The organism is Roseinatronobacter sp. NSM, from assembly GCF_052379845.1.
In the GTDB taxonomy this organism is placed as follows: Bacteria; Pseudomonadota; Alphaproteobacteria; order Rhodobacterales; family Rhodobacteraceae; genus Roseinatronobacter.
In genome coordinates this window covers 1-56,454 of the sequence record NZ_JBQTCF010000024.1, presented here as the reverse complement: position 1 = coordinate 56,454, position 56,454 = coordinate 1, and the positions used below count along the sequence as shown (strand labels likewise).

Genomic DNA, 56,454 nt, shown 5'->3' with positions numbered 1-56,454 from the left:
CCCTCTTCCAAAACGAGATGTCATCGCTTTCAGGCTATGTGCGTTGTTCAGCGAAGCTGCGCAAAGTAATGGGGGCTCACGTGTCGTCACTCTTGAACGCAGGTACTTCGGTTGTATTTGACTTTGCTGCGAATACGGCCACTCAGCGCGACTGGCTGCGCACCATAATTGAGGCAACCTCCGCTGCTCACAAACTTCATGTTCTGAATGTGCCAGATGAAGTATGTCTGGACAGGTTGCGCCGAAGGAATGCGAAGGGCGATCATCCGTTTGCGGTGACAGAAGAACAGTTTCGCCAATTCTCAACGTACTTCGAAATGCCATCGCCAAGCGAAGGCTTCAACATCGTGATCCACGATATTTGACCGAGTATGGGGCGCCAGTGAGGCGCCCCACCCAACTTCAGCCGACCCGGTCGAGCAGCTTCTTGGCACGCCCCTCCATGTCAAGGCGGGCATCCTGCTGGGTCTTGTCACGCGCAAGCCGCGTGATCCCCTGCACGAAGTCAAAGATGCTTTCAGGCGGGCGGCCCTCTTCCATCAGCACCTTCTCGATGATCTTGCCGGACTCAGCCTTCGAGAAGCCGCGCTTGCGAAGGAAATCTGCGCGGTCTTCATCCGTACGCGCTACGATCTGCTGCCGCGCAGCCTTGATGCCGTTCACAAAGCCCTGCGGCGAGGAATTGGCGAAGCGCGTCAGCGCCGGGGCGGCCTCATGGGCAAAGCGCGAGGCGGCGTATTTCGAATGACGAATCCTGATCTCCTGAAAATCTTCGACGCCCCACAGATTCCTGTTTTGACACACGGCCCGCAGGTAGAAGCTCGCCATGCCGAGGGTTTTTGCCCCCACCTCGGAGTTCCAGCAATAGAAGCCCCGGAAGTAGAGATCGGGGGAGCCATCGGGCAGCTTGCCCGCCTCGATCGGGTTGCGATCATCGACCAGGAACAGAAAGACATCGCGGTCCGAGGCATAGAGCGTGGTCGTGTCGCGGCTGATCTCGACATCGGGGTTGTAGACCCCGGTCGACCAGTCGAGCACGCCCGGCACCTTCCAGCGCGTGTCGCCGGTGCCATTGCCCGCGATGCGCTGCACAGCCTCGACCAGCTCGAAGTCATGGATGCGCCCATAGTCAGGGCCGGTCACGGCGCGCAGTTCCGTGCGGCCGTCTTCCGTCTCGAAGGTTTTGACCTGCTCGGCGCGGTGGTTGGTGAGGCCGTATTGCAGATTGATCCCGGCCAAGGGTGCGGGCAGTTGCCGCAGATACGACGCCGGGGCGCCGACGATGCTGGCCAGCTGGCCAAACGACCAATGCGTGGGCGCGACTGGTTCTTGCGCCTTCGGCAGCATCAGATGCAACCGCTCGGGGTTATCGCGCGCGGCCTCGACGCGAATGTCCGCCGTCTGCACCACCCGACTGCGGCTGCGCTCGGACCGGCCCTTCACATTGGCCCAGAGATCGTCGAGCGACAGATACCGCTCGTCATCAGGCCGATTGAACCATTCGGACGACACCCGCCCGTTCCGCTCACCCCGGCTCACATCCACCTTCCAGCCACCAGCCCGCGCTGGCGCGACCGGATCCAGAACTTCCACAACACCCATCGGTATTCCTCCGTGACAGGCGCTGGAAGCCACTCTCCCAGCCCTTAACCCGTCGCGAAAGCAACCAGCCCTTCTCTGACTCTCGAAATCTTGGCATAATCGGCAGCAATGCTGAACGAAGCCGACGGCGCCGACGTTCAGATGTGGGGTAATATTTGCGCCATCACTGGCAAAAACAGAGAGATGAATATATTGTACTTAGGGAAAACATTGGCACTCGGCTGCCATAAACGAAACCATATTTGGAACAGCTTATGCGGGAAGTAGAGTTTGAGGAGTTCGAGCATGCCCAGAATCGGCTTCCGCACAGACTTTACATATCCAAAAGCTTTAACTTTCCGGGCAAGAGCACAATATACCGAAACGCTTGGAAGCGATTGGAGGCTGGCCCGTTGAAAGAGCTTGTCAAAAACGGTGACGAAATTGTTCTCCACGAGACGACTACGGGAATACAGCAGATCAAGGCCCGCTTCATTGAAGATGGTCGAGGTATAACGCATCTCCATATCCAGAAGTGGAGCACCAAGAGCGGAAATCCTATTGGAGAACAGGTTGTTCTCTATGGCGAGCAGATTTCAAGGCTAATTGATTTTCTTGACAGTATTCGTCTCTTGGAGATTCCGGGACCGGCCAAGTTCAGCCCTAACGAGACCGATTTGCGTCTTGTTTCCATGCCTGACGCCGCCGCGATCAAGCTACTTGAGGACCGTCCCGAACTTGTGACCGAGTTTGCGCGCAGCCGGATCACCACCGAGGACGTCGTGGCGCTCGCTTATCGCCGTGATCAGTTGGGCGCGTTCGCTCAGATGCTTGATCGTGGTTTCGAGCTCGGTGAGGACGAATGGCAAAAATTCTTCGAGCGAAACCAGTGGATATTTGGCTATGGACTTAGCTACATCTTCACCACAGGACTCGATGGCCGCAGGTTGCAACAGACGATCCGCGGGTCCAGTCTTGTTGCACCCGGCAAAATTCCTGATGGTATCATGAAGAGCCGCGCCGCCGTGAGCGCACTTTGCCTGGTCGAAATTAAGAAAAGCTCCACCGAGCTTCTGAGGGCAAGCCAATACCGCTCTGGAACTTGGGCGCCATCAACAGAACTTAGCGGCGCCGTCGCACAATGCCAAGAGTCGCTGCGCGCTGCTGCGGACGCACTCGACACGCATCATCGCTTCACCGACGATCAAGGGAATCCAACGGGTGAGGAACTGATGTCGGTCCAGCCTAGGTCATTCCTCGTTGTGGGAAGTCTTGGGCAGTTCCAAACGGCGAATGGGATCAACTCCGCTCGCTATCAAGCTTTCGAAGGATTCCGTCGTAATCTTCGTCAACCTGAGATTCTTACATTTGATGAGCTATACGAACGCGCGCGTTTCATTGTTGATCATGCTGAAATTCTTGGTGCGACAGCCAAGAACGATGCAGAGGATGTTCCGTTCTGACTTCAGCAACTCACGTTCGATTCGGCCTGAACAACATCTTTCAACCATTCGCAAAGGGCCTTGCGGCGATGTAGCGAACCCGGCGGGTTGCCCCGCCGGGCCCGAGGGGGGGGAGACCCCGTTCCTTAGAACGGGATCTCGTCGTCGCGATCGACCAGTTCGGGGTTTTCACTCTCGGCCGACTTCGGACGGCTGAGGAAATCGACCTTCTCGGCGATGATCTCGCAGCCGTAGCGGTCATTGCCCGCGGCGTCGGTCCATTTCGTGTAGTGGATGCGGCCATGGACGAGAACCTTCATGCCCTTTTCGCAGTGCTCCGCGACCGTCTTGCCGAGACCGTTGAAGCAGGTGATGCGGTGCCATTCGGTGTCCATGACCCGGTAGCCGTTCTCGTCGCGCAGCACGCGACCTTCCGAGAGGCGGGGGCGGGAGGTGGCGAGGCTGAAGTTGGTGATGTTGGTGCCGCCCTGGGTGGTGCGGGTTTCGGGTTTCTGACCGATGTTGCCGGCGAGGATGACGATGTTTTGCATGGGTAGCTTCCTTCTGTGTCCTGTCTTCGGGACCGTCCCTTCGACAAGACCCTGAAAAAGCCCGTCGGGTGACGCGTGCACGGTGGACGGAACGGACACCGGAAACCTCCAGAGGACCGGGGTGGCGCGGGCAGGACGCCACAGGCGGCCAACACGGCCCGGTCTGATGCGGGGTTGCGCGCAGGAACCCGAACGGGATTAGGGGATTGTCAGTCGAAGGGATGGGCCAGCAGACAGAGCGACACGGGGAAGCCAATGCCAGACCCTGTCATCCGGCAAACATGGCCTGTCAGAACCCAAGCCCGGCCCTGCACTGGCGGTCGATACCGATCATGCCCAACCGCCCCCGCGCCCCAGCCGTCAGGGAGATGCGGGATCCTGCCGATACAGGCTACCTTGCGGGATCATTCAGGACACGGAAAGCATCGCATGGCTGATTTCGACCTCGAGGCGCTGTCGCTCACGGAACTGCGCAAATTGCACGAACGACATCGCCAAGGCGATCACGACCTATGAGGAACCGCAAAAGGCAGAGATCCGCGCCAAGGTCGAAGCCTTCGCCAGGGAGATGGGCTATTCGCTGGCCGAACTCATGGGCAAAGAAACGAAAACCGCTCGTGCGCCCGCCCCTGCGAAATACCGCCACCCTGAGAACCCGGCACTCACCTAGTCCGGCCGGGGGCGCAAACCGCAGTGGTTCGTCGATGCTTTGGAGGCGGGCAAAACCGCAGAGGACATGGCCATCGGTTGATGCCCGCGACAGCCTTCCCTATTGCCATGTTTCACCAAAGCAGCCGCTCAGGCGTGGCGCAGCTACCGAGCGCCACCAGTCTCAATGGGATGCAGGTCTTGCGCAGAGATCCGGCTCAAGACCGACGTGGAGGGCGGTAGGACTAAGCCGCTCCGCGGCATTGGCGCCTGACCGCGGCGTCGGCACCTAGTCTATGGTTTTTCTTTGTGGCAGGCCCTTCTGGGCTGACGATTGGGGTCTTTCCCACCGTCAGACAGGAGGTTCCAATGAAGGAGGAGAAGACCACCCCGCTGCGTCAGCGGATGATCGAAGACATGGATATTCGCGGGCTGTGCGAGAAGACGCAAAAAGCGCACATCCGGAATATGAAGCATTTCGCGTCATTCCTCGGGCGGCCGCCTGATACAGCCACCCCTGAAGATCTGCGCGCCTATCAGCTCAAGATGACACAGGACGGCGTGTCGGCCAGCACCTTCAACGTGCGCATCATTTCCCTGCGGTTCTTTTTCGGCATCACCTGTGGACGCGATGAGGTGAAGCGCTTCATGCAGTTTCATCGCAAGCCGCGCAAATTGCCGATTGTCCTGAGTGTCGAGGAGGTGGCTGATTTGATGGCCGCCGTGCCCGGTCCCGGGCTCAAATATCGCGCAGCTCTTGGTATCAGTTACGGAGCCGGACTGCGAGCATCCGAAGTTTGCAACCTCAAGGTCAAGGATATCGACAGCGATCGGATGCTGATCCATGTCGATGATGGCAAGGGCGGTCGGGATCGCAAAGCGATGCTGTCGCCGAGCCTGCTGGATCTGTTGCGCGACTATTGGCGCGAGTCCCGCCCCGAGGGGTGGTTGTTCCCCGGCAAGCCAAAGATCAGCCCGCTGTCGCCCCGACAACTGAACCGGGCCTTCACCTCGGCCAAACACATGGCAGGTATCCAGAAGGCTGCAACGCTGCACACATTGCGGCACAGCTTCGCCACACATCTGCTGGAAGCCAACACGGACGTGCGCGTGATCCAAGTGTTGCTTGGCCACTCCAAGCTGACGACCACTGCGCGGTATGCACATGTGGCGACAAAGACCATCCGCAGCACCGTCAGTCCTTTCGAGCAGATGAAACTGTTGCAAGACGAGACCTTGCGACGAGGGTTGGAATAGCGCCAAGAGCCGGTGCCACGGCTCAAGCTGGAGATCGCTGATATCTTCCGCGCCCATGGTCCTGCGTGGCGGCAGGCCAATGCGGGGCATGTCAGCCTGTCCCAGTTGAAGGTGATGTCAGCGATTGAAGCCTGCCGGACCGAAGCGCTCGGCGGGCATGTGGCGGGGTGCGCCAAGTGTGGCCATCATCATGTCAGCTACAACTCATGCAAAAACAGGCACTGCCCCAAGTGCCAGGGGCCTGCGGCGCGCGACTGGATGGAGGCGCGCGCTGAGGATCTGTTGCCGGTGGAATATTTCCACGTCGTCTTCACGATGCCAGCGGAGATTGCGCAGATCGCCTATTGGAACAAGAAGGCAGTCTATGGCCTGCTGTTCCGGGCGTCTGCGGAAACGGTCATGACCATCGCAGCAGACCCCAAGCGTATGGGCGCGCGAGTCGGCATGACCAGCGTGCTGCACACCTGGGGTTCGGCGCTGACCCATCATCCACACATCCATATGATCGTGCCCGGCGGCGGCCTGTCGCCCGATGGCGCGAACTGGGTCACCTGCCGCCCCGGGTTCTTCCTGCATGTGCGGGTTCTGTCGCGGTTGTTCCGACGCCTGTTTCTGGACGGGCTGATGGGTTTGCACCGCGCAGGCCAGCTGGCCTTCTTCGGCGATTTTTCGAATTTGTCAGAAGCAAAGGCGTTCGCTAACTGGCTCGCCCCATTCCACAAATCCGAATGGGTGGTCTATGCCAAGCCGCCTTTCGGCGGCCCCGAAGCCGTGCTGGCCTACCTAAGCCGCTATACCCACCGCGTCGCCATCTCGAATGCGCGCCTGGTCAGCGCCGATGCCCAGACCGTCGCTTTCCGCTGGAAAGATTACCGCATCAAATCTGGCGACCGGCAAAAGGTCATGCGGCTGGCCACGCCTGAGTTCATCCGCCGATTTCTGATCCATGTGCTACCCGACGGCTTCCATCGCATTCGGCACTACGGCCTTCTGGCCAGTGCGACCCGCAAGGCCAACATCACAAAGATCCGCACCTTGCTCTGCGTCCAGCGCCCCGAACAGGCTGCCGCATCAGGACCCGACGCCGAGATCATCCCACTCACCCTGCGCGAACCGTGCCCCTGTTGCGGCGGCCCCATGCGCATCATCGAGATCTTCCGCCGCGGACAAATACCAATGTCGCGCGCACCACCACGGGAGCAGGCCGCATGACACACCGCCTGTCAGATGCCAGAAAACGCCACCGGCTGCACCCCGCAGACCCGGCTCAGGCCATATGCGCTTATCGCTCCTCAGCGCCAAAACCGACGGCAGGCACGGCAGTATGCAAGGCGATACCAGCATGTTCGACCGCTTCAGTGACCAGCTCAGCCGTGATGCGAACCTTCAGCCGAACGCCTGACACAGCCGTCGCCCCAACCATCCGCGCACTTTCCCCATAGGTCGATCCAAGACCCCCGCGGCTTCCTCCTTCCGAGGTTTGTCAACGTGGGCCGCCAGCTCTTGGCCGCCAATGTCGTGCCGCGGCCCACATCGAAAAACCTTCAGGGAAGGAGACATTCGCTGCAGATGCATGTGACTGGATCGAGATCACCGAAAGCAGTCATTCAAAGATGCTGAGACAGCGCCGAGCCCCTCCTCTAACCGACGTTGATGATGCAGTGTTTGTTGTCGATACTGATGGATTTGGGACTGAGCTTACTTCAGGCGAACAGCATCTTTTTTGAAGGGGAAGATCGCGCGGGCGAAAGAAGGCATGTATTATTGCAGCGCCTTGAAATTCCGCATCCATAATTCAGGTGCAGAAACACATGTCAGTACCGATGCACATCAAAACCTGTTTGTCGTGGGTTAGCGATGAACTTTCAAACGTCGTTTAGTGAAAATCTCTAAGTCTTCGAATCCGACGGTGTTCGGGCATTTCCAGGCACACGCATAACCACAGCAGTGCGATTTGGTTCTCCGGAAACTTCGCGTTTTTGGACATAGATGCACTGATCAAGATGTGGAACACCAGCAGGTCGATCCGAGAGGTCGAGAATGCCGAGCACACCAAGGCGAATGTCAGTTTGATGATACGCCGTTGTCTGCCGAAGAAGTGGTGCGATGGCGGCCTCGGTCCAGGCTGCGGCCAGTCTCTTCAATTCGATGATCAGTCGAAATCCATTGCAGGGGATGTAAATGTCTGTTCGGCCTGAACTGATGTCAATTCGCTCCAGATCACAGACCAAAATGGAATTCAGGTAGTCGTACAGATCTTCCTGCAGCTCGTCCTCCAACGGCACCTTGTCCGCTTCTTTTATCCTTGCCAGATATCCGAACCTTTTGCTCTGGCCATCTATGCGGTCAGAAACAAAACGGATCAGCAGAAAGATCAAATGATCCATCCTCTGCTTGACTTCGCCGCCATAATCCGCGGCACCTTCAAGCGCATCCAAGGCCGTGTCCAATATCCGCTTTTCCACTGCAGAAAAATCTGCCCGAAACCAGAATTGGCCCGCTTCCACTTCCACCAGTCTGGCACCGGTAGCAGAAAGGCCAGCCAAGTATTTTTTTTCAGGGACGGACCTTGGGCCGAAAGCTCCATCCCTCAGAGCTTTTCCGGCGGTCCCTCCTCATTGATTGCGGGTTGCAGATTGTATCGAAGCTGTTTTGCGTCTGTTTCGGATAGACCACCGAATTTACCCTTCGATAGCCACTGATCAAGATGCCCCATCAATCCACGTTCTCGCAGAAACGCAGCTTCAATTGCCGGTCTGATAAACTCCCCTATGTCCGGCGCGCCCGGTCGCACCGCGCGGTTGATCGAATAGACTTGAAACAGCTCCTCCAAAACGACGGATGCATCCAACCAACTCGGTTCGCTTAGTCGCCCTGCCAAATGACTTAACTTGTCGACCATCGGCACCCAGGCCGCAGGCGCGTAAGATGGTGGAAACAGCCATTCCATGCCTGGGGCTGGCCGATCCCATAACTCGCTGACAAAAGCTTCTTCCCGCAATTGTTGCACGGTCTCTGGAAATGCGGCAGCGGCCTTATCCGTCAGGCTCAAGAGTGAGCGAACAAGCAAGCAATAGATGCTGCTGTCGCGTCGCTCTGGATCAGCCCGCACCGAGGCCTCTAGCCAACTCGCCGCAACCGACAGCTCTTCGGAAATCTCCTCCACAGTCGCGCGTTCAAGCGCGATGGAAATCTGGACAAGCCCTCTCTCAAGATTTGCTTGCGCCCGGCTTGATTGGTGCTCAACGAAGCTTTCCAAGAGGACCAGCGCTTCTTCATAAGCCAAGTGCTCATAGGCGACCGAAGTGAGCCGACACACAAGCGGATCGGCGAGCGGGTCTGACCCAAATTCATAGGCCTGCAGTCCGGCACAAGCGGTTGCTGTCCAGCGTTGATCGCAAAGTGCGAAACGCATCAGCCCACTCATGGCCTCCGCTTTCAAAATAGGATGCTCATCCGGGTCCCTGGTGCGGGCGTCCAACGCCATCACAAACGACCTGTAGGTCTCCTTGGGCAGTCCGTGGACAGCTTCAATACTCTCCCGAAGGGCCAGTCGATCTTTGTTGTGCTGGAAGCCCTTAGCCAAAAACGCAATCATCGGTTCAGCGTCGTCGACATCATCCCAGTGGGTTGCAACCGCACCTGCCACAATCCCAAAAACAGGCGACAAATAGCCTTCTGATTCTCGAATTGCATTAGACCCACCCAGAGCGGAGAGGGTCACTATCTCGTTCCGTTGCGTGAGTTCAGCAACCCTCGTTTCCAGATCAACCATTTCTGAGACCCAATCTACCATACCAGATCGTGAGTGAGCGATACATCACCAAAGCTTCTGGCCCTTGGCTGCATGAACAATGCGGTCACTTGCGACGCCGCTCAGATCAGACGGCTTGCCTGTCATGGCTATGAACATCTGGGTATCAGGATATTCTGCGGTCAGTCCGATCAATTCATTGATTGTTTGCTTCAGATCGTCGGGTTGCATTTCTTCCCGTCCTGGCGAGTCGATGAGTAATAGTCCCGGGTGGCGACCCATACCCATCTTTTGAGAGCCACGCGAAAGGGCAATGACCGTAGCAATCCGCAGTCTCAGCCGCTCTCCTGGCGACAGGTCCTTCCATTTCGACAGACTGCCACCTTTTATAATCTCTACATGTGCATTCCGCTTAAGTGTGACACTTTCGACATCTTTCATGCCAAGTGTTTGCGAGATCCGAGTCACCTCGCTAGAAATCTCCTTCATCACTGATATCGCAGCCGTTTGAACACGCTGGTTTGCTTCGTCTGATGCAGCTTTTACGATCGCCAGCTCGTCGGTGTTGTCGTCAACAGATTCAAAAATCGCACGGGCAGCTTCAATCATCCCCTGCAGCCGATCTTTTTCCGTCTGGAGCAAGCCAGCATCCGCAGCCGTCCCGGTCGCGGCAAGCTCGTTCATTGTCTGCCCGACAACCTCAAGCTCATCACGCGCTAAAGCCATGTTTCGCTCAAGCTTGTTTACAAATTTCGTGGCGTCCTTTTCCGTGTTGCGGGCAAGCGTCAATCGCTCTTCCGCCTGCCTCAGCTGGGCCGTAACCTCGGCAGGATCTGGTTGTTCAACAGGTTTGCTGCACACTGAACAAGCATGATCAGTCTGCTCTTTTTTGATTTGGCTCTCGTCAATAGATGAGCTGCACCGAGGGCAAGAATGCGGCTTCAACGATCCGAAAAACTGCGAAGCAGCATTCTCTTCTTTGATGGCGTTGACGAGCTGTTCTGCTTTTACTCTCGATTGATGGCTCAGTTCGACGGTATCCTTGGCCTGACCATAGGATCGGTTCATTTCGCTGATGCGTTTTGTCAGTGCATCACGCTCAAGCCGCGCATCATTCAAACGCTGCGAAGCAAGGCTGCGTGCCCCCTCATCGGCGATCTTTTCTTTGACCTTGGCCAAATCAGCTTCCAGATCTTCGAGCGACTTGCCTCCGAGCCCGGCCAGTTTTCTGCGTCTTGAGGCGGTGTCTGCTTCCAGTAGTCTGGCTTGCGTACGCGCTTGGAAGAAGGTCTTGACCCACGGAATTCCAATATAGACCTGAAGAAGCCTCTGGATCAGATCACCGCCCGTCTGTTCGCCGATAATTGCGTCGCTGTCAGCGTCAGTCAGGAATGCACCCGTATATGCGGCCCAGCCGTCATCATAAGCGACGATCCTGCCGCCTGCCACCTGGCTTGTCGGGATAGGCTCAAGGCCGAGTGCTGACAGCATGATCTCCTGCATGGAATCCTGGAATTCGTCCGTGTCGGCAAAGTTTTTGACGATTGGCGATTTCGATGGCTCTCCAAATGAAATTAGGCCGATCGGTTGTTCGTCCACCACATCGAACTTCACTTGCATCGGGCGTCCGTCGACGACAAAACCAACGTCAACTTTTTCGATCCACTGTTCCACGGTTTCGGTGAGGCTTTTGGGGCGACCACGCAGCGCCCACAAAATCACCTGCAAAATAGACGATTTCCCTGCTAGGTTTTCATCGGCCATGATGCCCCAGACGCCATTGCCGTTTATGTCCCAATCAAAGCTGAATTCTGATGTTTCGCCATGAATTGTTTTTTTGCCGGCAAACGACACTTTTGCGACGCGCAAAGGCCGGGCAGTTGGCGCTGCACCAACCGCCTCAATGCGGTATTTCGAGAGCACTTGGTTCACAAGTTTGGTTGGTCTCTCACTTCGGGCGACCACCGCTTTATTGAATGGCACTTCCTTATTCTTGGGAGCAGCGGTTTTGTTCATACCTTCTCCTTCAGCATTTTCATGCGGCTGGCGACTTCATCGCCGATAGGCGCAATCAACGTGCCGTGCTTTGCATCATTGTACTCAGCGACTTTGTATTGGCTTGTCTTCAACTGATGGCCGTTGCGCTCACCTGCCGCCCTTGCGACCAGCTCAGCGCGTCTCGCATACCAGTCGAGTGGATCAATGACCTCGAGTTCCGCGACTTTCTGCGCACCGCGTTCGGTTAGATAATAGCTGGTTTGCTGAATTTTCTTCCCGTCACCGGAAAACTTGCGGTGCATTTCGACGAGACCTGGAAGCACCAGTGTTGCAACAGCATCATCGAGCGCTTCCCAAGCCCCAAACAAAAATCTTTGCATCGCTAGCCTTCGGATGTCAGGCTCATCGCCTGACATAACCTGTTCGGCAGCTTTCAGAAGATCTTTGTCGTTTGGATACTGTTCGAACTGATCCAAAAGTTCGTGCGCCAAATAATCCGGGTTGCGCATCCAGAAATCCAAAGCTTGCATGCGCTTCTCTGCATGGACGACGAGGACCGTGTCTGCTGGTGCGTTCCGGTTTACAGGTTCTCCGGCCTTTGCGATCAGAAAGAGAATGCGTACTGCATCTCTTTTCCCAAGAAGCAGTGTTTGAGACGCCGTGTTCATTGAAATCTGCTTCACCGTTGCATTGTCGTGTAAGAAAACGAGTAAATTACCCCAAAAGCAAGCAGGACTATCTTACTTGTAACCTATTTGAAGAAAATGGGAATCCGTAAAATAAGTCTAACACTAGTGCATTTTGGGTATGTCGGTCTGCTGTCGTAAGAACTGTCATTAGACTTCGGCGGTGACCGGAACCATTATCGTTTCCTCAACGAGCCCGAGCATTGAGCCATCATTGAAGGTCTGCTTTGGGGAAGCTGCGTCGCAGCATCGGACTTCATTTTTTGGAGGCAGCTTTGGGCCGGGCACGTCGTCGGCCCAGCTGGGCGTGGGCGGATCGCGCATCCCAGCTCGAGTCGCTGCAACAAGCCGCGCGCGATTAGATCGACTGACCGCTTTTGAAGCGCATCCGAAACGGCGCGGTCTGTTTTGTCGACGCGCGGCGTTCAAGTCGGCGCATGGATCGCAGGCCAATCACATTGGCCCCTTATGTCTCGCCCGCGCTTTCGCGGGGGACGGCGATGGGCCCGGGGGCGCCATGCGCCATGCCCGGGGCTTTCGCAAAACCCGTGGGGATTACTCCCACGGGTCGATCTCAGCCACGAGAGCGACTTCGTCGCCGTCGATGTCATCGGCGGGGACCGCGCCATAGGTGCCATCCCCTGCCTGGAAGACGACGATCGAGACCATCAGCGTGGCGGCGAGGGAAGAGGCGAAGGCGTATGCATCTTTGCGGGACATCTTTTTGGCTCCTGTCTTTGGAGGCGAGGGACCATCCCCCGCGCGACAGGACCCCGCAGGACCAAAGACTGGCTGACATCACCGGGTGCGTTCGGCTTGCCCGAATCCACCCGGCGGCACGGGCTTGCCCGTAGTCCGACCCCTTGCGGGTTGATCTCGATGCCAGGATTTGGGCCAAGGAAGGGCATGGCGAGCGGGGGATGGGGCCTTGACGGCAGGAGCCTCTTGTCCCGAAGATGCATGGGTTTTCGCCTGCCTTGCTGACCCTATATGGTTGCGGATGTCTTCCTTGGGGATGGCGCCTCTGGCGCGCCTTTGCCAGTGAGCCATTGCGACAGGTTATCTTGTGGGAGAGGCCCGCACCTGCGGACCCCTCGGGTTTTGTGAACGCCTCAAGCGGCGCGATCCACGCCCCCTGCCCCATCGCTGTCCTCGCTGACAATCTCGAGGCGGGCATTGCTATAGCCTTCCTTGGCGATCCACAGCTCGGCGGCAGCGACAGATTCCGCCAGATGCAGCAGTTCCGTGTTGCCACCGAAATCCAGGAGCACACGCACCTGCCCCGGCTTCGGTTCCTCGGACACTTCGAATGTAAGCTGGCTCTCAGCCGAATGGCTACGCATGATGGTGACGAGGATCACCCCGTCCGAAGCGAAATTTCCCTCATGCAGTGTGAAACTCGCTGGCGCAGTCCAGGTCGCGTAGACGCGGGGCGGCTCTTTCTTGACCAAACGCCCGACACCGTTGGAGCGCTGCCAGGCCGCAAGCTTGCGCGTGAAGCGTGCAGGTGGTTTGGGGGTATGGTCGGTATAGCGGATCAGCGCCCCCAAGGGGGCTGCGTTGAGAATGGTTGTTGCAGACATGATTCCTCATCCCGAATGCGTGCAATGCACCGCATCCTGTTGATATTATTACGATTAATAGGAAGTGAGGGCGGGTTCCCCGCCCTCGGGTGGCTTTGCCTATTCCGCAGCCATCATGGCCTCAGCCGCAGGCGGCAGATCATCGGTCAGGAAAGCCGGAAGGTCAGCATCACTGACACTTTCCAAGGCCTCAGAGCCGATATCGGCCCCCTGCCCTTCCGCGACCTCTTCGCCCTCCAGCGCTGCCAGATCAGCGCGGCGCAGAACCTCGGGCAACCAGCCGGATCCTTTGAGCAGCCGCTCGGCCTCGGTCGCCATTTCGCCCTTCTTGAGGTGACCCAGAAGCTGGGCTGTCTCCTCGCCTTTCGCTTCGCGCACGGCTTCCAGAATGCGCGCTTTGGGCACGCGGTTGAGATAGGTGCCGACCGTGGGCTCCCAGCCTGCCGCGACCATGTCGAGATCGACAGCCTGGGCCAACCTGTCTGCCTGCGCCATGCGCCGCGTCAGACCAGAGGCCGATATGCCTGCACCATACGGGTTGACCTTTTCATGGAGGGCATTGACGCCGAAGCTGAGGCAATGGGCCAGCAACGACAAGCGGCTGCCCTGATTGAGCACGGACAGATAATCCCAGAGCGCAGCCTCATCGTGCAGCGGCAGATCGGCTTCCCAGGCCGCATGCCGATCATCGACGGCAAGCGCCACCACGCTGTCTTTCAGATCAGGTGCTTGCGCAGGCAAATAGACTTGCCGGACCGAGGCTTCAAGACAGCCGCCAGACGCCGCCCCCGCGCTGTGGAAAGTGTCGCCCACCAGCTTCATCAGGAGCAGTGTCAGCGCGACATCGGGAGACCGGCCAAGGGCCTCGCGCAGAGCTAAGGTGCGATGTGCAGTCAGTTCCTGAACCAGCCGCTCGGGCAGAGGCTTCAAAGCACCATCATCCTCGTCCTCCGGCAGACCAGCCCCGAGCAGCTGCCCGCCCGATGTGATGATGGTCCCGACATGGGCACCGGCATCATTGCCATGATGATCCGGGTACGAGAATCCAGTATCACCCCCCTGCCCCATCTGCGCAGCGCCAGTCTCGCTGCCGTCCTGGACCGCGGCCTCTGCGCGCGGCTCATCCTCGGGTCGGACATACCCGCGGTAAACTGACAGCTCTCCCGAACGGTCAAGGGTCACAAAGGCCCCTGCCCGCGTGACCTCGTCCGGATCGAAGATCAGCGGCCGCGCCTCGATCGCTTCCATGGCTTGCTCGAGTTCCCCTAGCCTGGCATCAACCTCTTCGGGGATTTCATCCTGACCGGCATACTCATCCTCGAGCGCGCGGTACTCAGCCAGCAGCGCTGCATGGGACGCAATCTCCTCATCGCTCATTGGCGCAGGATCACCGGACAACCGCCGCAGCCCGTGGCTGTAGCCATAGGGCAGGTCGAGCGCGACCTCGATCCACTTCCAGCCCTCGTTAGCGATTGCTTCCGCCTCAGTCTGCAACCGATCCGCGACAAGACGATCGAGCAGTGCGACATCTTCGAGCCAGCCGCCATCATCGCCCTGAAACAGATCGCGCAGAACCGTGCCGCCTGCGGCTTCATAAGCCTCAGCCCCGACAAACACGGCACGCCGATCCGAGGCGCGGACCGAGGTTTCCGTCAGCATCCGCCGGATCTGAAATGGCTCCTTGTTCCACGAGGATGAGATCACGTCCCAGACCTGCATCTGGCGGTCGTGATCCGGATTGACAGTGAAGGCCATGAGCTGCTCAAGCGTCATGCCATCTTCGGCATAGACATCCAGAAGGGCAGGGGCCACAGCTGCCAGCTTCAGCCGCTGCTTCACCACTTGCGGCGTCACAAAGAAGGCGGCGGCAATCGCTTCATCACCCTGACCTTTCTCGTGCAAAGCCACGAACGCCCGGAACTGATCAAGCGGATGCAAAGCGACGCGCTGCATATTCTCGGCCAGTGAATCGTCTTCCGCCAGAATGTCAGACCCAGCCTCACGCAGGATGCAGGGAATGGGGGCTGTCCTGGCCAGACGCTTCTGCTTCACCAGCAAAGCCAGCGCCTGAAACCGCCGACCGCCCGCGGGGATTTCATACATGCCGGTCTCAGTGCCATCATCATTCAGCACCGCCCGCACGCTCAAGCCCTGCAACAGACCGCGCCGTGCGATATCCTCGGCCAGTTCCTCGACAGACACACCGGCCTTGATGCACCGCACATTGAACTGGCTGAGCATGAGCTTGTCGAAAGGGATGTCCTTGGATGTGGACAGGGTAATTCTCATAGCAGATTTCGCCATCAGATCATCTCCATAACGGGCGCCGGAAGCCACTCTCCCGATCTCACTTCCCGTCAAACCCTCCACAGCCCTTCTCTTCCTCTAGATTTTTAGTGACCCCACACCTTTTATTGCGTTCGGAAATGATTCTCCTTGATCTATCTGAGACACCGGAGGCTCGAACCATGGTTTTGTTTGCCGCGGCAAACTTCGCGCAGGGAAACCGCGCGGTTACGCCCATCCGACACTCACCCCTGCTTCTACATCGCGTATCATGCGGTCTAGGTACCGTTCAGGTCGGGCTATGCGAGGAGCGTTCTTTGCTAGGTAATCCATGGCCCGTAGCATCCTCCCAACTCCCATTGAGCAACAAGCTTTGATGAGGGTGCGCTCATTCACATTCAACATTCTTCCAAAATCATAAATAACTTTGACGACTCCCTCTGGGGTAGGGTCGATGTCTGGGTAGAATGATCTTAGCTCTTCGCACCTTTCCCATGCTTGCTCAGGATCAAGATTATTCTTTTTTTTATCTTCAATGTTTAGGGACTCTTCGAGGCGGACATTTTGACCGTCCGAGGCGGACATTTTCGGGGTCATCGGATGCATGACCGGTTTACGGTGCTGGTTTGATAAGTCGGAGTTTTTCGGGTCGTGGTTGGCCTCGTTTGCCGCGGGAAGCTGCTCCGTATCAGCAAGGCCTACCGTTGCGTCCGGCGCTGCCTCCAGCTCCGCTATGACATTCCTGAGATCCTGTGGGGTCATCCCGGTGCGTCTCAGGGCCCTACGGATACCCTCAAGCCTTTCCCGCTCATCGAGGGACACAGCCTGCGTTGCTAGGTGTGCCCGGATTGCCAAGGCGCGGGCCCTGAGGTTTCTGACCTCCTCCCGAAGTTCCTTCTCTCGCTCCGCCATCTCGCGAAGTTCTCCCATGCGTTGGAGGAGTGGGCTGAGGTCTATGCCGAAGGCGTCCACGATCGTTCCCTTACGTTTTAAAGGGAATCTCTTCCCTGATGCGGAGGAGCGCCGCACCACTAGGCCCGTTTCGGTCAGCCGTCCTATATGCCGACGCAGGACGCGCTCATCCATCCCGTTAGCCCTGTCACACAGGGCGCGGTTGCCGGCAAATACCACCAGCATCATATCCGGGGTTATAGGGCGCTCTGTGCCGGTCTTCGGGTCCCGGCAGGGCAGGTGACTCAGGAGGGCGCTCAGGACCAACAAGTTTCCTGTCGATAGGCCCAGCTGTCGACGAACCACCCGTAGTGCAGGCAGGATCTCCCCGCGCAGGGTGGGGGCGAAGCCGGGGGTGTCCTTTTGGTCACAGGGCATGACCCCGGTTGCGACGCGATAAAGCGTCGCCGGATTCTTGTGTCTCATTGATGATTTCAGACGGCAAAACGAGATCGTTCACCGAGATCGGTGTTGAATTTACGTATCCGTTGGGGTATCAATCAGGTGTCAAGACTAATCGAAGGCCCTTCGGAAGCACCGCTTTCGGGGGGTCTTTTCGTTTTTGCTCGGTCCGCCTCCATGTTCGGGTTGAAAGTTTGCCGCGGCAAACACTTGGGGTAACTCTCGTAAGCCGCTGATTTTAAATGCTAATCATGATTTCCTCCATTCCTCGAGTAACTCCGGAAGCCGGGTTTCTAGGTGTTTCAGGAAGGCTCGATCCTTTTTCGACCCGGCTGAGATGGTAAGACGGGAACCGGTAACCTTCGTGGTTATGCCAGGCGGGGAGGGAGGTTCCACTTGTGGCCTAGGTTCGGCCTGAGTGAGCCTGATCGCCTCCGCGAGCCGCTCCGGGCTCGGGCGGTCCCGAGGTATTCCAGCGATGACCCCCGATATATCAGCTTCCCTCTGGTCCTTCAGGTTTGACCGCAGCTGATCCCACTGGCGTCGCCCGGCCCCATGCGCGGGGCCGATATGTTGGATCAATTCCTCCGGGATCCCCTCGACGATGCCTTTCATGAGGGAGATGCTGGTTTTATCAATCCCCGTCGCCCGGGTTACCACCACAGCCTTGAAGCCAGCGTCGAGGATACGGGAGACGAAGAGGGCCCGCTCGATGAAACTGGTGTCGAGGCGTTCGTTATTCTCCACCCCTTGCGCGATGACGGACTCCTCATCCGTCATCTCCATTACAGTGGCTCGGACGTCCCTTCCAAGCGCCCGGCAGGCGAGGAGACGCCTGCGGCCGTATACCACCTCAAGATCCCCGTCTGGGAGCCTCCGGACCAGGATTGGGACCTTCTGGCCCTCCTCTTGGATTGAGGCGATAAGCCCGTCCAGATCCTCGGACGGGTCCAAGCGATCCATGATCTGGGACATGTGGATCAGCGAGGGGCTGATCATGCGGGTGCTGTGCCGGTCCTCATCTCGCAGCGCCTCAATTGCCCGCGATACGGTTGGACCTTGCTGTGACGGAGAAGGCGCTTCTTCGCTGTCCAGATCATCCAGATCCTCGTCCATGGCCCGCTCAAGGGATTTCCCGAAAACCTTACGACCCATCGATCCGCCCCCACGACCGGTGCATTTCTTGCTCAATCTCATCCGCTATCCGGTAGACAGATTCGATCACCCGGTCGTAGGTCTTCTTGTTGACCTCCCGGGGCTCCACCTCGAACACGGACTGTTTCGTGTTTGCCGCGTCCCCGATTGCGGTGGACTTGACGAACTCAGCGGCCATGACCGAATTTCCGGTGACGGTCCGGAGGAAACTAGCCATTTGGACCTGCGGTTGGTCAGTCCCCTCATACCGGGTGATGAGCATCTTGACGAAGTCGAACCCGTGATCCGGGGCGTGTCGCTCCACCACCTCCATGAGGTTTGAGGCCATGCTGAGAAAGGTCGCCAGCGACATCACGTCCAGCATGGAGGCGTTAAGCGGGATGAGGACTCCGTTTGAGGCGAAGAGGGCGGAGATCACTGCAAAACTCAGCTGCGGTGGGGTGTCGAACAGGATCAGGTCGTAATCGTCCCGGACCGGGTCGAGCGCGTCCGCGATACGGCGATGAAACCCCCCGGAGTCCCCGGGATTTCGGAAGGAGAGAGCGGTCTCAAACTCGAACTCCATTATGTTCATGGAGGCCGGGATCAGGTCGATCGTGGGGTAATAGGTCTTCCGGATGACCTGACGCACCGGGACTGGGTCCTTATATCGGATCAAGTCGTATGAGCTGAGCATATCCGGGTCCAGTTCCGGGGTGACCCCGAACATGTTGGTCAGGCTTGCCTGGCTATCCAAGTCGACCAAGAGCACCCGGTAACCCCTCAGCCCCATCAAGGAGCCGAGATGCACCACGGAGCTTGTCTTACTTGAGCCCCCCTTTAGATTAAAGCATGTGATGACCTGACAGCGCTCCCCCTCCCTTCGCCGGGGGCGGAGCGCATCATCCAGCTTCCCCTCATCAAAGAGTATCCGCTGTATCTCGATCATCTCCTCCGCAGCGAAATACCTACGGTTGCTTTTGTCCAATTCCCCTGTCGGGAGCCGGTCGGACATGCTGGATATATAATGCCGGAAGGTGTTCTGATTGATCCGGAGCAGATCCGCGACTTCGCGCATCGCGAAACGCCGCAGCGTCTTCTTCGCATCCGGTGGGAAGCTCTCCTCCGTATGCTCCTGAAGCCGCTTAGTCAGCCGTGACGACAGGCCCTGAAACCGTCGCGAACCCTTGATGCTCATGCCCCACGTCCCTTTTTGGGATTTTCATTTTCATATCCTATACAACAGGATCAGGGGGTTTTTCCAGCAAAACCTGACGTAGGGCTGGTATCGCGTCGGAGCCGGTATTTTCTGACGGCGATAAATCCTCAAGATATCAAGTGCTTCTGGTGCTTTTTTGATGTTTTACTTTCTCTCGCTCAGCTCATCATGCAGGGGTTGATCGCATTATGTATGACACCTCCTACCCCTGATACACAAGATATGCTTGGCCCTCCTGCGGTCCTCAGGCCAACCCGAATCGAGCCCGATTCCCTCATAGCATCCCAAGCCGCTTCGCCCGCTCCAACAGCATCTTCACCGAAGAAGGCTGCCAGCTTGTCCGCCCGCGGGGTGTGCGCTCACGCATGTTTTCCAAGCGGCCGCAGATAGCCTGAAGCGTAATGTCGGGATCCGCGCCCTTGATGCCCGCCACGATGGCGGGGAGGCGATCATCTCGCGCACGCGGGCCAGCGCGATCAAGCACCGTCGCGGGGAGGAACCCATCGCGGACATAGGCGTTCACAGCGCGCAGTAGACGGCTTTGCGTCCAGCGCCGGGCCTCGGGCAGGGGGCCGTTGATAATGCGGACCACGTCTTCCCAAGCCAGATCGGGGCGCAAGCGGCGCACATGCGGCACCCAGTCCTGCGCGGTTTCGTTCAGGCGTTCCATGTAGCCGTCCTGTCGTGCAAGTCGCACCTTGCGCAGCGCTGCCGGATCACGTGCGCGCAGGCCCGGATTGCCGCCAACCCGGCCTTTGGTTCGTGCGCTGGCAAGCCCGGCTTTTGTGCGTTCCCGGATCAGGGCGCGTTCGAACTCAGCCGCCGCGCCCAGCACTTGCAACGTGAACTTGCCCTGTGGGGATCCCGTGTCGATCGGATCCTGGATTGACCGAAAGAACGCGCCCTTGGCTTCCAGTCGTTCAATGACCTCCAGCAAATGCGACAGCGACCGGGCCAGCCGGTCGATACGCACAACCACCAGCGTGTCGCCCTTGCCAACGCGTTCCAGTACCCGCGCCAGTACCGGCCGCGCGCGATCACCGCCCGAGGCTTGTTCTTCATGAATTTCGACACAGCCCGCTGATTTCAGGGCCTGCGACTGGGGCAGGGGGGTCTGATCCTCGGTGGAAACACGCGCGTAGCCTATCAACGGCATCAAATCCTGCCTTTTGCAGTTACGGATACGGCCAATAAACGACCGTTTATAAACGAATGCAAGGGCTCTCTCTGTGGCCACGCTGTTGTAAAAGCCCTTGGTTTCCTTGCACTGAGCGCAATCAGAGCAAAGCTGTGCAACCTCGTGTAGCCATGCTATATATGTAGATCTGATGCAGTCGTACAAAACACTTGGGTAGTTTGCAAAATAAGTATATTTTGCGCACATGAAGCGCGAAAGCCCAATCCTGCATGACATATTGAGCGAAAGCCCTGGCCCTTCTGACGAGGCCATATCTGCCCCTGAAGAAGATTTGTGGTTTTTGCCGGGACCGCTTGAAGACGAGCCGGATTTTCTGCCGCCTGGCCCAAGGTCCGATCCATCAGAGGTCACGCTCGTCGATGACTGGAAACAGGCCGAGGCCGGATTGGCCGCGCGGCTTGCGCATGTTGCGGGCAAGCTTGGGGCGTTGGATGATCGACTGCTGCGCGGCCCTGAGGGGTGGCGGCATCGACTAGCATTGATCGAGGCTGCGGAATTGAGCTGGTTTGCGGGGGACCGGATTGGCACGGATCGGCTGGCACTGTGGGTCGGGCTGCGCCTGTCTGGTGTGCAAGATGATGCGGGCGCCCTTGCCAGCGCGGGCTGGTCAGTGCGCAGACTGACCAGTGGGCCAGGTCCCGAGGCAGGGTTGGCAGAATTCCTCGGCCGTCATGAATCGGACAACAAGAATGAAGGGGATGCGCAATTCTCTGATCACGCCCAGGGCTGGTCAGAGCTGATGGAGGCTTCGCATCTACTGCATCCGATAAGCCGGGCTTGCATGGGGTATCACCTCTGGGCACTCGCGGGGCTGGACGGGCAGGGGGGGCGGACTGAGGCCGCGATCACCGCCGCTCGCTTTGCAGTTGGGCAGAGTAAAGGTGCAGTTTTTGCACCACTTGCCATGGGCGGGGCAGGGGGGCTACGCGGGAGTGGCACAGCTTGCGACCGCCTCAGTCGTTGGCTCGATGGGATGGAGGCTGCGATTCTGACCGCGATGCGTCAGCTTGATGATATCGAAGCTTGGGACCAACGCGCGCAAGCTGCGATGGCTAAGCTGTCAGGCCGTACACCGCCAGCCCTGCGCCGCGTGTTGACCGAATGGCCGCTGATCTCCGCGCCGATGGCCGAAAAGCTGACCGGTGCAAGCCGCGCCGCGGTACAGCGCAATCTGGAGTGGATGGAAGCATGCGGGCTTATCCGGGAAGTGACAGGGCAGGGGCGGTTTCGGATGTGGCGGGTGACATCATGAATGTCACATGAGCGGTGGGCCAAAAATGGTGAAAAGCTGTAAGCCTATGCCGCTTTCGTGACGCAGTCGGCTATGCCGCTCTTCCGGTGCGCGGCGTGACCCCACATAATTGAATGGTCCCACGCGGCATCTGCCGACAGAAGAACGCAGATAGTAGATATGGGGCCAGTAGGCTCATAACCTGAAGGTCACAGGTTCAAATCCTGTCCCCGCAACCCGCTTCATTTGCATGAGGTCGTCCGGCGAAAGCCCGGCGGCAAAAATCCGGCGTCACGCCTGAGCAACGGCGCGAAGAAATCACCGCCGCTTGGCGCGAGGCGGACAGCGCGGTCGCCTTTCGGCACGCGCTGGAAGAGCGGGGCTATATTCTTGCCCGTGGCGATCGCCGCGCCTTTGCCGTCGTGGACCGGTTCGGCGATGTGCATTCCCTGTCACGCTATTTCAAGGATGTCAGCCGCTAAGAATATGCGCGCGCGGATGAAGGCGCTCGACCCGGCATCATTATCGTCGGTCGCGCAAGCTCATGATCAGGCCCGCGCGCAGCAAAAAGCCATTGAAGAGCGTGCTCGCGAACAGCGCGCTGGCTGGCGCTTGCGCAGAAGGACCAGGCGCTGTTCTTGACGCAGCAGCAAGAGCGCTTGGCGCTTCATGCTGCACAAAAAGTGGAAGCAGCGCGCGCTGGAAAAAGTTCACCGGCGCGGCCAAAGAAAGGGAGGCGGCTATGGCCACAAGCGCGGGGAGCATTTATCACTTACGACGGAACCAATACACGATACGTTGCCAGAAGCCGGTTGGTGTCTCAGCGCTTTTCTGCCTTGGCTCGGCTTCGGTTGTTTTGAAATAACGATCCTTGGAGCGGCGATCCTGTTGCCGGCCGGCGGCAACTTGTTCGTCGGTCATGTCGCCCGCCCACCGGATATTGCTGTGCTTGATCCAATAATGTGACCGGCAGGGAAAGCTCCAGTTTCCGATAGACGGCGAAAGGGAAACCGAGACACCGTCATAGCCCATCTTCCAGTCGGTCGGGCTAAACGGTGTGACAACCTCACGCCCGCAGCCGCAGGCGCATTTGTGAATGGCCGTCGCGTAATCCATCGCAAGGTAGAGGACACCCTCCTTGATATGTTCGGGGATCGCGCCCACAAACTGGTGTGAAATATTTTTAATTGCCATCTCGCCTGTCCATGTTGTCGATTGTGTTCCCGTCGATTGTGTAGTTGCTGGAATGTTCGCCTTCAAAATCAGCATAAAAACCGGCCAGTTTCTTCCACCGGATCACTGCGAACGTGGCGTTCAGGGCGTTCAGGTCAGCCACCTGGATGTTGGTGGCGTAGGCATCGTCAATGTCCGCATCACTCATACCAACACGGCGTCGCAGGGGCTCGCGGTGTTCGGCGGTGCTTAGCGTCACTCGCAGCACACCCACGAGCGCATCATCGCCCATCTGGATGCCCATACCGACATCGATGAAGGAGATGCCCTTTGCTTCGAGGCGTTCGACCACCGGGCGCTTGGCTGCACCTGAGTCAACGCAAACGAAGACGAAATCCATCTTGTCCAGCAGAGTCGCGGTCGCCTCGTCGAGGTACACTGGATGCGGGATGATGCCCTTACGCATGGGCTCATACAGCGCAGCAAAGTAATCCACCTTCTTTTTCCGCTCTCGCAGGGTTTCGATACTCGGCGCGCCGGGGCTGCGGAATGCGTTGTGCTGCAGGAAATCATCCCCATCGACGAGGTGCAGCTCACGGATGGGCGTTTTGGCAATCAGGTCGAGCACGTATGAGCCCGTGCCGCCTAGACCGACTATGGCAACTTTGCTCATTGCCAGCTTTTCTGAAAGTCCACCGATCCCGGCTCGTGTCGAAGCCGTGTCATGGTAGTTGAACACCGGATCGGGTTCATCGGAATTTGCCACCACATACGTTCGCGCATCCGCCGTCGGGTCGATTTTCCGCGCAGGCGAGGCGATCATCTCAACATAGGTTGTCATCTTGTGCTGGTAGTCGCGATAGCCTTCTTTCGGTTTTGCCGAAAACATGTGGTCTACCGTTATGTCCTTGCCGAGGGTCTGACGTTTGCTTGAATGCCTGATGGGTTCGAGCGGGTGGCCGGCCGAATCGCAAGGATGTTCACCGGCGAAGTATGCCTTGTGGTCGCTCGGTTTAATCGTCTCGCCCCCATTCATCTGCAGAACGGACACGAGCATGCCGCGCTTAACTTCGCGGTTTGCACTCACGTAAGGTACGTTGAAGATAACGAGGTGGCTAGCCATTATAGCCACCTCGTATCCGTCTTCTTCGAGGGCCTTCAGATCGGCGTTACGACTTATCAGTTGCTGTGACATTGAAGATCATGCCCTCCTTCAGCTTCACCGTCTCGCCTTCATCCAGCGTGCCCTCGGGCTTGTTGCCTTGGCCGCGCCGGTAAGTGATCGTGAAGCAGATCATCGCGCCGGTGGGAGGGTTCTCATAGGCGAGGGCGACCAGATCGTCCTGACCAAGCTCGGTTGCCGTCACCGTCTTCTCGCGGCCGTTCACGACAATCGTGTATTCTTTCTCGGGTTTGCCTTTTTCGTCTTTCGCCATGGCTGTGTCCTTTCTGTTTAGCCTTTGGGCGGGAACGGGTCGCCACCGTGGCTATCGCTGCTGGCGATCCGTCCGTCGCGGTTGTAGATGCGCAGTTCGCTTTGTTGGTTGCGGCGGATTTCACGTCCGCGATCGACGGCGCTCTGCTTAGTGTCATGGTGGCTGCTGGCGCGTGATGCGCCGCCACGCTTAACATCCCATCCGCCTGCCGGATTCGGCGCGATGTGATGGGTCTTCGGTCCCTTGCTCATGTTTTCCCTGCCTCCTGTTAGTTGGGGGTTCAGGCATAAAAAGTATGTCTATTCCGAACACCATATATCTGTTGAAAGTCGGAAGTCAAGCATGTAAAGTATGCCTTTACCGAACAAAAAGATGATGGGAGAAGCCGCCACATGACCAACGGCCTGGGAGGAAAAATTCGCCGCTTACGGAAGGAACAAAAGCTTACGCTCGACAAACTCGCTGATCTCTCGGACTCCAGCAAAAGCTACATTTGGGAGCTGGAGAACAAGAATCCGCCGCGCCCATCGGCGGAAAAACTGACTAAAATTGCAGAAGTTCTTGGGGTTACTATTGAATATCTCCTCGATGAAAAGCAGACGATCACAGAGGAAGATGCGGTCGATGTTCAGTTCTATCGCGAGTACAGACACATGGATCCTGACACCAAAGAGAAAATCCGTGAGATGGTGAAGCTGTGGGGTAAGCCCGGATGACAAAGCCGAAGTCGCCACAACGATGGGCATACGACCTGACCATCATCTTGAACACTTTGGGTGGCGACGACCGCTTTCCGGTTAATGTTCGGGAGCTTGCGCAAGACTTTTCCAGGCAACGCTTTCCTGATGATCCGATAAGCCTTGTGCAGGGGCGCACGCTTCCTGGCTTTGAAGGCGCGCTCATCAAGGCTCCGCCCGGTGAAAAAGGCTGGGGTATCTTCTACAATTCCGACACTGCATCGGCTGGACGCATCAACTTTACGCTTGCCCATGAGTTCGGCCATTATCTCTTGCACAGACAGGATCATCCCGACGGCATCCGGTGCAGCACCGACGATATGGAGCGCTGGGACAGCCAGTACCGACAGATCGAGAAAGAGGCGAACGAGTTCGCAGCAAACCTCCTCATGCCGTTAGATGACTTTCGCAGACAGATTGCACCAAAAGCACAGCCCGATCTGGATGCCATTGGGGCTTGCGCTGATCGCTACGGCGTATCACTGATCGCAGCCACGCTACGTTGGCTGCAGTACACCGAGCGCCGCACCGTCCTTGTTAAGTCAATCGACGGCTTTATTCATTGGGCCTGGTCGAGCGATCCTGCTTTGCGTACAGGGGCCTACTTCAAAACATCTGGCCGACCGCCGATAGAGATACCCCGGTCCTCGATTCCGGCAATGGATGCCGAACTGGTTAGAAGGAAAGCAACGCGTGAACATGACGCCGGTATCTGGTTCAAGGAACCCTGCATCGAGCACGCACTGGTCTCGGAAGTTCACGATTTCGCACTTTCCCTACTCCACCTAGGTGACGCAGCGTCACGATTCGAGCTTTCTGAAGAGCCCGAGCAAGAGACATACGACCGGATGATTAGCCGCACACCCGGGTCCTCCTGGTTTGGGTAGAGCAGGTGCTCGAAACCTCCCTTTTCCTAACAAAGCTAAACTTCAACACCTGCATTTATCGGGACGGATATCCCGTGACGCTTTCGTTTGCCGATGATGTCGGCGAGACTTTAACGGTAATACAAGAGGTTAGTTCAAAACATTGTCGTTTCGGCATTATCTCTAGGCCGGCAAGCCGGACTCGCGGTTGTTCCCGGTTGGCATGGGAGAGGGAAAGCCTTCCCGTCGCTGCAACCCGCCTCTGGCGCTTTTCCGCTACCCTTCCAGCGGGGACACCCCGCAACGCCCCGGCGCCGGTTCGGTGCCGGCGAAGTCAGGATCAGCCAAATAATTTGGCGAGTGCGGCGCGCTGTGCGGCATGTTTACCGGCGTTCGTTCCATCAGCTTGCGGAGGTTGAGCAGCTTCCATTTGACGGCGGGCAGATCGGCCGTCTGCAGGCGGTCAATGGCCTCGAATTCAGGCGTGCCGTCATGCAGGCTAAGGAGAAAGCGCTTTGTGTTGTCATCGAGGCGCGACCGGATATCAGCGACCAGCCGTTTGCGGGTTTCCAGCAGTTCGCCGAGCGCGACGGGCGTCTTGGTCATGCCCTCGAATTGCTGCGCATAGGGCTGATCTAGATCGATCAGGTTCGGGTTTAGAAGTTCATGCGCAGGGTGCGGTGAGCTTGCGACATAGATCAGGAAGGTGCGGAACAGATCGCCTGTCAGCCCTTCGTTCTCGTAGAGCAGCTTGACGTAATAGAGATCGCGCGGGTGCTGGCGATCAACCGCTGCGTGGAGCTTGCCGCCGAACAGGTCTTCGAACGAGACGATCTGCATCTACCGTCAACAGACGGCCTGGTTTCCATCCAAAGCCTGACAGCTCCTCTCGCATACGGCTGCCTGGCGATGCCGTCGCATTGGCGACCAAGCCAAATCGCCGACTCGTATTGCGGCTTTCAATCTTTCCGACCACAAGATCCAGGTGTCGCTGCTGATACTCTGGTCGACAGCGGATGTGGGCACCGTCCAGAAAAACCGTCAAACCGCCTTTGGGCAGTGCTTCAACGGGATCACCTGATGCCTTTCGACTTTTCTCGAGCCGTGGCTGCGTATTCCCAACCTGCCGCGCACCGTGGTGTGATGGGGCGGGTGGCAGGAGAGGAAGCTTTTGATCAGCCGCGCGGCTTCGCGAAAGGAATGCCGGGGCCCGAGTGCTGCGCATGGAGCCGCTGCAGCTCCAGGGTAGCCCGGTCAGGAAAGAAATAGGCCAACGGAGAAATAGGTCCGCCGGGTATCGCCGCCAACTTGGCATCGCAATAACAGCGGCACAAGCGCGCGGCTTTGACCCAAAACATCCAAAGGTATTGCGGCGGCAAAGTCCGTGGCAAGGCTTGTGACGCTAACCCTGAGAGCCGCGCGATATCAACTGCTGCCTCGGGTATGTCTTCGTGTTGAAGAAGGCCGCCCTCGCGGGTTGAGACGATCCGGCACTTCGAAAGATCGGGGTTGGCGACCTGTGGGCGTTGCTCGTCAACGGGCATGACCATGTGAAAGTCGTACGCTCCTGCGCTTTTCATCAGGTCGACTTCGGGCACCTTTGCCAGTTCGGTGGCCAGGGTGCGGATGGCCATGTCTCGCACTTAGCCCATTCACAGCATTCACTAATCAAGATGTGGGCTCGACCTGCATAGCAAAACCTTTGGCTTTTCGCTTCAGTGCGATCATTCTAGCATTGTTCCTCATGAGTTTCATATAAACAACATTGACATCGTATATGAAACTGTTAAGCAGAGGTTGCTCGTCGACGCAGGCGAGTGGGAGGCTAGCGTCGTTAATGCACGGAGCCGAATGGCGGCACAGATTTTTCTGGAGTCGCTCATGGGATAATCGAGTGAGAACGCCGCGGTCAGAAACAGAGACATGGGAGGATCAATATGAAGAACTTTATTGCCGTGACGACGATGACTGGTATCCTGTTTGCAGGTAATGCAAGCGCTCAGGAGACTTGGAATCTACAGTCGACATATCCTGGAGCGCTTATTCAGCTTGGGCCGCTGGGGCATCGTATTGCAGATCAAATCGGGCATATCACTGATGGCCAGATCACCGTCAATTTCCAAGAACCGGGCGCAATCGTTCCAGCTCTCGAGGTCTTCGATGCCGTTGGCACCGGCGCGATTGAGGCAGGATGGTCAACTCCCGGATTTTGGGCGGGACGTGTACCTGCCCTACAGCTAATGTCGGCTGTGCCATTCGGACCTGAGGCAGGCGAGTATCTAGCTTGGATCAAATTCGGCGGTGGCCAGGAGTTGTTTGATGAGCTCTATGAGCCCCACAACATAAAGTCACTTTTCTGTGGTATCATCGCCCCTGAAGCAGCCGGCTGGTTCCGTGAACCAATCGAAACGGTCGAGGATTTCCGCGGACTCAGGATGCGCTTCTTGGGCTTAGGAGCGCGCGTTATGGAGAAGCTAGGTGTATCGACCCAACTTCTGGCCGGTGGAGATGTCTTTCCAGCGTTGGAGTTGGGAACATTGGACGCTGCGGAATTCTCGATGCCAGCTATCGATCTCAGTCTCGGGTTCTATCAAGTTGCAAACTACTATTACTTCCCGGGCTGGCACCAGCAAGCTACGTTTCTGGAGTTAATGATTAATTTGGACCTTTGGGAGAGTCTCGATGACGCGACGCAAATGAAGATCTCTACCGTTTGTGACGCGAACATCACCTATGGATTAGCAGAAGGTGAGGCGCTTCAAGTGGACGCCTTAAACGAGTTGAGGGAGCGGGGCGTCAGCATTGAGACTTATTCGGATGAGATACTCGATGCTCTTAGGGCCGCGTGGGAAGAGGTCGTTGAGGAAGAGTCTGCCCGGGATGCAGACTTCGCGCGCGTGTATGAGAGCTATTCAGAGTTCCGTGAGGGTTATGCGATCTGGCGCGACTTGGGATACCTGCGCTAACCTAGCGATCGAAAGTATGATGCGGGACCGCACGCCGACTTGGGCGTGCGGTTAGAAGCCTTGGGAGGTCACATGCTTCGCTTTATAGGAACATTCGCTGCAATCGTAGCTCTCGTCGCGACATTTATAATCGTCATTTTGCCATTTTCCGCGTTTGCGGTGTTGCCGACGCTGGGGGTCGTTCTCGGAGCATTGTTTGTCGCAGCGATCATGCGCGCCGAGCCTGCTACCTATGCTGCTGCATCGCTGCTCAGTTGGTTTGGGTTACTTTTTGCGGGACCATTCAGCATTACTGACCGAGAACTCAATACACTACGCCGCGCAGCTGGACGCGGAGATGAAGCAGCAGAACGTCTTATCGCCTACTTCGAAGTGTTCGTACCTTACAATTCGTACATACTGGTGGCAATGACATCCTTCATAGCTGGCCTATTCATATACCGAATGGGTGTAGGGGAAGGCCGCTACACGCGTCTTTTGCGCGCAAGCGACGGGATTTCGGGGCTGTTGGGTAAAATAGGATTGGCATCTGCCGTTATTCTGCTTCCATTGCTAATTGCCTCAATCATGTACGATGTGATTCAACGCAAACTTATTACGCTATATCCCGAATTCACCTTCACTGTCTGGTATAGGACAATAAGCGCTGCTAGGGTTCAAGAGTTCGAATGGCATCTGCATTCTGCACTTTTTCTACTTTGTCTTGGATATGCGTATACAAAAGATTTTCATGTTCGTATCGAGCTCCTGCGCGAGAACATGACCCCGCGCACACGAGCGAAGATTGAACTGGCCGGGTGCATCCTGTTCATGGTCCCATATTGCTATGTGGTGATGAAATACGGCACCGAAAACGCACTCAGATCATATTCGGTCGGGGAGAGATCTGCTGCACAGACGGGTCTTGATCATCGGTTCTTGATCAAGAGTATGTTACCTGCAGGATTCGCACTGATCGCACTGGGGGGAATGTCTGTCGCAATGCGATGCGTCGTATTTTTATGGGGGCCACCCTCACTCAGGCGCGATTCCGGTACATATGCACATTCCTACCTTCACCCCGCTGACCCGGCGAACGACATGCCGCCATCTGCTCACCCCTAACCCTAGTGTCATGCGCATGCAGCCCCTCGCGGTTTGTCGTGTGGCTTCGGGTTAGACTGTTCGCAAGGAACAACTTCCATGGACATTCTAGTAACCTACCTCCCATTGGTGATGTTCGCCACACTCGCGATTCTGGCTTTCACCGGGTACCCAATTGCATTTGTGCTGGGCGGTGTGGCTTTGCTCTTTGCAGTCTTGGGTGACACTTTAGGATCCTTCCGGCTGAGCCAGTTAACACTCATTCCTCTCCGAATCTACGGCAGCACCATGGAAAGCCTTGTGCTTGTCGCAATCCCGATGTTCATTTTTATGGGCACGATGCTGGAGAAGTCGGGCGCGGCAAAAGATCTGCTTCATGCACTGCAGGTAATGTTTCGCAAAACCCCTGGTGGACTTGCTCTTGCCGTGACGTTAGTAGGCACGATCATGGCCGCTACCACCGGTATCATTGGTGCCTCCGTGGTAATGGTCACTATGATGGCACTTCCTGTCATGATGCGTGCGAACTATAACATCCCATTGGCGACCGGCACGATAGCAGCATCAGGGACCCTCGGAGTGCTAGTACCTCCTTCAATTATGCTTGTAATTATGGCAGATTTGATGGCTGTCCCAGCGGGGACCTTGTTTATTGCAGCCTTTATTCCAGGTCTTTTCTTGGCGGCGCTATATTTTATTTATATCCTTGTAGTTTGTGGTTTCTGGCCCCATCTCGCTCCACCGATGTCCAGCGACATTAAACCCCCCACCCGAAATGCCTTTTGGATGATGGTGATACGCAGCTTTGTGCCGCCTACGTTTTTGATCCTCTGTGTGCTTGGTTCCATCCTTTTAGGATTTGCGACTCCCACAGAGGCTTCTGGAGTAGGCGCCTTTGGATCAATTTTGCTTGCTGCATTCAATCGAAAACTAAGCTGGATAAATTTTGTCGATGTTTGCAAACGCACTGCTCTTACGACCGGGATGATTTTTGGGATATTTGTTGGAGCAACGGCTTTTGCTTTTGTATTCAAGTCTACTGGTGGTGACAGCCTCATCATTAACTTCATTGAGCATATGAACGTTGGTCCTTGGTCTATATTGTTTGTTCTAATGGGAACAATTTTCATACTAGGGTTCTTTTTTGATTGGGTTGAAATAACGCTAATAATCCTTCCAATATTCGCGCCCATCATCACTCTACTGGATTTTGGGGGACATATTGGAACGTGGCAAGGTGTCTCGAACCCAATTATGATCTGGTTTCTTATTCTTGTGGCGATGAACCTGCAGACCAGTTTTTTGACTCCTCCTTTTGGACTGGCACTGTTCTTCATGAAAGGGGCTGCTCCTCCTGAAATTCGGATTCAAGAGATGTACAAGGGCAGCATTCCATTTGTCGGGCTGCAAATGTTCGGCCTTCTGATGTGTATGCTGTTCCCTTCGATCGTACTGTGGTTGCCGAGCTATGTTCTAGGGGGTTAGGAATGGCGAAACCTACTTGGGTAGAAACGATAAATCGCCTGCGATCGGTGAATTCTTCGGTTCAGAAAAGTTGAATGGTTTTGGGGAAAAGCACATGACGTCACGTGAAATTGTTGGTATCTCTCCAGATACCGAAGGCCGTGCTTACGCAGCACCAGCCCTCGAAAAGGGTTTGGACATATTGGAGCTGCTCAGCCATCGAGAGGACGGTCTTTCCCAGAAAGATATAGCACGGGAGTTGGGCCGCAGTGTTGGTGAAATCTATCGGATGTTGAGCTGCCTCGTCGGGCGGAACTATGTATCACTCGATGATGAAGTCTATGCTCTGACAACCAAGTTGTATGAGTTGGCACATCGTCACCCTCCGACAGAGCGCCTGATTTTCGAGGCCGCGCCCATTATGCAGTCACTATCCAGTCAGTTACAGCAAGCTTGCCACCTGACCGTTTACAGCGCGGGCAACCAAGTCGTAATCGCCAAGCAGGACGCACCAAGCGGCATTGGGTTTGCAGTACAGGTCGGTGCCCAGATCGAAGTGCCACAATCCGCTTCTGGTCGGGTGCTCGTCGCCTTCCAGAAGGAAGAAGTTCGGCATGTGCGGGTTACCGAATGCATGGAGGGAAAGTCTCCCAAAGACTGCGCCACATTTGAAGCAGTGATCGCAGACGTTGCAAGCAAGGGCTTTGCGTCCATGAAAAGCGAACAGTATAGAGGGGTTCAGGCCGTTAGTTTCCCCATTCTTAATTCGAGGCAAAATGCTTTGGCTGCGCTGACGGTTCCATACCTCGAGCGGCTCGATCTTGAAGGTCGGACGACAGTTGGAGATGTTGAGCGGGAGTTGGCGAAAGCTGCACAAAAGCTGACGGCGAGAATTGGCGGACGGTCTCGTGAGGGCGCAGGTTAGTAACTTCTCGCCCACCGTGGGCAGTGGCCCTTTTTCCGCTGATTGCATCATCAATTAGGCCTTGCAGTCAGCTAAGCGCAACATGGCTGAGGAAGGCGGTTCGATGAGTCCTAAATCGTTGAATTCTTTAAGGCGCCCCACAACCTTTGAAAGGCCATAATTAGTACCAAAAACAAGCAAACCACCCTTTTCGCGTGGGAATCCATAGCCATGAACTTGAACAAGATCTATGTCGCATTGTTGCGCGGCGATTCCCTCTTGAAGAATTTTCGCTGCCTCGTCCAGCATGCAGAAAAGTATAGTTTCGACAATGACCTCGTCAGGCCATGTAGCCGTGTGAGTTTTGGCTTCGGTCCTTGCTTCATCGATAGCCCGCTGAACCTTTTCAGGAACACCAGGTTTTCTTGATGAGCCGTCGTAGTCATACCAACCTGCACCGGATTTTTGTCCAAGGCGCCCCGCAGAAAACAAGCGATCAGAAATTGGTCCGAAGGCGAGTTGACCGCGTTCTCTGGCTGCAATTCTTTGATGCGCGGCAATGTCGAGACCAGCAAGATCCTGCACCTCAAATGGACCCATCTTCATCCCAAATGTTCTGAGCGCGGCATCCACTTGCTCGGGCAATGCACCGAAGAGTAATACTCGTTCGGCCTGCTGCCGCATCGTTTTCAGAATGCGATTTCCAATGAATCCCTCACAAATACCAGACTTTACTGGAATTTTTCGACAGGCACCAACTATCTGGAAGGCGGTGGCCAGGGTTTGGTCAGATGTATCTCTTGTTGGGATCACCTCGACAAGCTTCATGATGTTTGCTGGGCTGAAGAAGTGTAATCCGATACAACGTTCCGAGTGGGAAACACCGGAGAAGATGCTCGTAGGGTCCAAGTAAGATGTGTTTGTGGCGAGGATAGCTGTTTCCCTGCAAACTTGATCAAGTTCATCAAAAACACGTCGCTTGACGTCCAGATTTTCGTATACGGCTTCGATCACGAGATCAGACTCATTTAAGACATCGTACTGTGGAGCCACTCCAAAGGATGCTAGACGCGTCGAATGAGTATCATGATCGATCCGGCCCGAACCCAGATCTTTTGAGAGTATGTCCAGAACCCGTTGCCGCCCAGCATTTGCGGCAGCCTCGTCACGCTCAACGATCTGTACCAAATAACCTGCATTCAGCATGGCGACTGCGATTCCAGCGCCCATGGTGCCACCCCCGACAATGCCGACGCGGCGGACCGAATTAAACATAGCTCTTTGTCTCTGTCCGTACGAAACAGCTTCCGTTTCGCAGCGTTCAAGCGCCTGAAGCGCCATAGCCTTTTCTTCGGGAGACCAGTCAAACACTGTTTTCATAGAGATGCGTTCCAATGGCGATGCGTATTTGTTTACAGAGGATTGGCGTTCCTGGCTGTGCGGCGCTATCTGATCAGCCGGTTAAGCTTTTCCGCACTTTCCCGCAATCGTTCCTCAACGTCGTTCTTGCTCGGCGCGGGGGTGGTGTCCAAACGCGGCACCATTGGAACGGTTAAGGCCGCGATTGCGTGGCGATCCATGTCAAGGATAGGGAAAGAGATCGCATGTACACCCTCATATTGACGGCTCTTTATCGATGCGAAACCCTTTACGGCGACTTCGTGCAAATCTTTGCGAAATGCCTTGATCTCGGAGGCAGGTAGGCCTGCAAAGCTCTCGCGGATACGAATTTCTGTCGTTTCAGCAGGCTGAAATGCAACGAGGACTCTACCGGATGCCGATGGGGCAATTGCAATTTCGGCTCCACTGCGAACATTGAAACCAATACCACTAGGGGTATTCATAGACGCTATGACTGTTTGTGATCCATTATTATAGACTCGCAAATCGCAGGCAAACCCCACACTGTGCGAAAGCTCCTGCATAATTGGCAAGGCAGCCGTAACAAGCCTGTCTGTAGGTGGATGGATCCTCGAAAGCTGGAAAAGTTTTGTGGTGATGGAGTATTTATCACCCTCGTGCGAGATATATTTTCGACGCTCTAGGCAGTTCACCATGCGGTAAAGTTCGCTTGTGCTCCGCCCAAGTAAGGACGCAATTTCCTTTTGCGTCAGTCCTTCACTGCTCTTGCAAAGCACTTCAAGAATGTCGAGGCCTTTTTCCAGAGCTGGTGCTGAGTAGCCAGCGTTTTGAGCTTTGGGCGTCAACTTCGTCGACTCCATGACGTCGCGCGTATTCTCTTCAACCTTTTTTCTACTCGTCGTCATAAGGGCTCCCGTCCAGTGCGATCGGCCAAATTGTTCACGCTAGTATTGTTGCATGCAGGGCATGCTGATCATTTCAGTATTTGGCCGCTATCAATTTGAGACGATCAGCCGACAACGACGATACGGTTGGCGCAGGGCTCCAATGCGCAAACACGGACTCTACTAATTGAACACCAGACTAGCAGCCGATCTGGTGTACCTCGATGATCGTGCCCGAAGGATCCTGAAAGAACACTTGATACCACCCAGCCATGGCCCAAGTGCCATAATCTGAGAATGGCACGCCCAACTCGTTCAAGCGCTCCTTGAACGCTTCGATATCGTCGGTACGGAAGGCGATGTGCCCCCGCTCGAGAGGATTGACGGCGTGACCTGTACGATGTGCGACACCAAGGTCGGTGGTGGCAAGGTGAAATTCGGTGTTTCCGTCTGATAAAAAGGCAACTCCGCCGTCATAGCCCTGGCCGGTATCTTGCTCATGCTCATCATCTTCTACGCCGTTAAAGTTGAACACGTCGCGGTAAAAGCGTTCGAGTTCAGGAACATCCCTAGAGCAGATGTTGATGTGGTGAAGTTCGATTTTCATTGTTTTCCTCAGTTGGTTCAGCAGCGAGTTTGGTAGCGGAATTCTGGGACAAGAGTTCTTAGTACTTCAGGTGCCCGAACAGCAGATTCATACACCTCAGTAACCCGAGCATAGCTAAGCGAGCTCTCATGGTATATTCACCAGTAAAAATAATAATTGTCAAGCAAAAACATCTCACCTAAAGAGTGCACAAAAAAGAAGGTTAAAATGCAGCATTTATTAACAAAAACTGGGCATTCAAACACCTGCTTGCTTTGCACTATTTTTTGATTTATAGGTAAATAGTAAAATTCATATACCGAACTCATTTGGGGGGATTCGCAGATGCAACTTTCAGGTTCCGGGGCCCAAAAGGAGCAACCGGACAACTGTAGTGTGGGTATGGTTCGCCGAGTCGCCGCTATGCTGAACCTCAAGCCCACTTCCTTCGGCAGCGGCGATTCGCTCCCCTTTGGCTGGCATTTCTTTCTTCTGGGGGGAGCGACGCCCCGAACCGAACTCCGGAAAGACGGCTTTCCAGGTTTCGGTGTCCCAATGCCAGATATGTCTCTTCCGCGCCTCTTGTTGGGTGGCAGGGCTGTTGAATGCCAAGGCGCTATAAAGGTCGGCTCCTCCATCCGGCGGACAAGCCGTCTTGCCAAAATCCGGGAAAAGGAAGCACCGACTGGAAAAATGGCCATCGTCGAGATTGAGAACATAATCAAAGAAGTCGATGGCTCGGCGACAATCAGAGAGACACAGACATACCTATTGCTTGAGGCCGCTTCGGGGGCGGTGGCGCCACCACCTGAAATGTCAAGCATTCAAGCTGAGTTCATCAAGAAAGTCACGCCTGACGACACGCTGCTATTCCAGTATTCGGCGCTTGGCTTTAATAGCCACAAAATTCACTTGGATCGGGCCTATGCGCAGGAAGTCGAGGGGCTACCTGACCTCGTGGTGAACGGTGGGCTTGTGACTCTACTTGTTACCGAAGCAATGCGAATCGACCTTGGCCTACGACAAGCGGCACTCACTACGCGGCACATTGCACCTCTGTATGTGAACCGCGAACTCACAATTGCTGCAGACCGGTCTGATCAGGGATGGTATGTGCGCGTATACGATCACTCCATGGCTTTGGCGGCGACTATGGAGATATCTTGCGCATGAGCTTTGCCCCGCTCCATAAACTAAAGGTTCTTGACCTCACCAGCGTCGTAGTAGGCCCTGTGGCTACGTGGCGTCTTGGACAGTACGGCGCGACTGTCATCAAGGTCGAAAGTCCCGACCGAGACCTAATGCGTGGGCTCGGAGGCCAATCTCCGACTGGTGAACACTCCGGGACTTATCTGCATCTTAACCGCGGTAAGCAAAATATTTGCCTTGATTTGAAGAACCCAGCTGCACGCCCGATCATTGACCGACTGATCAGCTGGGCTGATGTTATAGTTGCCAATATGAGGCCACAAGCATTGGTGCGTCTGGAATTGGATGCCAAAACAATCCACTCCCGGCACCCTGAGAAGATCTACTGTCTCCTGACGGGTTATGGCACCAATGGGCCGTATGGTGGCTTTCCAACATATGATAGCGTGGTACAGGGGGCGACAGGCATGGCTGGCCTGATGCAGGCGCGCGACGGGGCGCCAAGCTATATACCCATGCTGGTTTGCGATCACGTCGTTGGCGAGATTGCATCAGGTGTAATTATGGCAGCAGTGCTCAGTCAGCGGGAAACGGGACGCGGTGTGTTTCTTGAAATCCCGATGTTTGAAACAATGGCTGCTTTCGTCCTGCAAGAACATCTGGCACAGCAGAGTTTCCAGCCTGCGGTTGGCCCGGCAGGTGATCAACGCTTGCTCAGCCCACATAATAAGCCAGTTCGGACGAAGGATGGATTTATCTCGTTCACGATAAATACCGACACACAGGTGCGAAGTTTTCTTATTGCTACGGGCCGTTCCGAACTCGCAGATGATCCCAGGTTCAACTCAGTCGCAGCCCGTGCGGACAACGTTTCAGAGTGGTTCGAAGTGCGCGGCGCGCCGCTGACTGAGAGGACTTCTAAAGAGTGGATCGCGATTTTGCGGGCATCAGACCTTGCAGTCATGCCGTGCCATACTCTCCAAACCTTGCCAGAGGATCAGCATCTTAAGGCCGTCAATCTAATTTCCTACGAAGACCATCCAACCGAAGGCCGAACGGCGGCAATCCGCACATCGGTGCGCGTCGATGGGGAAAGTCTGGACCAACGTTCGCCTGCGGCGCCCTGCGGGTGGAATTCAGAAGAAGTGCTTCACATGCTGGGCTTCGACGTAGCTGAAATTCGAGGTCTGTTTGAAAGTCGCGCCACCCAAACCTCTAAATCCAAAGGAAGTCGATAAAACAATGAACAATCTAAAGCAATTGCAGGACAAAGTTTGCGTGATCGTTGGTGCGGCCTCGCTTCGTGGCATTGGCTACGCAACGGCAGAATTGTTTGCGGAGCACGGCGCGAAGATAGTAGCCTTGGATGTCGCAATGAATGATACAGTGGCGGAAAAAATCGAAAGCGAGATAAAGGCCAAGACCGGGAAAACTGCGGATATTCTTGGCATAAGGACCGATATTCAATCGCCCGAAAGCTGTGATGCAGCAATAGAAGCTGCGTTAAAGAGGTTTGGGACCGTGGATGCGATGGTGAATTCTGCTGCGATCGTGAACGGCAAAGGACTTCTCTCGATCTCCTCGGACGAGTTCAACCAGATGATAAACATTAATCTCAAGGGAGCATTCAACATTTGCCAGAGCGTAATAAAGGTTTTCTCCAAGAAAAGTTCGGGCACCATCGTTAATCTGGCATCATCTGCAGCACAGCGCGGCGGCGGCCTTGTAGGCGGCGCGCATTACGCGGCGTCAAAGGGAGGTGTAATAAGCCTGACTCGCACCATCGCCCGTGAGTTTGGATCGCAAGGCATTCGTGCCAACGTGATCTGTCCAGCAATGATTGAGACATCCATGCTTGACGTGCTGGATGACGACAGGATCGCAAGTATCGTTGATGCTATTCCCTTGAAAAAGGCTGGTAAGCCACTTGATGTCGCTAATGCCTGCCTGTTTCTCGCATCCGATATGTCATCCTTTATAACAGGCGCGACGCTCGATGTGAATGGAGGTACGCACATTCACTAGGCTCAAGCATTTCTTTAAGGTGCGGAACTCATCTACAACTCGGCACTCTGAGGTGGTCACGCTCACAGGTGATCGACCTTTGGTTCTACGATCCGCATAGCAGTGCCTGCAGTATACACGGGTGCGCCACCTGATGCTCATCTCTCGTCTTTTTACATCTTGGGAGGGTAGGTGGTCGGTTGTTTGAAAAAGTAAGTGGTAGATGGGCAAGGTCGCGACAAGTGGCAAAATTTAAGGCGAATAGGAGTACCAATGACTGAGGTTTTCATCTGCGATTATATTCGCACACCGATCGGGAGATACGGGGGAGCCCTTAGCACAGTCCGCGCTGATGATCTCGCGGCGATCCCACTTCGGGCTTTGGCCGAACGAAATAGCGCTCTTGATCTCGAGGCGATTGACGAAGTCATACTCGGCTGTGCCAACCAAGCTGGTGAAGACAACCGCAATGTCGCGCGCATGTCACTATTGCTTGCCGGTTACCCTGATACTGTTCCAGGCACCACAATGAACCGTCTGTGCGGGTCAGGCATGGATGCAGTGATTACAGCAGCCCGGTCGATCAGGGCTGGCGAGGCCAATCTCGTTATTGCAGGCGGTGTCGAGAGCATGTCCAGGGCACCCTTCGTAATGCCCAAGGCGATGAGTGCGTTTTCGCGACAGACCTCTGTAGAGGATAGCACCATCGGCTGGCGTTTTATCAACCCGTTAATGAAAAAACACTATGGTGTAGATAGCATGCCCGAGACAGCGGAGAATGTCGCAGAGGGCTATGGTATTTCGCGCGCCGATCAAGACGCCTTTGCGCTGAGGTCACAAATGAACGCTGGAGCAGCGATGGCCTCAGGGCGGCTGGCTCAGGAAATTACTCCTGTTATGATCATGCGACGTAAGGGCAACTCAGAGTCAGTTGTTAGCGACGAACATCTGCGCCCTGCGACCACATTGGCCGACCTTCAACGGCTTTCCAGTTTTGTCAAAGCAGACGGTACGGTAACCGCAGGCAATTCTTCAGGCATCAATGATGGGGCATCTGCGCTAATCCTTGCTTCAAAACAAGCTGCTGCAGAAAATGGGCTGACGCCGATTGCTCGGGTTTTAGGTGGGGCTTCTGCTGGCGTCGCTCCAAGAATCATGGGTATCGGACCTGCGCCAGCGTCACAAAAACTTATGAAAAGACTGAGCTTAGAGCAAAAGGACTTCAGCGTCATCGAATTGAACGAAGCTTTTGCCTCACAGGGCCTGGCGACACTGCGCGCGCTAGGGATCGCAGACGATGATCCTCGCGTTAACCGAAATGGCGGTGCGATAGCACTGGGCCATCCGCTTGGTATGTCGGGTGCCCGCATAACAGGTACAGCCATGCTGGATCTGGCCTCGGGCGAAATGAGCTTGTCGACCATGTGTGTCGGTGTTGGCCAGGGTATCGCCGTTGCTCTTCAGCGACTGTAAAATCGAGAACTGGATGGCCGTCAGCATCAAGCCGCGGCTTAAGCTGCCTGGTTCAAACAGTCTCACGTGTCATGTTCTTCTACATCGAGAATGTCTGACGTCAGCACCCATGGAACATATTAAGCATCTTGCGGAACGGAGGTTTTCTGGCTCATCGTAGCCTTCATGGAGCGAATCTATGGACGCCCCCTGCGCAAGGTGTTTTTCACGATAGGATTGACGGCATTGGACGCGTGAATCTATCCGGCCTTTCTTTGAAGCACATTCGCTCCTGGCCTCGATGGGATCCGCTGATTTCATTGCCTTTTAAGATGACCGGCTGCCTGCTGGTTGGACGGGGATCCAGCATCGCTCCCCGCACCGTCAGATCGCGGCGATCCTTTCGGGCACCTTCCGGGTTGAAGCGGGCACGGGTGAGGTCCGGAGTATCCATCCGGTGAAGGGTAAGCGTGTTCTGGCACCCACCTTCCAGGCTTTGTCCTGAGCTGCGATCTCCGGCCTGATTGAAATCGGGATGGAGTTTCGCGATGGCGACTACGGATGAGTTTCTCCGTGACTATGGGGTAGATATCCGCACGAATGGTCAGCGGCGCTGGCCGGATGAGGTGAAAGCGCGGATTGTGGCGGAGACGCTGGAGCCGGGGGCTACGGTGAATGAGGTTGCGCGGCGATACGGTTTACGGGCCAATCACCTTTCGGAATGGCGTGGTCGTGCGCGGCGCGGCAATCTTGTTCTTCCTGCGGTGCTGGAAGATGAAGGTCTGTGTTTCGCTCCGGTCGTTCTGTCGGGTCCGATGGCGCTGGTTTCAGAGGAAGACCCGCCCATCAAGCCGGTATCCCCAAAGCCGATCGAGATTGTCACTGCAGCTGTCACGATCCGTCTGGACGGGGATATAGGCACAGACCGGCTTGTGGAGATCGTGCGTGCCTTGGGGGCGAAGGCATGATCTTTCCGTCCAACCGCGTGCGTGTGCTGGTCGCGACGCAGCCTGTCGATTTCCGTAAGGGTCACGATGGCCTCTGCGCACTGGTGGCGTCCACGCTGCGCAAGGACCCTTATACTGGCACGGTGTTTGTGTTTCGCGCGCGGCGCGCTGACCGGTTGAAGCTTTTGTATTGGGACGGCTCAGGTCTCGTGATGGCTTACAAGCGCCTGGAAGACACAACCTTCACCTGGCCTGCGATCAAGGACGGGATCATGGCGCTGAACCACGCACAGTTTGAGGCACTATTTTCCGGGCTGGACTGGCGCAAGGTCAAGCCGGTTGATCCGCGCCGGCCAAGCGCGCCGGAATAGGTTAAGGCGCTGTTTTTGCTTTTATATCGGCATTGATTCCGGTAAAAATCGGGCATGTCGAACACCCCTGCAATCAACCTCTCCACACTCCCTGCCGATCAGCGCGCGGCCGTGGAAACGTTGATGCAGGAGGTCAGCGCGCTTAAGGAAATCACCAAACGCCAGGAGCATCTGATCGCTGAGTTGAACCATGCCCTGCATGGGAAACGGTCGGAGAAGCTGACCGAAGACGGGCGCCAACTGGCCTTTGAAGATCTGACCATCGCGCTCAAAGAGGTCGAGGCAGAGAAGGAAACACGCGCGGCGCCCCAAGGTGATGGAACACGCAAGAAACCCGCTCCGCGGCGCAATATCGGGAACCTGCCCGCATCCTTGCCGCGCATCGAGAATGTGATCGAGCCGGACAGCCTGCTTTGCCCCTGTGGGTGTGGTGAAATGCACAAGATCGGCGAAGATCGCACAGAGCGCTTGGACATCGTGCCTGCGCAGCTGCGGGTGATTGTCACGGTGCGCCCGAAATATGCGTGTCGTGCTTGCACTGACGGTGTGCGTCAGGCCCCTGTGCCTGCTTTCCTGATTGATGCGGCTCTGCCCACTGAAGGGGCCATCGCGCATGTGCTGGTCAGCAAATATGCGGACCACTTGCCCTTGTATCGCCAAAGCCAGATCCTGGCCCGAGCAGGCATTGATCTGCACCGCGCCGTGTTGGCGAGCTGGGTTGGCAAGGCGGCATTCCATCTGCGGCCTGTAGTCGACCGGTTGGCCGCGCATCTGAAGACCTCGGGCAAGTTGTTCATGGATGAAACGACAGCACCAGTGCTCGATCCTGGTCGGGGCAAGACCAAAACCGGCTATCTCTGGGCCTTGGCGCGGGATGACCGCGCTTGGGGCGGAGACGACCCACCGGGCGTTGTATATTTCTATGCTTCAGGCCGCGCAGGCGAGAATGCCGAAACCTTCCTGACCGGCTTCGATGGCATCCTGCAAATAGATGGATATCAGGGCTATAATCGGCTGACCAAACCCTCTCGAAAAGGCGGTGATCCCATTCGGGTTGCACATTGCTGGGCGCATGCGCGCCGCAAACTGAAGGAAGTCTTTGACCGTGATGGGTCAGAAATCGCTGCCGAAGGTCTGCGCCGGATCGCTGAGTTTTATAAGATTGAGGCGGATATACGTGGCATCTCACCGGGCCAGCGCCTATCTGCCCGTCAGACGCGCACCGCATCTTTGGTCGCGGCCTTTGGGGAATGGCTTCAGGCGCAACGTCGCAAGATATCGGCAAAGTCGCGGCTGGGTGAGAAGCTCGCCTATATCCACAATCACTGGGACGGGCTGCAAACCTTCCTGACCGATGGCCGCGTCGAGATCGACTCCAACAGGGTTGAAAATCTGATCCGACCGATAGCTCTCAATCGAAAGAATCCACTTTTTGCAGGCCATGACGAGGGTGCTTTATACTACACATCTACGTATGCCTCTGTAATTTCATGGTTATTTGAAGTGGATCGTCAGACGCCGGGCGTCTTCCGCGGCGTGCATCGGCTGCTTTTCGAACGCTGTCTGTCTCAACAGCGTGTTGCCTGATGATCCAAGGGGCACCTTTGCAGGTCTGGTCGGCCGACAGATCTCCAGCTTCGATCAACCTTCGCACCGTCGATGGACTGACGTCAAGGATAGCGGCCGCTTCATCCAAGGTGAGCTCTCTGCGCTCTTGACGTTCGCCTTCACGATACGTGGGGATATCATGCCTGCTGCGCAAGCTGCAGACACGACTTCGGTTCCAGGTGAGGCCTTTCCCCGTCATGCGGCCTGCGCGGTTCAGTATCGATGCGATATGCTCATCAGGCATCTGACGTGCCAAGACACGGACAAGATCCAGTGTTTCACCGGAAATCGTCCAGCGTGTTTGGCCCGCCTTGTTTTTCTTGACGCTTAGGCGCGTGTGATCACCGCCCTGCCAATGGATGATCAGCGCCAAGCTATCTTCGGTCATGTCGACGATGATCTCGCGTATCATAAGCCGCAAAATCCGCTTTTGGGTCTCCGGTGTGACGCCGGGGCTGCTCCACGCCTGCGTCAGATCAGCCCCCAGGCTCATCAATCGCTCTCGATCCGGCACGGATACGGTGACGGGCGTTTCCGCCTTGAGCCTGTCTATATCAATTTCGAGATCGCGCACCCGATGCAGCGTGTCGTTCCAGCGCCGTTCCAGTTCGTCTGCTACCAGCCTGTTATCCGGGTCGACCGCATCATACCGGCGCTGCGCGCGCTTGGCTTCGAAACGCGCCTGCTGCAGTGCGTTCTCCATCTGCTGAAGCTTGTCGTGTTGCTTTTCTTCATGCGCAATGACCGCGGACAAGGCGGCCTCTATCCCCATGGGTTGCAGGCGGTCCAGAACCTCCGTCGCGACCGCGCGATCAATTCGCATGCCGCCAAACACGATACAGTTGGGCCGCGCGTTGTTGCCGAATGTGCCATGACAGACGTAGCGCTGCGTGTTGCCGCCTTTTCCACTATAGGCCACCCGTAAACGCCGACCACAGCGCGCGCATCGCAATAGCCCGGGCAACAACGCCTCGCCCTTTCGGATCGCTCCGCGCCCCGCATAGCCACTGCGATTTGCGTTCTCGGCAATCATGCTTTGCGTCTTTTCGAATGTTCCCCAGGAAATGTAGCCTGGGTGATGGTCCCGGATCAGAACATCCCAGTCGTTCCAGTTGCGCTTGAAGCTTTCACGGCTTTGGCGTTTTTGTCCATCCTTGATGATAGTCCGGCTGCCACGGCGCCCGAACGCATAGACCCCGGCATAGACGGGATTGGTCAGCATGTGGTGCAGCGTTGGATAGACCGGCAACGTCCATGTGATGCGCGGTGCCCCACCGCCGTAGATTGCGCGCGGCAGAACCACTTCCTCGTCCCGAAACCAGAGAAGAACCTGACGGATTGACTGCAATTCGGCAAATTTCCGGAACACCAGAGCGATGGCGTCCTGAACGCGGCGGTCGGGGTCCTTTTCGATCCGGTTGTCATCGGTCTTGACGTAGCCGACCGCCAAGGTTGTCAGTAATTCGCCCCGGCGAGCCTTTTGTTTGATGGCTTCAGCCGAGCGCTGCCGGAATACCGACACCTCCATCTCACTCATCGTGCCTTTCATGCCCAGAAGCAGGCGGTCATTTATCAGACGCGGGTCATAAAGACCGTCCTCGTCCACGATCAGTGTCCCCAGCACACCGCAAAATTCCAACAGGCTGTGCCAATCTCGCCCGTTGCGCGCCAATCTTGACGCTTCAAGGGAAAGCACTGCGCCAACACGGCCCTCGCAGATCGCGGCCAGAAGCTTCTGAAATCCCGGTCGCTCCGTACCCCCGCTGCCGGATTTGCCAAGGTCTTCATCAATGATCTCGATGCTTTCCCACCCTAACTGACGTGCTCGCTCGACCAACCCATATTGCCGACGTTGGCTCTCCAAGTTGTTGGCCACCTGATATGTGGAAGACTGGCGGATATAAATATAGGCGCTGCGCCCCAGATGCTCAGGCATGATCTTGGTCATTGCCGGCCTCCTGTTCGATCATTGGCTGATTTGGTAGGAGCGGTTCGCTCATCGCCTCTTGCAGCAAATTCCGAAGAAGCATTATGGCCTTCTGACGGTCGCCTTGCGTCCAGTGAACTTTGGGCGCCAGATGCGCGAACAGATCGGGTTGTTGATATGTGGTGCGGGTCATCGACATCTCCTGTGCTGGCCGTTTCGTCCAAACAGGAGTGTAGAAGCTGATCCAGCAGCGTACGAAGATCGTTTAACCGCTCAAGCGGAAGCCGGGGTGTGTCAACAACCTTGATCAACTTTGTTTCGGGGGCAATCATCCACGCTGGAAGATAAAAGGCTCCGCCACGCAATTGACGGATCAGAAGGTGGCGGCAAAAGTCGTGCTCGACCGATCCGACAACTTCCACTGTCTGGCCACAAAGCGGGTGAAAAGGGTACGTGACAACCGCATCAAAACCCAGACTCCCGGCATCATGACGCTGCTTCCGATGAAGGTGGCACCGCTTGGGGGCGCATCGCGTCACTCATTGAAACTTGCAAGATCAACGGCGTCGAACCTTTCGCCTACCTCAAGGCGACCCTGACGGCCATCGCCAATGGTCACCCCCAAAACCGCATCGACGACCTGCTGCCATGGAACTTCAAGCCGTCAAGCTGAAAGCTCGGTGATCCGTAGCGAACGCTTACGTTCAAAGCCGAGGTCATCAACCAGATCGGACCGTGGAAATCGATGCGCGAAGTCGAATGGGAAACGCTGAAGTGGGTCGATTGGTATAACAACCGCCGGCTATTTGGACCCATCGGATACATCACACCCGCAGAAGCAGAGGAGGCATTCTATGCAAATCTAAACACACTCGATAAAGTAGCCTGACGTTGAACAAATCACCCTCCGGTAAACCCGGGGCGGTTCAATCAGGCCGGAGATCGCAGCTCAGGACAAAGCCTGGAAGGTGGGTGCCAGAACACGCTTACGGTGAAGGCCGCCGGGGTTCAAGTTTGACGGTCGCGTTCTACGGCGATCATCTCGACGAGAGTTTCTACAGCGAACGGGGTGAATGCGAGGACCTCGACCTCTTCAGTGCCATAGACCCAGATGATGCCATCTACGGGCTCCATGCTGATGGCGAGATCATGGAGGCGCTCGACCGTTTTGACGGCGTGGACCTTGTTCAACTGCATGGTCAAGCAGCCTGAGCCATGTATCGGGCCTTCCAGTTCCAGGGCAACAATTCATGCACGCGCGACACGGGCGTATCCGGCAACCGCGCGAGGACATCGGCCATCCATGCCTGCGAGTCGATGTCGTTCAATTTTGCCGTCATGATGAGGGTATACATGAAGGCTGTCCGGTCGCCACCGCGCTCAGATCCTGCATAAAGCCATGTTTTTCTGCCCAATGAGATGCCTCTGAGGGCGCGCTCGGCCGCATTATTTGTCAGGCAGATCCGTCCATTATCAAGAAAGCGAGTGAATGCCTCCCAGCGGCCGTTCTCGTTGAGCATGTAGTTGATGGCCTTGACGACCGGGTTGTGCTTCGACATCCGGGCCCGCTCCGACCTCATCCAGTCATGCAGATCATTGACCAGCGGTGCTACCCGCTTCTGCCGGGCTTCATGACGCGCTTCTGCTGTCAGCCCCGTTGCAGGTGACCTCTTCTGGATGGAGGGCACTCGTGGAAAAGGCCATGTATCTGCTGCAGCCTATGGGCTGCCAGTTGCAATGGTGATTACTCAACTGGAATGATCCAGAAGGAGGAGTGCAATTGGTCCGTCGCAACTTGTCAATCCAACCAACCATCCTCCGCATATTCCACAAGTCGGTCGACGACGTAGCGGACTTTCGGGCTCAACTGTCCTTGTCGCGCCCAGACGGCGTGAACGTCGACTGACGTCCGCGAATGCTCCTCCAGGATGGGCACGAGGGCACCGGAGTCGATGTACCTTCGCACGACCGATGCCGGCAGTTGGCAGATTCCAAAACCAGAAATGGCTGCCTCGATAATGGCATCACCGTCGCTGAACTGGTGAGTCGGCGGAGGCGTGATCCGCTTCGTGCTTCCGTTCTCCTGCATAAGCCAGCTCACGGGCGGCCCCTTGCGCATCCCCACGATGTTCCAGTGTTCCGCGAGATCAGAAACCGTCTGAGGCACGCCATGCTCTTGCAGGTATGACGGAGCCGCGCATATCATCAGCCTCTGACTTGCGAGCCTTCGCGCGATGAGGCCGTGTGTGTCTGGCAACGCGCCGAACCGGATCACCAGATCGACATCGTCATGAAGAGGATCGACCATGGCATCGGTGAACGACAAGGTCAGGCTCAGGCGTGGATGAGGCTTCGCGATCTCCAGGAGGATCGGCAACAGGATGCGGCGCCCGAACGCCACGGGCATGTCAAGCCGAAGCATACCTCCGATGACGCGATTTCTGGACGTCAGGGCAGCCTCGGTAGCTGCAATTTCGTCGAAGGCCGCGGAACAGGCTGCGAAGTAGGCCTCCCCATCGGACGTCAGGGTCGTGCGCCGGGTCGTGCGGTTGAACAGCTTCAGTCCAAGCCGCTCTTCCAGTCGAGCGATGCTCTTTCCGACAGCCGATTTCGTGATGCCGAGCTGCTCCGCCGCCAGGGTAAAATTACCCGCGCGGGCCGCGGCCACGAACACCGCTATGCCCGAAAGGGTGTCTGTCTCAGCCATTCTGAACCCTCCATTGTAGAGATGAACTCTACACTGATCAGAAAAATGGGGGGATTACCAATCCGCTGGATACAGCGCATATTCTGTCGACCAGAACAAGGAAAGGAGCCCAGACTATGCCAGTTGTTCGCGTGAGTTGGTTCGATGGAAAGGACCACGAGATGAAGGAAAAAGTGGCGGCAGACATCACGGACAGCATCGTCCGGAACACCGGGACGGATGCAAAGTACATCTACGTTATCTTCGAGGATGTCGCGCCGCGCGACTGGGCCGGCGAAGGTAAGCTTTTCGGCGGACCGCCCGAAAAGGATCCGGTGTAGCCCCTTTTTTACCAGAGGAGGCCGGACTGCGTTGATCATGGACGATCCGTACGGAATGAATATGAAACCCTCCAACGCCGTTCAGATGAATGACTACGGTCCGCCGGAGTTGCTCGTCTATGCACCTTTGGAACTCCCGACTTTGCAGCCCGAGGAGGTGCGGATCAAGAGCATCGCCTCTGCGGTCAATCACACCGATCTGGAGATAAGGATGGGCCATTGGCCCGTCCGGAAGCGCAAGCCGTTTCCCTATGTTCCGGGCGTAGAGGTCGTGGGAGAGATTGCAGAGGTCGGCGCCTCCGTTCGCGGCCTTTTTCCCGGTGATCGGGTGATCACCATGATGCAGGGGCTCGGCGGCGTGCGCGGTGAGCGGCCGGGCGGCTACGCCGAGCTTGTCACCGTCGCCGCCGACTCTGTTGCCCCGATCGGCTCCGCGATCGACCCCTACGTGATGGCCGCCATCGGACTGGGCGGAGTGACAGCCTACGAGGGCCTGCGCAGGATTGGCAGCCTCGCAGGCAAGCGCATCCTCGTATCGGGGGCGGCTGGCGGCGTCGGTTCGGCAGCCGTGGCGATCGCCAAAGCCCAGGGCGCGACTGTGGTGGGCGTCGTGTCCCGAGTCGAGCAGTCAGACTAAGTGCGTGGCCTCGGGGCAGACGAGATCGCTTTCTCCCCCCCGCGACGCGCCGCCTGACTTGGAGGCCGCAAGCATTGACGGCATCCTCGACACGGTCGGCGCACCCGTGTTCGAGATGTCTCTCCGGGCCCTGTAGCCTGGTGGCGTCCTGTCGCTTGTCGGCGCTGTGGGCGGAAGTAACGTGCGCCTCGATCTTTGGGACCTGATCCGACCGGTTACCCTGTCGGGATACTTTTCCGAAAGTCTCGATGGCCCGGCCCTCCGCGGTGCAGTGGCTGCGCTCATTGGGTGGATCAAGGATGGAAGCATTGCCGCACCCCGGTACACGACGGTCCCGTTGGCCGAGGCGGCCCGGGCGCACGCCATGCTGGAGAGCCGCGGCTTAAGCGGACGCGTACTACTGATCCCTTAAATGGCCCCACGCCTCCAGCAGCCCATCGAAGAAGCTGTCACATCTGCCTCGTTACATTTCTTCCGGAGGGATGTTAAACTCCCCCACATGAGGTCTATTGCTTCTAAAGAGGGGTTGATCGTTGGATCGGCTTGACTGCGACCGGATGTTCATCGCCGTGATGGAAACGGGCAGCTTTACAGGTGGGGCCGAACGACTCGGCAAAAGTTCGGGCTATGCGTCCAAGCTCGTCTCCCGACTGGAGACGGAACTCGGCGTGCGACTGCTCAACCGCACGACCCGGTCGATATCGGCAACGGAGGCGGGCAAGGCTTATTTCGATCAGCTCCGTCCGCTGCTTGATGAATACGATCATCTTGACCTGGCCGTCCGCGACGCGTCTCGGGCGCCGCGAGGCAGGCTTCGACTGACGGCGCCACTTTCGTTCGGCGTGATCGAGCTCGCCCCTGCGCTCAGCGACTTCGCACTGCGCTATCCCGAGATCGAGCTTGACGTGACCTTTTCCGACCGGGTGACGAACCTCGTGGATGAAGGCTTCGACATGGCGATCCGCATCGGACGTCCAGCGGATTCGAGCCTGGTTGCGCGAAAGCTCTGCGATATGCGGATCGTGGTCGTCGGCGCCCCCAGCCTACTTCGAGCGGATGGGCGAGCCGGTCGCGCCAGAGGAACTTGCAGCGCACGACTGCATCATCGACACGAACTTCCGGGAGCCGGATCGCTCGCCGGCGAAGTCCTAGCGACACCGATCAGCGGTCGAATTCGCTACTCCAACGCCGAGGCCGGGCTGGGTCTGGCCTGCGTCCCGAGCTTCGTGGCCGGGGCCTCGATCCGGGCGGGGGCGGGTTCGTCGCATTCTGCAGGTCCACGAGACCACGCCCTTCGTCGTTCACGCCCTCTATCCTCACAGCCGGCATCTCGCCGCCAAGGTCCGGGCACTCGTCGACTTCCTCGCCGATCGCTATCGCGGAACGCCCCACTGGGAACAGGGCTGGGAGCTATTCCTTCCGAAACGGATGCAATCATCTTCCGCTTGACAGGATTATCATTCTGAATGAATGAGGCCATGTTCTCCTGGAAGAAGACGCAGATGCGTCACAACCAGGAGAACGAACATGAACATTTCCATTCTCGGAACCGGCAACATGGCCAGCGGCCTTGCCGTTCTTTTCACAAAGGGCGGTCATCAGGTCACGCTCGCCTCGCGCGATGCCTCCGAAGCCCGCTCCGTCGCGACCAATCTGGGCAATGACATCCAGGGCGGCCCTCTCGACACCGCTGTGGACTCTGCCGAGATCGTCGTGCTGGCGGTGCCCTTCGGCGCAGCTGCGGACGTCATCAAGGCCGCGGGCGGTCTGGCCGGCAAGATCGTCATCGACATCACCAATCCGATGACGGCCGATTTTTCGGCTCTGACTGTCGGCCACACGACCAGCGCCGCCGAGGAAATCCAGAAGCTCGCGCCGCAGGCCCGCGTGGTCAAGGCCTTCAACACCGTCTTCGCGTCCGTCCTGCAGAACGGCGGTCAGGTCGCCGGCCAGCCGGCAACCGTCTTCGTGGCGAGCGACGATGCCGAGGCCCGCAGCCAGGTCGTGGCCCTCGCCGAAAGCGCCGGCTTCAAGACCCTGGAAACGGGTGGCCTCGCGGCCGCTCGCTACCTCGAGCCCGTCGGCGGCCTCAATATCGCGCTCGCCTACGGCCTTGGCCACGGCACCGACATCGCCCCCACCTGGCAGCGCGCTGCCTGATCCCCTCAGTCAAAGGACCAATGTAATGACCTACGCCTCCACCCAATCTGCCGCCCGGACGTCCCTCGTCGAGGGTGTGACCAATGCCGATCTCGCCGCGACGATCCTGCGGGTCTCGATGGGCATCCTGTTCCTCGCCCATGCCGGCCTAAAGCTCTTCGTCTTCACGCCGGCCGGCACCGCAGGATATTTCGCGAGCCTCGGCCTGCCCGGACCGCTCGCCTATCTCGTCATCGCAGCCGAACTCTTCGGTGGCATCGCCCTGATCCTCGGCGTCTACAGCCGCTGGGTGTCCCTAGCGCTCGTGCCGATCCTGCTCGGCTCGATCTACGTGCCGCATGGTGCTGCCGGCTTCTTCTTCTCGAATGAAGGTGGCGGCTGGGAATTCCCCGCATTCTGGGCAGTCGCACTCGTCGTTCAGGCCCTTCTTGGCGACGGCGCCTACGCCCTGAAGCGGTCACGCGCCTGACCTCAGCTGCCGGCCGCGGGTCACCTCCCGCGGCCGCACTCCTCGCGACGAGCTGCCAATCGAAACCGAACAACTCAGGAGAAGAACATGAGCAAGATATCCGGAAAGGTCGCCTTCATCACGGGTGCGGGTCAGGGCATCGGCGAAGCGATCGCCCTGCGCCTGGCGGAGGACGGTTTCGCGATTGCCGTTGCTGACATGAACACGACGTCGGCCCAGTCCGTGGCCGACAAGATCGTCGCGGCCGGGGGCAAAGCCACGGTGGTCGAGGTCAATGTCGCCGACCGCGAGTCCGTCTTTGCCGCCGTCGAAAAGGCAGCGGAAGAGTTGGGCGGCCTCGATGTCGTCGTCAACAACGCCGGCGTCGCCCCGATCACGCCGATCGAGGACATCACCCCTGAGACCTATCGTCGTGCCTTCGACATCAACGTCGGGGGCGTGTTGTGGGGCATCCAGGCTGCGGTCAAGACCTTCAAGGCACTGGGCCACGGCGGCAAGATCATCAGCGCGGCCTCACAGGCAGGTCACGTCGGGAACCCCGAACTGGCGGTCTATTCCGGGACCAAGTTCGCAGTGCGCGGCATCACGCAGCGCGGCGCGAGACCTTGCGGCGCTCAGAATTACCGTCAACGCCTACGCGCCAGGGATCGTGAATACGCCGATGATGCAGAAGGTCGCCCAGGACGTCGCCGACAATGCCGGTGAATCGTTCGACTGGGGCATGGAGCAGTTCGCCAAGAACATCACGCTCAAGCGTATGTCCGAAGCCAGCGACGTCGCGGCAGTCGTTTCGTTCCTCGCCGGTCCCGACTCCGATTACATCACAGGCCAATCCATCGTCGTCGATGGCGGCATGGTGTTCAATTGAGCCGAAGGCACCCCGTGCCGCTCGATGACGGCAAAGCAAGGCGTGACCGGCTTCCTTTCCTCGAGGAGGGAGGCCGGCACCACCCTTCCTTCACAACTTTCGGAAAGGACGGCGGCGATGACGACCGTGACTGATTTCTTCGACATGCACGCTGCGCCCATGCGGATTGGCAAGGTCCAGCTCAAGGTACGGGATCTGGATGCGGCCGCGTCCTTCTATACATCGGCTCTCGGTCTTGTTCGGCTGGCCTCTTCCGATGGGCGCGTCACGCTCGGTACGGCCACAGCGCCGCTGCTGGAGCTGCTGGGCGACCCGGCGCTGGCGCCGAACGACCGGCGGCAGGCGGGCCTCTTCCACACCGCATTCCTGATGCCCACACGTGCCGACCTGGCCCGCTGGCTGGCGCATGCGGTGGCGACGCGCGTGCCGCTTCAAGGCGCGTCGGACCATATCGTCAGCGAGGCGATCTACCTTGCGGACCCCGAAGGCAATGGCATCGAGGTCTATGTCGACCGCCCGGTCTCCCGCTGGCACGGTCCAGCTGGCGAAATCCGGATGTCCACCGACCCGCTCGACGCGCAAGCGCTTCTGAAGGCCGCCGATGGGACGGAATGGTTTGGCTTTCCCGATGACGGCATGATCGGCCACGTCCACCTTCAGGTCGGCGACACGGCGGAAGCTGATCGCTTCTACTCGGGCGTGCTCGGCCTCGACATTGCAGCGCGTTATCCCGGCGCGAGCTTTTACGGCAGCGGCGGCTATCACCACCAGCTTGCTGGCAACATCTGGAACAGCCGCCGCGCCGGAAGGCGTCCGGACGGTACGGGCGGACTCGACACCGTCGAGATAGTTATCCGACTCGCCGCGGACATCGAAGCAATCGCCGCCCGCGCCGAAAGCGCCGGCATCGACATCAGCAGAGACGATGATGGCCTGACCCTCCACGACCCGTGGGGCACGGCCATCACGCTCAGGAATTGAGGCTACGACAATGCTTATGAATGGAAAATGGGTAGCCGACTGGCAGCCCGTTCAAGCCAAGGACGAGAAGGGCGGCTTCGTCCGCCAGACCTCGAACTTTCGCAACTGGATCACTCCAGATGGCAGTGCCGGACCGACCGGCGAAGGTGGCTTCGCGGCTGAGCGGGACCGCTATCACCTCTACGTCGCGCTGATCTGCCCGTGGGCCTCGCGCACCCTCATCGGGCGCAAGCTCAAGAAGCTCGAGGACGTGGTTTCTGTGTCGGTGGTCGAGCCGGCGCTGACGGATGAGGGCTGGCGCTTCGGCGACTATCCCGGCTCGGACTACGACAAACTGAACGGCGCCACCCATCTGCACGAGATCTACACTCGCGCCGATCCCGCCATCTCGGGGCGGGCGACAGTGCCGGTTCTGTGGGACAAGAAGCGCGGCACCATCGTCAATAACGAGTCGGCAGATATCCTGCGGATGCTCAATTCGGGCTTCGGCGAACTGGCCGATGACACCTTCGATCTTTATCCCGAGAACCTGCGTGAGGAGATCGACGCGCTGAATGCCCGTGTCTATCCGAAGCTCAACAACGGCGTCTACCGCGCTGGCTTCGCCACCACGCAGGTCGCCTACGAAGAAGCCTTCGACGACGTCTTCACCATGCTCGACGAGCTCGAGCACCGTCTCGGTGATGGCCGCAGCTACCTGTTCGGGGGCCAGCTGACCGAGGCCGACGTCCGGCTGTTCGTGACGCTGGTGCGCTTCGACGTGGCTTACCATGGCCTTTTCAAATGCAACCTGCGGCGCATCGCCGACTATCCTGCCCTCAGCGCTTACCAGGCACGCATCCTCGCCATACCGGGCGTGCGGGAGACCGTCAGCATCGACCACATCAAGCGCGGCTACTACTCGATCAAGGCGCTGAACCCCGCCAGCATCGTCCCCGTCGGGCCGGAGCTGCCGGCAGCCCTCATGGACACCGCGAAATGAGCCCGAAGCGCATCGTCTTTCTCCACGGCGTCGGGACCAGTGGCGCGTCGCTGCGCCCGCTGGGCAATCAGCTTGCCCTCGATTTCGACATGCACTTTCCCGATGGGCCGCAGGCCTTCGACATGGGACCGGGACGGCAGTGGTTCTCGGTCAAGGGTGTGACGGAAGCCGATCGGCCGGGCCGCGTGGAAAAGGCGCTGCCAACCTTCACCCGCATCATCGAAGACTTTGGCGATCCAGGTGAGTCCCTGCTGGTCGGGTTTTCTCAGGGCGCGATCATGGCCTTGCACGCTGTCGCCGCCGGGATGCCGGCCGCAGGTGTCCTAGCCCTGTCCGGACGCCTAGCGGGGCCTGTTGCCGCGTGCGCGAAATGGCCGCTTATCGCGCTGCTGCATGGTGGAGCCGATGCCGTGATGCCGCCAAAAATTGTGCACGCCACCGATGCGTGGCTTCGATCAGCAGGCGCTGAGCCGCATCTGCAATTGTTCGACGGGCTGGGCCACGGAATTGATGATCGAGTTCTCAAAGCGATGCGACGGATCATCCTGGCAGCTTGAAATAGCCCTGAGGGCTTGCCGACAATGGGACCAGGATGACGTCTGGCTTTCTGCGGACACCTGCAGTTCAATCCGAGCCAACAAAGAACTGCGCGACTAGGTTCGTCACGTGATCGTTATAGACTGGTACTGTTCTGTTGGAACAGAGTTATGAAGAAGATCATGTCCACAGATCGCATCAATCACATCGAGTTCGTCGTCGCGAAAGCAGAGTGGTTCCGGCAGTTCTATGAAGCCATCTTGCTTCAGGAACTGCCGTGCGGATCTGACGGAAAAGGGATTTGTAAAACGCTTGCCCGCATCAATTTTTGCGCTGGAATAAAGCGACAGTCGAATTACCTCTTGAGTTCTTTGGATTCGGCATCCAGGTTTGCAAACGTGCCCGTTTCCCCGCCTGATCTTGCGATGTTAATGTCTGGCGAAGAAGGAATCACGTACCCATCTTTTGGTCAAGACTGGATTATTTCTATAGTCGATTAATGAGGACACCTTTGCAACTTTGGGAATCCGCCAGAAGAACTTCACTTGCATGATGTGGGATTGAGCCAGTTCAGTATTCCATAGCCTCTATGCGGACCAACTGTCACACAGATAGAGATCAACCTGTCCAAGGGTAACACGACAACAGGGTTTCATCCCATCCATATTAGATGCAATACTGCCAATATTCTATGAACCTCATCGGGAATGGAACTAATTAATGGACCGACTAACTTGCGATCGTATGTTCGTGTCCGTCATGGAAGCTGGTAGCTTCACCGCTGCCGCCGATCGACTTGGTACGACCTCCGGACAGGCGTCAAAGCTAGTCTCTCGGCTTGAAGGCGCACTGGGAGTGCAGCTACTGAACCGGACCACGCGAGCCGTCTCGCCCACTGAGGCCGGTCAGGCATATTTTGACAGGCTGCGTCCGCTGCTCGATGAATTCGACAGTTTGGATGCATCGGTGCGCGATGCCACGCAGGTGCCGCGGGGGCGGTTGCGATTGACAGCGCCTCTGACCTTCGGCGGGCTGGAGTTGACACCAATCATGAATGCCTTTGCCTTGCGCTGGCCTGAGATTGAACTGGACATCAGCTTCACAGATCGGGTCGTAAGCTTGGTGGACGAAGGGTTCGACATGGCCGTCCGTGTGGGCCACCCATCTGATTCAAGCATGATCGTGCGAAAGCTTTGCGAAGTTCGGATCATTTCAGTTGCGGCGCCTGATTTTCTTGCCCGGTACGGAGTACCGAAAACCCCGCAGGCGGTGTCGGATCTACCTTGCATCATCGACACCAATTTCCGCGATCCGGGACGATGGCCGTTCCGGCAGAATGGGGAACCCCTTGCCGTGCCAGTACGTGGGCGTCTGCGCTATTCGAATGCCGAGGCCTGCTTGAGCGCCGCCGAGGCAGGGTTGGGGCTGGCTTGTGTGCCTAGTTTTGTCGCCGCTGATGCGCTGCGTGCAGGTCGGGTGCGGCAGGTTCTGAACGATTTTGAGGGCGAATCCTTCGGGGGATATGCCCTTTACCCGCATAGCCGCCATCTGGCCGCCAAAGTGCGCGTGTTGGTCGATTTTCTAGCCGAACGCTATCGCGGCACACCGCCTTGGGATATGGGTTGGTAAGAATGCTTGCGTTTTGGATGTAATCAACTTGCCTGTAGGCTTTCCTGACTATGTACTAAACGCCGCTGAATTTATACGCGAGATTGCTTTAATCATTGGACTCTGGATTGGTTCTATTGCGCAGATCGCCTGATGGCCGGGCTTCCCCTAGCCCCGGACAGACTTATCCCAAGACTTCCGTGACGGGGATGTCGAGCGCGATCTCTCGTTCAGGCGTTATCTTGTCGAGCAAATCGGGCAGTATCGTGGCGTCGCCGACATCGCCGTAGGTGAGCTCGGCTGCGAGGAGCTCCAGTGTTTTTTCGTCGATTCCGATGTGGATCT

At 57.1% G+C, this 56,454-nt stretch carries 52 protein-coding genes and 9 pseudogenes (1 of these 61 only partly in view); 33 read left to right on the top strand and 28 right to left on the bottom strand.

Features of this window, described 5'->3' with window-relative positions; all coding sequences use genetic code 11:
- Positions 1-365, top strand: partial view of an AAA family ATPase gene (locus ACTZWY_RS13605; protein WP_444791247.1) — the 3' portion only. The gene continues 127 nt to the left of window position 1, outside the view; 365 of the gene's 492 nt are visible here — the last part of the coding sequence; its start codon lies beyond the left edge, outside the window; it ends in the stop codon at positions 363-365.
- A gap of 37 nt (positions 366-402) precedes the next feature.
- Here ACTZWY_RS13605 and ACTZWY_RS13600 read toward each other — a convergent pair whose 3' ends face one another.
- On the bottom strand, positions 403-1,602 hold the full coding sequence (locus ACTZWY_RS13600) for a DUF932 domain-containing protein (protein ID WP_444791246.1): 1,200 nt from the start codon (positions 1,600-1,602) through the stop codon (positions 403-405).
- A gap of 392 nt (positions 1,603-1,994) precedes the next feature.
- On the opposite strand from ACTZWY_RS13600, the gene ACTZWY_RS13595 reads away from it, so the two are divergent.
- Positions 1,995-3,044 carry a Shedu immune nuclease family protein gene (locus ACTZWY_RS13595; protein WP_444791245.1) on the top strand — a complete coding sequence of 350 codons (1,050 nt, stop codon included), beginning with the start codon at positions 1,995-1,997 and terminating at the stop codon, positions 3,042-3,044.
- Positions 3,045-3,169: 125 nt separating this feature from the next.
- On the opposite strand, the gene ACTZWY_RS13590 is transcribed toward ACTZWY_RS13595, so the two are convergent.
- On the bottom strand, positions 3,170-3,574 hold the full coding sequence (locus ACTZWY_RS13590; RefSeq protein WP_228657204.1) for a single-stranded DNA-binding protein: 405 nt from the start codon (positions 3,572-3,574) through the stop codon (positions 3,170-3,172).
- 703 nt (positions 3,575-4,277) lie between these two features.
- On the opposite strand from ACTZWY_RS13590, the pseudogene ACTZWY_RS13585 reads away from it, so the two are divergent.
- From ACTZWY_RS13585 to ACTZWY_RS13575, 3 genes and pseudogenes are all read left to right on the top strand, one after another.
- Positions 4,278-4,325: pseudogene (locus tag ACTZWY_RS13585) on the top strand (hypothetical protein); the annotation flags it as partial.
- A 266-nt stretch (positions 4,326-4,591) separates the two neighbouring features.
- Positions 4,592-5,479: a tyrosine-type recombinase/integrase gene (locus ACTZWY_RS13580; RefSeq protein WP_444791244.1), complete on the top strand. Its 888-nt coding sequence runs from the start codon at positions 4,592-4,594 to the stop codon at positions 5,477-5,479.
- Positions 5,480-5,491: 12 nt separating this feature from the next.
- Entirely contained in the window at positions 5,492-6,691 is a 1,200-nt protein-coding gene (locus ACTZWY_RS13575) for an IS91 family transposase (protein WP_444791243.1), read from the top strand.
- Between the two features lie 677 nt (positions 6,692-7,368).
- Here ACTZWY_RS13575 and ACTZWY_RS13570 read toward each other — a convergent pair.
- From ACTZWY_RS13570 to ACTZWY_RS13520, 11 genes are all read right to left on the bottom strand, one after another.
- Positions 7,369-8,025 (bottom strand): hypothetical protein, encoded by a 657-nt coding sequence (locus ACTZWY_RS13570; RefSeq protein ID WP_444791242.1) that lies wholly within the window; start codon positions 8,023-8,025, stop codon positions 7,369-7,371.
- 44 nt (positions 8,026-8,069) lie between these two features.
- On the bottom strand, positions 8,070-9,254 hold the full coding sequence (locus ACTZWY_RS13565) for a hypothetical protein (protein WP_444791241.1): 1,185 nt from the start codon (positions 9,252-9,254) through the stop codon (positions 8,070-8,072).
- Positions 9,255-9,299: 45 nt separating this feature from the next.
- Positions 9,300-11,249, bottom strand: coding sequence for a hypothetical protein (locus ACTZWY_RS13560; RefSeq protein WP_444791240.1), 1,950 nt, complete (start codon positions 11,247-11,249; stop codon positions 9,300-9,302).
- A complete protein-coding gene (locus tag ACTZWY_RS13555; protein WP_444791239.1) occupies positions 11,246-11,899 on the bottom strand; it encodes a hypothetical protein in 654 nt (217 codons plus the stop codon). Before ACTZWY_RS13555 ends, ACTZWY_RS13560 begins: the two co-directional genes overlap by 4 nt.
- 573 nt (positions 11,900-12,472) lie before the next feature.
- Positions 12,473-12,637 (bottom strand): hypothetical protein, encoded by a 165-nt coding sequence (locus ACTZWY_RS13550; protein ID WP_444791238.1) that lies wholly within the window; start codon positions 12,635-12,637, stop codon positions 12,473-12,475.
- A 392-nt stretch (positions 12,638-13,029) separates the two neighbouring features.
- Positions 13,030-13,500 (bottom strand): hypothetical protein, encoded by a 471-nt coding sequence (locus tag ACTZWY_RS13545; protein WP_444791237.1) that lies wholly within the window; start codon positions 13,498-13,500, stop codon positions 13,030-13,032.
- A 99-nt stretch (positions 13,501-13,599) separates the two neighbouring features.
- Positions 13,600-15,804 (bottom strand): ParB/RepB/Spo0J family partition protein, encoded by a 2,205-nt coding sequence (locus ACTZWY_RS13540; RefSeq protein ID WP_444791236.1) that lies wholly within the window; start codon positions 15,802-15,804, stop codon positions 13,600-13,602.
- A 210-nt stretch (positions 15,805-16,014) separates the two neighbouring features.
- Positions 16,015-17,115 carry a helix-turn-helix domain-containing protein gene (locus ACTZWY_RS13535; RefSeq protein ID WP_444791264.1) on the bottom strand — a complete coding sequence of 367 codons (1,101 nt, stop codon included), beginning with the start codon at positions 17,113-17,115 and terminating at the stop codon, positions 16,015-16,017.
- A 273-nt stretch (positions 17,116-17,388) separates the two neighbouring features.
- Complete coding sequence (gene repB, locus ACTZWY_RS13530) at positions 17,389-18,255, bottom strand: plasmid partitioning protein RepB (protein ID WP_444791235.1); 867 nt, start codon at positions 18,253-18,255, stop codon at positions 17,389-17,391.
- 28 nt (positions 18,256-18,283) lie between these two features.
- On the bottom strand, positions 18,284-19,471 hold the full coding sequence (gene repA / locus ACTZWY_RS13525) for a plasmid partitioning protein RepA (protein WP_444791234.1): 1,188 nt from the start codon (positions 19,469-19,471) through the stop codon (positions 18,284-18,286).
- Between the two features lie 295 nt (positions 19,472-19,766).
- Complete coding sequence (locus tag ACTZWY_RS13520) at positions 19,767-20,648, bottom strand: recombinase family protein (protein WP_444791233.1); 882 nt, start codon at positions 20,646-20,648, stop codon at positions 19,767-19,769.
- 226 nt (positions 20,649-20,874) lie between these two features.
- Between ACTZWY_RS13520 and ACTZWY_RS13515 the strand changes: the two genes are divergently transcribed.
- Positions 20,875-21,942 (top strand): hypothetical protein, encoded by a 1,068-nt coding sequence (locus tag ACTZWY_RS13515; RefSeq protein WP_444791232.1) that lies wholly within the window; start codon positions 20,875-20,877, stop codon positions 21,940-21,942.
- Positions 21,943-22,163: 221 nt separating this feature from the next.
- Here ACTZWY_RS13515 and ACTZWY_RS13510 read toward each other — a convergent pair whose 3' ends face one another.
- The 5 genes from ACTZWY_RS13510 to ACTZWY_RS13490 all read right to left on the bottom strand — a co-directional run bounded on the left by ACTZWY_RS13510 (position 22,164) and on the right by ACTZWY_RS13490 (position 24,781).
- The gene (locus tag ACTZWY_RS13510) at positions 22,164-22,367 is read right to left on the bottom strand and encodes a hypothetical protein (protein ID WP_444791231.1); all 204 of its coding nucleotides are present in this window, start codon (positions 22,365-22,367) and stop codon (positions 22,164-22,166) included.
- 322 nt (positions 22,368-22,689) lie between these two features.
- Positions 22,690-23,115, bottom strand: a complete 426-nt coding sequence (locus ACTZWY_RS13505; RefSeq protein WP_444791230.1) for a DUF6527 family protein — start codon at positions 23,113-23,115, stop codon at positions 22,690-22,692.
- Complete coding sequence (locus tag ACTZWY_RS13500) at positions 23,105-24,289, bottom strand: ThiF family adenylyltransferase (protein ID WP_444791229.1); 1,185 nt, start codon at positions 24,287-24,289, stop codon at positions 23,105-23,107. The genes ACTZWY_RS13505 and ACTZWY_RS13500 overlap by 11 nt, the downstream gene beginning before the upstream one ends.
- Complete coding sequence (locus ACTZWY_RS13495; RefSeq protein ID WP_444791228.1) at positions 24,264-24,530, bottom strand: multiubiquitin domain-containing protein; 267 nt, start codon at positions 24,528-24,530, stop codon at positions 24,264-24,266. Before ACTZWY_RS13495 ends, ACTZWY_RS13500 begins: the two co-directional genes overlap by 26 nt.
- A 17-nt stretch (positions 24,531-24,547) precedes the next feature.
- The gene (locus ACTZWY_RS13490; RefSeq protein WP_444791227.1) at positions 24,548-24,781 is read right to left on the bottom strand and encodes a DUF2188 domain-containing protein; all 234 of its coding nucleotides are present in this window, start codon (positions 24,779-24,781) and stop codon (positions 24,548-24,550) included.
- Between the two features lie 141 nt (positions 24,782-24,922).
- On the opposite strand from ACTZWY_RS13490, the gene ACTZWY_RS13485 reads away from it, so the two are divergent.
- Both ACTZWY_RS13485 and ACTZWY_RS13480 read left to right on the top strand, forming a co-directional pair.
- Positions 24,923-25,246, top strand: a complete 324-nt coding sequence (locus ACTZWY_RS13485) for a helix-turn-helix domain-containing protein (RefSeq protein WP_444791226.1) — start codon at positions 24,923-24,925, stop codon at positions 25,244-25,246.
- Complete coding sequence (locus ACTZWY_RS13480; RefSeq protein ID WP_444791225.1) at positions 25,243-26,154, top strand: ImmA/IrrE family metallo-endopeptidase; 912 nt, start codon at positions 25,243-25,245, stop codon at positions 26,152-26,154. The genes ACTZWY_RS13485 and ACTZWY_RS13480 overlap by 4 nt, the downstream gene beginning before the upstream one ends.
- A gap of 319 nt (positions 26,155-26,473) precedes the next feature.
- On the opposite strand, the pseudogene ACTZWY_RS13475 reads toward ACTZWY_RS13480, so the two are convergent.
- A pseudogene (locus ACTZWY_RS13475) lies at positions 26,474-26,973 on the bottom strand (nucleotidyl transferase AbiEii/AbiGii toxin family protein); the annotation flags it as partial.
- Positions 26,966-27,482, bottom strand: a pseudogene (locus ACTZWY_RS13470) (ISKra4 family transposase); the annotation flags it as partial. The pseudogenes ACTZWY_RS13475 and ACTZWY_RS13470, both read right to left, overlap by 8 nt.
- 588 nt (positions 27,483-28,070) lie before the next feature.
- Between ACTZWY_RS13470 and ACTZWY_RS13465 the strand changes: the two are divergent.
- The 4 genes from ACTZWY_RS13465 (at position 28,071) to ACTZWY_RS13450 (ending at position 32,571) form a co-directional block, all read left to right on the top strand.
- Positions 28,071-29,099, top strand: a complete 1,029-nt coding sequence (locus ACTZWY_RS13465) for a TRAP transporter substrate-binding protein (RefSeq protein WP_444791224.1) — start codon at positions 28,071-28,073, stop codon at positions 29,097-29,099.
- A gap of 72 nt (positions 29,100-29,171) precedes the next feature.
- Positions 29,172-30,203 carry a TRAP transporter small permease subunit gene (locus tag ACTZWY_RS13460; protein ID WP_444791223.1) on the top strand — a complete coding sequence of 344 codons (1,032 nt, stop codon included), beginning with the start codon at positions 29,172-29,174 and terminating at the stop codon, positions 30,201-30,203.
- Positions 30,204-30,281: 78 nt separating this feature from the next.
- Positions 30,282-31,667 carry a TRAP transporter large permease gene (locus ACTZWY_RS13455; RefSeq protein ID WP_444791222.1) on the top strand — a complete coding sequence of 462 codons (1,386 nt, stop codon included), beginning with the start codon at positions 30,282-30,284 and terminating at the stop codon, positions 31,665-31,667.
- A gap of 16 nt (positions 31,668-31,683) precedes the next feature.
- Entirely contained in the window at positions 31,684-32,571 is an 888-nt protein-coding gene (locus ACTZWY_RS13450) for an IclR family transcriptional regulator (RefSeq protein ID WP_444791221.1), read from the top strand.
- Positions 32,572-32,625: 54 nt separating this feature from the next.
- Here ACTZWY_RS13450 and ACTZWY_RS13445 read toward each other — a convergent pair whose 3' ends face one another.
- The 3 genes from ACTZWY_RS13445 to ACTZWY_RS13435 form a co-directional block, all read right to left on the bottom strand.
- Positions 32,626-33,930, bottom strand: coding sequence for a 3-hydroxyacyl-CoA dehydrogenase family protein (locus ACTZWY_RS13445; RefSeq protein WP_444791220.1), 1,305 nt, complete (start codon positions 33,928-33,930; stop codon positions 32,626-32,628).
- A 65-nt stretch (positions 33,931-33,995) separates the two neighbouring features.
- Entirely contained in the window at positions 33,996-34,817 is an 822-nt protein-coding gene (locus ACTZWY_RS13440) for an IclR family transcriptional regulator (protein ID WP_444791219.1), read from the bottom strand.
- Positions 34,818-34,995: 178 nt separating this feature from the next.
- Positions 34,996-35,403: a VOC family protein gene (locus tag ACTZWY_RS13435; RefSeq protein WP_444791218.1), complete on the bottom strand. Its 408-nt coding sequence runs from the start codon at positions 35,401-35,403 to the stop codon at positions 34,996-34,998.
- Between the two features lie 402 nt (positions 35,404-35,805).
- Here ACTZWY_RS13435 and ACTZWY_RS13430 point away from each other — a divergent pair, with 402 nt between their 5' ends.
- From ACTZWY_RS13430 to tnpC, 7 genes and pseudogenes are all read left to right on the top strand, one after another.
- Positions 35,806-36,555: an FAS1-like dehydratase domain-containing protein gene (locus tag ACTZWY_RS13430; RefSeq protein ID WP_444791217.1), complete on the top strand. Its 750-nt coding sequence runs from the start codon at positions 35,806-35,808 to the stop codon at positions 36,553-36,555.
- Positions 36,552-37,769: a CaiB/BaiF CoA transferase family protein gene (locus ACTZWY_RS13425; RefSeq protein WP_444791216.1), complete on the top strand. Its 1,218-nt coding sequence runs from the start codon at positions 36,552-36,554 to the stop codon at positions 37,767-37,769. Before ACTZWY_RS13430 ends, ACTZWY_RS13425 begins: the two co-directional genes overlap by 4 nt.
- Before the next feature lie 4 nt (positions 37,770-37,773).
- On the top strand, positions 37,774-38,556 hold the full coding sequence (locus ACTZWY_RS13420) for an SDR family NAD(P)-dependent oxidoreductase (RefSeq protein WP_444791215.1): 783 nt from the start codon (positions 37,774-37,776) through the stop codon (positions 38,554-38,556).
- 252 nt (positions 38,557-38,808) lie between these two features.
- Complete coding sequence (gene pcaF / locus ACTZWY_RS13415) at positions 38,809-40,008, top strand: 3-oxoadipyl-CoA thiolase (RefSeq protein WP_444791214.1); 1,200 nt, start codon at positions 38,809-38,811, stop codon at positions 40,006-40,008.
- A 527-nt stretch (positions 40,009-40,535) separates the two neighbouring features.
- Positions 40,536-40,955, top strand: a complete 420-nt coding sequence (gene tnpA, locus ACTZWY_RS13410; RefSeq protein WP_444791213.1) for an IS66-like element accessory protein TnpA — start codon at positions 40,536-40,538, stop codon at positions 40,953-40,955.
- Complete coding sequence (tnpB, locus tag ACTZWY_RS13405; protein ID WP_444791212.1) at positions 40,952-41,305, top strand: IS66 family insertion sequence element accessory protein TnpB; 354 nt, start codon at positions 40,952-40,954, stop codon at positions 41,303-41,305. Before tnpA ends, tnpB begins: the two co-directional genes overlap by 4 nt.
- Positions 41,306-41,359: 54 nt before the next feature.
- Positions 41,360-42,823, top strand: a pseudogene (gene tnpC / locus ACTZWY_RS13400) (IS66 family transposase); the annotation flags it as partial.
- On the opposite strand, the gene ACTZWY_RS13395 reads toward tnpC, so the two are convergent.
- Together ACTZWY_RS13395 and ACTZWY_RS13390 are read right to left on the bottom strand one after the other, a co-directional pair.
- On the bottom strand, positions 42,774-44,849 hold the full coding sequence (locus ACTZWY_RS13395; protein WP_444791263.1) for a recombinase family protein: 2,076 nt from the start codon (positions 44,847-44,849) through the stop codon (positions 42,774-42,776). The pseudogene tnpC and the gene ACTZWY_RS13395 overlap by 50 nt on opposite strands.
- The gene (locus tag ACTZWY_RS13390; RefSeq protein ID WP_444791211.1) at positions 44,842-45,033 is read right to left on the bottom strand and encodes a hypothetical protein; all 192 of its coding nucleotides are present in this window, start codon (positions 45,031-45,033) and stop codon (positions 44,842-44,844) included. The genes ACTZWY_RS13395 and ACTZWY_RS13390 overlap by 8 nt, the downstream gene beginning before the upstream one ends.
- Positions 45,034-45,360: 327 nt before the next feature.
- On the opposite strand from ACTZWY_RS13390, the pseudogene ACTZWY_RS13385 reads away from it, so the two are divergent.
- The 3 genes and pseudogenes from ACTZWY_RS13385 to ACTZWY_RS13375 form a co-directional block, all read left to right on the top strand.
- Positions 45,361-45,513 (top strand): annotated as a pseudogene (locus ACTZWY_RS13385) (transposase domain-containing protein); the annotation flags it as partial.
- Positions 45,514-45,543: 30 nt separating this feature from the next.
- Positions 45,544-45,729: pseudogene (locus tag ACTZWY_RS13380) on the top strand (IS3 family transposase); the annotation flags it as partial.
- A 125-nt stretch (positions 45,730-45,854) separates the two neighbouring features.
- Positions 45,855-46,052, top strand: coding sequence for a hypothetical protein (locus tag ACTZWY_RS13375; protein ID WP_444791210.1), 198 nt, complete (start codon positions 45,855-45,857; stop codon positions 46,050-46,052).
- Here ACTZWY_RS13375 and ACTZWY_RS13370 read toward each other — a convergent pair.
- Both ACTZWY_RS13370 and ACTZWY_RS13365 read right to left on the bottom strand, forming a co-directional pair.
- Positions 46,040-46,495 (bottom strand): annotated as a pseudogene (locus ACTZWY_RS13370) (IS66 family transposase); the annotation flags it as partial. The gene ACTZWY_RS13375 and the pseudogene ACTZWY_RS13370 overlap by 13 nt on opposite strands.
- 143 nt (positions 46,496-46,638) lie before the next feature.
- Positions 46,639-47,547 carry a LysR family transcriptional regulator gene (locus ACTZWY_RS13365; protein WP_444791209.1) on the bottom strand — a complete coding sequence of 303 codons (909 nt, stop codon included), beginning with the start codon at positions 47,545-47,547 and terminating at the stop codon, positions 46,639-46,641.
- Positions 47,548-47,663: 116 nt separating this feature from the next.
- Here ACTZWY_RS13365 and ACTZWY_RS13360 point away from each other — a divergent pair, with 116 nt between their 5' ends.
- The 11 genes and pseudogenes from ACTZWY_RS13360 (at position 47,664) to ACTZWY_RS13310 (ending at position 56,130) form a co-directional block, all read left to right on the top strand.
- Positions 47,664-47,867 carry a tautomerase family protein gene (locus ACTZWY_RS13360; RefSeq protein WP_444791208.1) on the top strand — a complete coding sequence of 68 codons (204 nt, stop codon included), beginning with the start codon at positions 47,664-47,666 and terminating at the stop codon, positions 47,865-47,867.
- A 37-nt stretch (positions 47,868-47,904) separates the two neighbouring features.
- The gene (locus ACTZWY_RS13355; RefSeq protein WP_444791207.1) at positions 47,905-48,504 is read left to right on the top strand and encodes a quinone oxidoreductase family protein; all 600 of its coding nucleotides are present in this window, start codon (positions 47,905-47,907) and stop codon (positions 48,502-48,504) included.
- Between the two features lie 533 nt (positions 48,505-49,037).
- Positions 49,038-49,970, top strand: a complete 933-nt coding sequence (locus ACTZWY_RS13350; RefSeq protein ID WP_444791206.1) for a LysR family transcriptional regulator — start codon at positions 49,038-49,040, stop codon at positions 49,968-49,970.
- Positions 49,971-50,031: 61 nt separating this feature from the next.
- Positions 50,032-50,664: an NADPH-dependent F420 reductase gene (locus ACTZWY_RS13345; protein ID WP_444791205.1), complete on the top strand. Its 633-nt coding sequence runs from the start codon at positions 50,032-50,034 to the stop codon at positions 50,662-50,664.
- Between the two features lie 25 nt (positions 50,665-50,689).
- Positions 50,690-51,133 (top strand): DoxX family protein, encoded by a 444-nt coding sequence (locus tag ACTZWY_RS13340; RefSeq protein WP_444791204.1) that lies wholly within the window; start codon positions 50,690-50,692, stop codon positions 51,131-51,133.
- A gap of 87 nt (positions 51,134-51,220) precedes the next feature.
- Positions 51,221-52,001 (top strand): annotated as a pseudogene (locus ACTZWY_RS13335) ((S)-acetoin forming diacetyl reductase).
- A gap of 117 nt (positions 52,002-52,118) precedes the next feature.
- A complete protein-coding gene (locus tag ACTZWY_RS13330; RefSeq protein ID WP_444791203.1) occupies positions 52,119-52,982 on the top strand; it encodes a VOC family protein in 864 nt (287 codons plus the stop codon).
- Between the two features lie 10 nt (positions 52,983-52,992).
- Positions 52,993-53,964, top strand: a complete 972-nt coding sequence (locus ACTZWY_RS13325) for a glutathione S-transferase family protein (protein ID WP_444791202.1) — start codon at positions 52,993-52,995, stop codon at positions 53,962-53,964.
- Positions 53,961-54,521, top strand: coding sequence for a hypothetical protein (locus ACTZWY_RS13320; protein ID WP_444791201.1), 561 nt, complete (start codon positions 53,961-53,963; stop codon positions 54,519-54,521). The genes ACTZWY_RS13325 and ACTZWY_RS13320 overlap by 4 nt, the downstream gene beginning before the upstream one ends.
- A 150-nt stretch (positions 54,522-54,671) precedes the next feature.
- Positions 54,672-55,001, top strand: coding sequence for a hypothetical protein (locus tag ACTZWY_RS13315; protein ID WP_444791200.1), 330 nt, complete (start codon positions 54,672-54,674; stop codon positions 54,999-55,001).
- A gap of 220 nt (positions 55,002-55,221) precedes the next feature.
- A complete protein-coding gene (locus ACTZWY_RS13310; RefSeq protein ID WP_444791199.1) occupies positions 55,222-56,130 on the top strand; it encodes a LysR family transcriptional regulator in 909 nt (302 codons plus the stop codon).
- Positions 56,131-56,329: 199 nt separating this feature from the next.
- Here ACTZWY_RS13310 and ACTZWY_RS13305 read toward each other — a convergent pair.
- Positions 56,330-56,454: pseudogene (locus tag ACTZWY_RS13305) on the bottom strand (IS5/IS1182 family transposase); the annotation flags it as partial.

Coding starts and splice junctions, on each gene's coding strand:
- ACTZWY_RS13505 (WP_444791230.1), bottom strand. CDS start 23,115: ATGGCAATTAAAAATATTTCACACCAGTTTGTGGGCGCGATCCCCGAA.
- ACTZWY_RS13510 (WP_444791231.1), bottom strand. CDS start 22,367: ATGCACATCGCCGAACCGGTCCACGACGGCAAAGGCGCGGCGATCGCC.
- ACTZWY_RS13420 (WP_444791215.1), top strand. CDS start 37,774: ATGAACAATCTAAAGCAATTGCAGGACAAAGTTTGCGTGATCGTTGGT.
- ACTZWY_RS13310 (WP_444791199.1), top strand. CDS start 55,222: ATGGACCGACTAACTTGCGATCGTATGTTCGTGTCCGTCATGGAAGCT.
- ACTZWY_RS13445 (WP_444791220.1), bottom strand. CDS start 33,930: ATGAAAACAGTGTTTGACTGGTCTCCCGAAGAAAAGGCTATGGCGCTT.
- ACTZWY_RS13355 (WP_444791207.1), top strand. CDS start 47,905: ATGGACGATCCGTACGGAATGAATATGAAACCCTCCAACGCCGTTCAG.
- ACTZWY_RS13425 (WP_444791216.1), top strand. CDS start 36,552: ATGAGCTTTGCCCCGCTCCATAAACTAAAGGTTCTTGACCTCACCAGC.
- ACTZWY_RS13390 (WP_444791211.1), bottom strand. CDS start 45,033: ATGACCCGCACCACATATCAACAACCCGATCTGTTCGCGCATCTGGCG.
- ACTZWY_RS13440 (WP_444791219.1), bottom strand. CDS start 34,817: ATGACGACGAGTAGAAAAAAGGTTGAAGAGAATACGCGCGACGTCATG.
- repB (WP_444791235.1), bottom strand. CDS start 18,255: ATGGACGAGGATCTGGATGATCTGGACAGCGAAGAAGCGCCTTCTCCG.
- tnpB (WP_444791212.1), top strand. CDS start 40,952: ATGATCTTTCCGTCCAACCGCGTGCGTGTGCTGGTCGCGACGCAGCCT.
- repA (WP_444791234.1), bottom strand. CDS start 19,471: ATGAGCATCAAGGGTTCGCGACGGTTTCAGGGCCTGTCGTCACGGCTG.
- ACTZWY_RS13565 (WP_444791241.1), bottom strand. CDS start 9,254: ATGGTTGATCTGGAAACGAGGGTTGCTGAACTCACGCAACGGAACGAG.
- ACTZWY_RS13345 (WP_444791205.1), top strand. CDS start 50,032: ATGAACATTTCCATTCTCGGAACCGGCAACATGGCCAGCGGCCTTGCC.
- tnpA (WP_444791213.1), top strand. CDS start 40,536: ATGGCGACTACGGATGAGTTTCTCCGTGACTATGGGGTAGATATCCGC.
- ACTZWY_RS13545 (WP_444791237.1), bottom strand. CDS start 13,500: ATGTCTGCAACAACCATTCTCAACGCAGCCCCCTTGGGGGCGCTGATC.
- ACTZWY_RS13515 (WP_444791232.1), top strand. CDS start 20,875: ATGAAGCGCGAAAGCCCAATCCTGCATGACATATTGAGCGAAAGCCCT.
- ACTZWY_RS13320 (WP_444791201.1), top strand. CDS start 53,961: ATGAGCCCGAAGCGCATCGTCTTTCTCCACGGCGTCGGGACCAGTGGC.
- ACTZWY_RS13480 (WP_444791225.1), top strand. CDS start 25,243: ATGACAAAGCCGAAGTCGCCACAACGATGGGCATACGACCTGACCATC.
- ACTZWY_RS13330 (WP_444791203.1), top strand. CDS start 52,119: ATGACGACCGTGACTGATTTCTTCGACATGCACGCTGCGCCCATGCGG.
- ACTZWY_RS13590 (WP_228657204.1), bottom strand. CDS start 3,574: ATGCAAAACATCGTCATCCTCGCCGGCAACATCGGTCAGAAACCCGAA.
- ACTZWY_RS13455 (WP_444791222.1), top strand. CDS start 30,282: ATGGACATTCTAGTAACCTACCTCCCATTGGTGATGTTCGCCACACTC.
- ACTZWY_RS13520 (WP_444791233.1), bottom strand. CDS start 20,648: ATGCCGTTGATAGGCTACGCGCGTGTTTCCACCGAGGATCAGACCCCC.
- ACTZWY_RS13485 (WP_444791226.1), top strand. CDS start 24,923: ATGACCAACGGCCTGGGAGGAAAAATTCGCCGCTTACGGAAGGAACAA.
- ACTZWY_RS13325 (WP_444791202.1), top strand. CDS start 52,993: ATGCTTATGAATGGAAAATGGGTAGCCGACTGGCAGCCCGTTCAAGCC.
- ACTZWY_RS13365 (WP_444791209.1), bottom strand. CDS start 47,547: ATGGCTGAGACAGACACCCTTTCGGGCATAGCGGTGTTCGTGGCCGCG.
- ACTZWY_RS13430 (WP_444791217.1), top strand. CDS start 35,806: ATGCTGAACCTCAAGCCCACTTCCTTCGGCAGCGGCGATTCGCTCCCC.
- ACTZWY_RS13535 (WP_444791264.1), bottom strand. CDS start 17,115: ATGCCCTGTGACCAAAAGGACACCCCCGGCTTCGCCCCCACCCTGCGC.
- ACTZWY_RS13460 (WP_444791223.1), top strand. CDS start 29,172: ATGCTTCGCTTTATAGGAACATTCGCTGCAATCGTAGCTCTCGTCGCG.
- ACTZWY_RS13315 (WP_444791200.1), top strand. CDS start 54,672: ATGAAGAAGATCATGTCCACAGATCGCATCAATCACATCGAGTTCGTC.
- ACTZWY_RS13490 (WP_444791227.1), bottom strand. CDS start 24,781: ATGAGCAAGGGACCGAAGACCCATCACATCGCGCCGAATCCGGCAGGC.
- ACTZWY_RS13550 (WP_444791238.1), bottom strand. CDS start 12,637: ATGTCCCGCAAAGATGCATACGCCTTCGCCTCTTCCCTCGCCGCCACG.
- ACTZWY_RS13555 (WP_444791239.1), bottom strand. CDS start 11,899: ATGAACACGGCGTCTCAAACACTGCTTCTTGGGAAAAGAGATGCAGTA.
- ACTZWY_RS13600 (WP_444791246.1), bottom strand. CDS start 1,602: ATGGGTGTTGTGGAAGTTCTGGATCCGGTCGCGCCAGCGCGGGCTGGT.
- ACTZWY_RS13465 (WP_444791224.1), top strand. CDS start 28,071: ATGAAGAACTTTATTGCCGTGACGACGATGACTGGTATCCTGTTTGCA.
- ACTZWY_RS13495 (WP_444791228.1), bottom strand. CDS start 24,530: ATGGCGAAAGACGAAAAAGGCAAACCCGAGAAAGAATACACGATTGTC.
- ACTZWY_RS13340 (WP_444791204.1), top strand. CDS start 50,690: ATGACCTACGCCTCCACCCAATCTGCCGCCCGGACGTCCCTCGTCGAG.
- ACTZWY_RS13395 (WP_444791263.1), bottom strand. CDS start 44,849: ATGCCTGAGCATCTGGGGCGCAGCGCCTATATTTATATCCGCCAGTCT.
- pcaF (WP_444791214.1), top strand. CDS start 38,809: ATGACTGAGGTTTTCATCTGCGATTATATTCGCACACCGATCGGGAGA.
- ACTZWY_RS13500 (WP_444791229.1), bottom strand. CDS start 24,289: ATGTCACAGCAACTGATAAGTCGTAACGCCGATCTGAAGGCCCTCGAA.
- ACTZWY_RS13560 (WP_444791240.1), bottom strand. CDS start 11,249: ATGAACAAAACCGCTGCTCCCAAGAATAAGGAAGTGCCATTCAATAAA.
- ACTZWY_RS13435 (WP_444791218.1), bottom strand. CDS start 35,403: ATGAAAATCGAACTTCACCACATCAACATCTGCTCTAGGGATGTTCCT.
- ACTZWY_RS13360 (WP_444791208.1), top strand. CDS start 47,664: ATGCCAGTTGTTCGCGTGAGTTGGTTCGATGGAAAGGACCACGAGATG.
- ACTZWY_RS13540 (WP_444791236.1), bottom strand. CDS start 15,804: ATGGCGAAATCTGCTATGAGAATTACCCTGTCCACATCCAAGGACATC.
- ACTZWY_RS13580 (WP_444791244.1), top strand. CDS start 4,592: ATGAAGGAGGAGAAGACCACCCCGCTGCGTCAGCGGATGATCGAAGAC.